The organism is Clostridium sp., assembly GCF_018372875.1.
GTDB lineage: Bacteria > Bacillota > Clostridia > Clostridiales > Clostridiaceae > Clostridium.
On sequence record NZ_JAHAIF010000018.1, the window covers coordinates 1 to 52,944 of the forward strand.

At 31.4% G+C, this 52,944-nt stretch carries 84 protein-coding genes and 2 pseudogenes; 81 read left to right on the forward strand and 5 right to left on the reverse strand.

Features of this window, described 5'->3' with window-relative positions; all coding sequences use genetic code 11:
• From tuf to rpsI, 39 genes and pseudogenes are all read left to right on the forward strand, one after another.
• Nucleotides 1-181, forward strand: a pseudogene (gene tuf, locus KIB46_RS07760) (elongation factor Tu); the annotation flags it as partial.
• Between the two features lie 600 nt (nt 182-781).
• Complete coding sequence (gene rpsJ / locus KIB46_RS07765; RefSeq protein ID WP_021876938.1) at nt 782-1,090, forward strand: 30S ribosomal protein S10; 309 nt, start codon at nt 782-784, stop codon at nt 1,088-1,090.
• A 78-nt stretch (nt 1,091-1,168) separates the two neighbouring features.
• Nucleotides 1,169-1,798 carry a 50S ribosomal protein L3 gene (gene rplC, locus KIB46_RS07770; RefSeq protein WP_027098786.1) on the forward strand — a complete coding sequence of 210 codons (630 nt, stop codon included), beginning with the start codon at nt 1,169-1,171 and terminating at the stop codon, nt 1,796-1,798.
• A 27-nt stretch (nt 1,799-1,825) separates the two neighbouring features.
• Nucleotides 1,826-2,446 carry a 50S ribosomal protein L4 gene (gene rplD / locus KIB46_RS07775; protein WP_027098787.1) on the forward strand — a complete coding sequence of 207 codons (621 nt, stop codon included), beginning with the start codon at nt 1,826-1,828 and terminating at the stop codon, nt 2,444-2,446.
• Nucleotides 2,446-2,742 carry a 50S ribosomal protein L23 gene (rplW, locus tag KIB46_RS07780; RefSeq protein ID WP_291671352.1) on the forward strand — a complete coding sequence of 99 codons (297 nt, stop codon included), beginning with the start codon at nt 2,446-2,448 and terminating at the stop codon, nt 2,740-2,742. Before rplD ends, rplW begins: the two co-directional genes overlap by 1 nt.
• 61 nt (nt 2,743-2,803) lie before the next feature.
• Nucleotides 2,804-3,637: a 50S ribosomal protein L2 gene (gene rplB, locus KIB46_RS07785; RefSeq protein WP_156561983.1), complete on the forward strand. Its 834-nt coding sequence runs from the start codon at nt 2,804-2,806 to the stop codon at nt 3,635-3,637.
• A 64-nt stretch (nt 3,638-3,701) separates the two neighbouring features.
• On the forward strand, nt 3,702-3,980 hold the full coding sequence (gene rpsS / locus KIB46_RS07790; protein ID WP_027098790.1) for a 30S ribosomal protein S19: 279 nt from the start codon (nt 3,702-3,704) through the stop codon (nt 3,978-3,980).
• 29 nt (nt 3,981-4,009) lie between these two features.
• Nucleotides 4,010-4,345, forward strand: coding sequence for a 50S ribosomal protein L22 (rplV, locus tag KIB46_RS07795; RefSeq protein WP_049179288.1), 336 nt, complete (start codon nt 4,010-4,012; stop codon nt 4,343-4,345).
• 19 nt (nt 4,346-4,364) lie between these two features.
• Nucleotides 4,365-5,030 carry a 30S ribosomal protein S3 gene (gene rpsC, locus KIB46_RS07800; protein ID WP_156561985.1) on the forward strand — a complete coding sequence of 222 codons (666 nt, stop codon included), beginning with the start codon at nt 4,365-4,367 and terminating at the stop codon, nt 5,028-5,030.
• 17 nt (nt 5,031-5,047) lie between these two features.
• Nucleotides 5,048-5,482, forward strand: a complete 435-nt coding sequence (rplP, locus tag KIB46_RS07805) for a 50S ribosomal protein L16 (protein WP_027098793.1) — start codon at nt 5,048-5,050, stop codon at nt 5,480-5,482.
• On the forward strand, nt 5,482-5,691 hold the full coding sequence (gene rpmC / locus KIB46_RS07810) for a 50S ribosomal protein L29 (RefSeq protein ID WP_027098794.1): 210 nt from the start codon (nt 5,482-5,484) through the stop codon (nt 5,689-5,691). Before rplP ends, rpmC begins: the two co-directional genes overlap by 1 nt.
• Before the next feature lie 21 nt (nt 5,692-5,712).
• Complete coding sequence (rpsQ, locus tag KIB46_RS07815) at nt 5,713-5,970, forward strand: 30S ribosomal protein S17 (RefSeq protein WP_027098795.1); 258 nt, start codon at nt 5,713-5,715, stop codon at nt 5,968-5,970.
• 29 nt (nt 5,971-5,999) lie between these two features.
• Nucleotides 6,000-6,368, forward strand: coding sequence for a 50S ribosomal protein L14 (gene rplN / locus KIB46_RS07820; RefSeq protein WP_027098796.1), 369 nt, complete (start codon nt 6,000-6,002; stop codon nt 6,366-6,368).
• A gap of 17 nt (nt 6,369-6,385) precedes the next feature.
• Nucleotides 6,386-6,700, forward strand: coding sequence for a 50S ribosomal protein L24 (gene rplX, locus KIB46_RS07825; RefSeq protein ID WP_027098797.1), 315 nt, complete (start codon nt 6,386-6,388; stop codon nt 6,698-6,700).
• A 23-nt stretch (nt 6,701-6,723) separates the two neighbouring features.
• Entirely contained in the window at nt 6,724-7,263 is a 540-nt protein-coding gene (gene rplE / locus KIB46_RS07830; protein WP_027098798.1) for a 50S ribosomal protein L5, read from the forward strand.
• 15 nt (nt 7,264-7,278) lie between these two features.
• Nucleotides 7,279-7,464 carry a type Z 30S ribosomal protein S14 gene (locus KIB46_RS07835; protein WP_027098799.1) on the forward strand — a complete coding sequence of 62 codons (186 nt, stop codon included), beginning with the start codon at nt 7,279-7,281 and terminating at the stop codon, nt 7,462-7,464.
• A 33-nt stretch (nt 7,465-7,497) separates the two neighbouring features.
• Nucleotides 7,498-7,896, forward strand: coding sequence for a 30S ribosomal protein S8 (gene rpsH / locus KIB46_RS07840; protein ID WP_027098800.1), 399 nt, complete (start codon nt 7,498-7,500; stop codon nt 7,894-7,896).
• Between the two features lie 70 nt (nt 7,897-7,966).
• The gene (gene rplF, locus KIB46_RS07845) at nt 7,967-8,509 is read left to right on the forward strand and encodes a 50S ribosomal protein L6 (RefSeq protein WP_027098801.1); all 543 of its coding nucleotides are present in this window, start codon (nt 7,967-7,969) and stop codon (nt 8,507-8,509) included.
• 18 nt (nt 8,510-8,527) lie between these two features.
• The gene (gene rplR, locus KIB46_RS07850; RefSeq protein ID WP_027098802.1) at nt 8,528-8,887 is read left to right on the forward strand and encodes a 50S ribosomal protein L18; all 360 of its coding nucleotides are present in this window, start codon (nt 8,528-8,530) and stop codon (nt 8,885-8,887) included.
• 19 nt (nt 8,888-8,906) lie between these two features.
• Complete coding sequence (gene rpsE / locus KIB46_RS07855) at nt 8,907-9,404, forward strand: 30S ribosomal protein S5 (RefSeq protein WP_027098803.1); 498 nt, start codon at nt 8,907-8,909, stop codon at nt 9,402-9,404.
• A gap of 13 nt (nt 9,405-9,417) precedes the next feature.
• A complete protein-coding gene (rpmD, locus tag KIB46_RS07860) occupies nt 9,418-9,597 on the forward strand; it encodes a 50S ribosomal protein L30 (RefSeq protein WP_027098804.1) in 180 nt (59 codons plus the stop codon).
• Nucleotides 9,598-9,618: 21 nt separating this feature from the next.
• Entirely contained in the window at nt 9,619-10,059 is a 441-nt protein-coding gene (rplO, locus tag KIB46_RS07865; protein ID WP_027098805.1) for a 50S ribosomal protein L15, read from the forward strand.
• A 1-nt stretch (nt 10,060) separates the two neighbouring features.
• Nucleotides 10,061-11,332 carry a preprotein translocase subunit SecY gene (gene secY / locus KIB46_RS07870; protein ID WP_027098806.1) on the forward strand — a complete coding sequence of 424 codons (1,272 nt, stop codon included), beginning with the start codon at nt 10,061-10,063 and terminating at the stop codon, nt 11,330-11,332.
• Between the two features lie 23 nt (nt 11,333-11,355).
• The gene (locus KIB46_RS07875) at nt 11,356-12,003 is read left to right on the forward strand and encodes an adenylate kinase (RefSeq protein ID WP_027098807.1); all 648 of its coding nucleotides are present in this window, start codon (nt 11,356-11,358) and stop codon (nt 12,001-12,003) included.
• Entirely contained in the window at nt 12,003-12,752 is a 750-nt protein-coding gene (map, locus tag KIB46_RS07880) for a type I methionyl aminopeptidase (protein ID WP_291671353.1), read from the forward strand. The genes KIB46_RS07875 and map overlap by 1 nt, the downstream gene beginning before the upstream one ends.
• Nucleotides 12,753-12,819: 67 nt before the next feature.
• The gene (locus KIB46_RS07885) at nt 12,820-13,101 is read left to right on the forward strand and encodes a KOW domain-containing RNA-binding protein (RefSeq protein ID WP_291671354.1); all 282 of its coding nucleotides are present in this window, start codon (nt 12,820-12,822) and stop codon (nt 13,099-13,101) included.
• Nucleotides 13,102-13,108: 7 nt separating this feature from the next.
• Nucleotides 13,109-13,327, forward strand: coding sequence for a translation initiation factor IF-1 (gene infA, locus KIB46_RS07890; RefSeq protein WP_027098810.1), 219 nt, complete (start codon nt 13,109-13,111; stop codon nt 13,325-13,327).
• Nucleotides 13,328-13,370: 43 nt separating this feature from the next.
• Nucleotides 13,371-13,484: a 50S ribosomal protein L36 gene (gene rpmJ / locus KIB46_RS07895; RefSeq protein WP_003448032.1), complete on the forward strand. Its 114-nt coding sequence runs from the start codon at nt 13,371-13,373 to the stop codon at nt 13,482-13,484.
• 223 nt (nt 13,485-13,707) lie between these two features.
• Complete coding sequence (gene rpsM, locus KIB46_RS07900; protein WP_027098811.1) at nt 13,708-14,073, forward strand: 30S ribosomal protein S13; 366 nt, start codon at nt 13,708-13,710, stop codon at nt 14,071-14,073.
• Between the two features lie 15 nt (nt 14,074-14,088).
• Nucleotides 14,089-14,484, forward strand: a complete 396-nt coding sequence (gene rpsK / locus KIB46_RS07905; RefSeq protein ID WP_021876963.1) for a 30S ribosomal protein S11 — start codon at nt 14,089-14,091, stop codon at nt 14,482-14,484.
• A gap of 27 nt (nt 14,485-14,511) precedes the next feature.
• Complete coding sequence (rpsD, locus tag KIB46_RS07910; protein ID WP_027098812.1) at nt 14,512-15,132, forward strand: 30S ribosomal protein S4; 621 nt, start codon at nt 14,512-14,514, stop codon at nt 15,130-15,132.
• Nucleotides 15,133-15,234: 102 nt separating this feature from the next.
• The gene (locus KIB46_RS07915; RefSeq protein WP_027098813.1) at nt 15,235-16,182 is read left to right on the forward strand and encodes a DNA-directed RNA polymerase subunit alpha; all 948 of its coding nucleotides are present in this window, start codon (nt 15,235-15,237) and stop codon (nt 16,180-16,182) included.
• Nucleotides 16,183-16,194: 12 nt separating this feature from the next.
• Nucleotides 16,195-16,536 (forward strand): 50S ribosomal protein L17, encoded by a 342-nt coding sequence (rplQ, locus tag KIB46_RS07920; protein ID WP_027098814.1) that lies wholly within the window; start codon nt 16,195-16,197, stop codon nt 16,534-16,536.
• A gap of 115 nt (nt 16,537-16,651) precedes the next feature.
• A complete protein-coding gene (locus KIB46_RS07925) occupies nt 16,652-17,497 on the forward strand; it encodes an energy-coupling factor transporter ATPase (RefSeq protein ID WP_055254553.1) in 846 nt (281 codons plus the stop codon).
• Complete coding sequence (locus KIB46_RS07930) at nt 17,482-18,339, forward strand: energy-coupling factor transporter ATPase (protein ID WP_291671355.1); 858 nt, start codon at nt 17,482-17,484, stop codon at nt 18,337-18,339. Before KIB46_RS07925 ends, KIB46_RS07930 begins: the two co-directional genes overlap by 16 nt.
• Nucleotides 18,340-18,351: 12 nt before the next feature.
• On the forward strand, nt 18,352-19,155 hold the full coding sequence (locus KIB46_RS07935; RefSeq protein ID WP_156561995.1) for an energy-coupling factor transporter transmembrane protein EcfT: 804 nt from the start codon (nt 18,352-18,354) through the stop codon (nt 19,153-19,155).
• Between the two features lie 13 nt (nt 19,156-19,168).
• On the forward strand, nt 19,169-19,903 hold the full coding sequence (gene truA / locus KIB46_RS07940; protein WP_291671356.1) for a tRNA pseudouridine(38-40) synthase TruA: 735 nt from the start codon (nt 19,169-19,171) through the stop codon (nt 19,901-19,903).
• A 163-nt stretch (nt 19,904-20,066) separates the two neighbouring features.
• Nucleotides 20,067-20,501, forward strand: coding sequence for a 50S ribosomal protein L13 (rplM, locus tag KIB46_RS07945; protein WP_027098819.1), 435 nt, complete (start codon nt 20,067-20,069; stop codon nt 20,499-20,501).
• Between the two features lie 25 nt (nt 20,502-20,526).
• The gene (gene rpsI, locus KIB46_RS07950; RefSeq protein ID WP_049179275.1) at nt 20,527-20,919 is read left to right on the forward strand and encodes a 30S ribosomal protein S9; all 393 of its coding nucleotides are present in this window, start codon (nt 20,527-20,529) and stop codon (nt 20,917-20,919) included.
• A 124-nt stretch (nt 20,920-21,043) separates the two neighbouring features.
• Here the strand turns inward: rpsI and KIB46_RS07955 are convergent, their stop codons facing one another.
• Both KIB46_RS07955 and KIB46_RS07960 read right to left on the reverse strand, forming a co-directional pair.
• On the reverse strand, nt 21,044-22,066 hold the full coding sequence (locus KIB46_RS07955) for a tyrosine-type recombinase/integrase (RefSeq protein WP_291671357.1): 1,023 nt from the start codon (nt 22,064-22,066) through the stop codon (nt 21,044-21,046).
• A gap of 104 nt (nt 22,067-22,170) precedes the next feature.
• Entirely contained in the window at nt 22,171-22,662 is a 492-nt protein-coding gene (locus KIB46_RS07960; RefSeq protein ID WP_291671358.1) for an ImmA/IrrE family metallo-endopeptidase, read from the reverse strand.
• Nucleotides 22,663-22,834: 172 nt separating this feature from the next.
• Here KIB46_RS07960 and KIB46_RS07965 point away from each other — a divergent pair, with 172 nt between their 5' ends.
• Nucleotides 22,835-23,596, forward strand: a complete 762-nt coding sequence (locus KIB46_RS07965) for a hypothetical protein (protein WP_291671359.1) — start codon at nt 22,835-22,837, stop codon at nt 23,594-23,596.
• Here KIB46_RS07965 and KIB46_RS07970 read toward each other — a convergent pair.
• From KIB46_RS07970 to KIB46_RS07980, 3 genes are all read right to left on the reverse strand, one after another.
• Nucleotides 23,568-24,254, reverse strand: a complete 687-nt coding sequence (locus tag KIB46_RS07970; RefSeq protein ID WP_291671360.1) for a hypothetical protein — start codon at nt 24,252-24,254, stop codon at nt 23,568-23,570. The genes KIB46_RS07965 and KIB46_RS07970 overlap by 29 nt on opposite strands.
• Nucleotides 24,255-24,344: 90 nt before the next feature.
• Complete coding sequence (locus KIB46_RS07975; RefSeq protein WP_291671361.1) at nt 24,345-25,253, reverse strand: BRCT domain-containing protein; 909 nt, start codon at nt 25,251-25,253, stop codon at nt 24,345-24,347.
• Nucleotides 25,254-25,382: 129 nt separating this feature from the next.
• Nucleotides 25,383-25,703: a helix-turn-helix transcriptional regulator gene (locus KIB46_RS07980; RefSeq protein WP_278678371.1), complete on the reverse strand. Its 321-nt coding sequence runs from the start codon at nt 25,701-25,703 to the stop codon at nt 25,383-25,385.
• A gap of 140 nt (nt 25,704-25,843) precedes the next feature.
• Between KIB46_RS07980 and KIB46_RS07985 the strand changes: the two genes are divergently transcribed.
• From KIB46_RS07985 to KIB46_RS08185, 41 genes and pseudogenes are all read left to right on the forward strand, one after another.
• Entirely contained in the window at nt 25,844-26,038 is a 195-nt protein-coding gene (locus KIB46_RS07985; protein WP_278678372.1) for a helix-turn-helix transcriptional regulator, read from the forward strand.
• Nucleotides 26,039-26,090: 52 nt separating this feature from the next.
• On the forward strand, nt 26,091-26,525 hold the full coding sequence (locus KIB46_RS07990; RefSeq protein WP_291671362.1) for a helix-turn-helix transcriptional regulator: 435 nt from the start codon (nt 26,091-26,093) through the stop codon (nt 26,523-26,525).
• Nucleotides 26,526-26,536: 11 nt separating this feature from the next.
• Nucleotides 26,537-26,761 (forward strand): hypothetical protein, encoded by a 225-nt coding sequence (locus tag KIB46_RS07995; RefSeq protein WP_034866624.1) that lies wholly within the window; start codon nt 26,537-26,539, stop codon nt 26,759-26,761.
• Nucleotides 26,742-27,044 (forward strand): hypothetical protein, encoded by a 303-nt coding sequence (locus KIB46_RS08000; protein WP_291671363.1) that lies wholly within the window; start codon nt 26,742-26,744, stop codon nt 27,042-27,044. Before KIB46_RS07995 ends, KIB46_RS08000 begins: the two co-directional genes overlap by 20 nt.
• A gap of 52 nt (nt 27,045-27,096) precedes the next feature.
• Nucleotides 27,097-27,972, forward strand: coding sequence for a ParM/StbA family protein (locus tag KIB46_RS08005; protein ID WP_291671364.1), 876 nt, complete (start codon nt 27,097-27,099; stop codon nt 27,970-27,972).
• A gap of 9 nt (nt 27,973-27,981) precedes the next feature.
• Nucleotides 27,982-28,401 (forward strand): hypothetical protein, encoded by a 420-nt coding sequence (locus KIB46_RS08010; RefSeq protein WP_291671365.1) that lies wholly within the window; start codon nt 27,982-27,984, stop codon nt 28,399-28,401.
• A gap of 15 nt (nt 28,402-28,416) precedes the next feature.
• On the forward strand, nt 28,417-29,187 hold the full coding sequence (locus tag KIB46_RS08015; protein WP_291671366.1) for a hypothetical protein: 771 nt from the start codon (nt 28,417-28,419) through the stop codon (nt 29,185-29,187).
• Nucleotide 29,188: 1 nt separating this feature from the next.
• Nucleotides 29,189-30,505, forward strand: coding sequence for a replicative DNA helicase (gene dnaB, locus KIB46_RS08020; protein WP_291671367.1), 1,317 nt, complete (start codon nt 29,189-29,191; stop codon nt 30,503-30,505).
• Between the two features lie 123 nt (nt 30,506-30,628).
• Complete coding sequence (locus tag KIB46_RS08025; RefSeq protein WP_291671368.1) at nt 30,629-30,874, forward strand: hypothetical protein; 246 nt, start codon at nt 30,629-30,631, stop codon at nt 30,872-30,874.
• A gap of 40 nt (nt 30,875-30,914) precedes the next feature.
• Entirely contained in the window at nt 30,915-31,052 is a 138-nt protein-coding gene (locus KIB46_RS08030) for a hypothetical protein (protein ID WP_291671369.1), read from the forward strand.
• A 34-nt stretch (nt 31,053-31,086) separates the two neighbouring features.
• Nucleotides 31,087-32,541: a DNA cytosine methyltransferase gene (locus KIB46_RS08035; RefSeq protein WP_291671370.1), complete on the forward strand. Its 1,455-nt coding sequence runs from the start codon at nt 31,087-31,089 to the stop codon at nt 32,539-32,541.
• 24 nt (nt 32,542-32,565) lie between these two features.
• Nucleotides 32,566-32,739, forward strand: coding sequence for a hypothetical protein (locus KIB46_RS08040; protein ID WP_291671371.1), 174 nt, complete (start codon nt 32,566-32,568; stop codon nt 32,737-32,739).
• A gap of 32 nt (nt 32,740-32,771) precedes the next feature.
• Nucleotides 32,772-33,104: a hypothetical protein gene (locus KIB46_RS08045; protein WP_291671372.1), complete on the forward strand. Its 333-nt coding sequence runs from the start codon at nt 32,772-32,774 to the stop codon at nt 33,102-33,104.
• A gap of 39 nt (nt 33,105-33,143) precedes the next feature.
• On the forward strand, nt 33,144-33,314 hold the full coding sequence (locus tag KIB46_RS08050; RefSeq protein WP_291671373.1) for a hypothetical protein: 171 nt from the start codon (nt 33,144-33,146) through the stop codon (nt 33,312-33,314).
• 191 nt (nt 33,315-33,505) lie between these two features.
• The gene (locus KIB46_RS08055; protein ID WP_099328300.1) at nt 33,506-33,691 is read left to right on the forward strand and encodes a hypothetical protein; all 186 of its coding nucleotides are present in this window, start codon (nt 33,506-33,508) and stop codon (nt 33,689-33,691) included.
• A gap of 141 nt (nt 33,692-33,832) precedes the next feature.
• The gene (locus tag KIB46_RS08060; protein WP_291671374.1) at nt 33,833-34,222 is read left to right on the forward strand and encodes a nitroreductase; all 390 of its coding nucleotides are present in this window, start codon (nt 33,833-33,835) and stop codon (nt 34,220-34,222) included.
• Between the two features lie 174 nt (nt 34,223-34,396).
• A complete protein-coding gene (locus KIB46_RS08065; RefSeq protein WP_099328301.1) occupies nt 34,397-34,600 on the forward strand; it encodes a hypothetical protein in 204 nt (67 codons plus the stop codon).
• 4 nt (nt 34,601-34,604) lie between these two features.
• Nucleotides 34,605-35,252, forward strand: coding sequence for a tyrosine-type recombinase/integrase (locus KIB46_RS08070; RefSeq protein WP_099328302.1), 648 nt, complete (start codon nt 34,605-34,607; stop codon nt 35,250-35,252).
• A gap of 292 nt (nt 35,253-35,544) precedes the next feature.
• On the forward strand, nt 35,545-36,024 hold the full coding sequence (locus tag KIB46_RS08075) for a Xaa-His dipeptidase (protein ID WP_291671375.1): 480 nt from the start codon (nt 35,545-35,547) through the stop codon (nt 36,022-36,024).
• Between the two features lie 12 nt (nt 36,025-36,036).
• On the forward strand, nt 36,037-36,231 hold the full coding sequence (locus tag KIB46_RS08080) for a hypothetical protein (RefSeq protein ID WP_291671376.1): 195 nt from the start codon (nt 36,037-36,039) through the stop codon (nt 36,229-36,231).
• Entirely contained in the window at nt 36,212-36,634 is a 423-nt protein-coding gene (locus KIB46_RS08085) for an HNH endonuclease (RefSeq protein ID WP_291671377.1), read from the forward strand. The genes KIB46_RS08080 and KIB46_RS08085 overlap by 20 nt, the downstream gene beginning before the upstream one ends.
• Before the next feature lie 103 nt (nt 36,635-36,737).
• Nucleotides 36,738-37,196: a P27 family phage terminase small subunit gene (locus KIB46_RS08090; RefSeq protein ID WP_099328306.1), complete on the forward strand. Its 459-nt coding sequence runs from the start codon at nt 36,738-36,740 to the stop codon at nt 37,194-37,196.
• Nucleotides 37,196-38,875 (forward strand): terminase TerL endonuclease subunit, encoded by a 1,680-nt coding sequence (locus KIB46_RS08095; protein ID WP_099328307.1) that lies wholly within the window; start codon nt 37,196-37,198, stop codon nt 38,873-38,875. Before KIB46_RS08090 ends, KIB46_RS08095 begins: the two co-directional genes overlap by 1 nt.
• 14 nt (nt 38,876-38,889) lie before the next feature.
• Nucleotides 38,890-40,152 (forward strand): phage portal protein, encoded by a 1,263-nt coding sequence (locus KIB46_RS08100; protein WP_291671378.1) that lies wholly within the window; start codon nt 38,890-38,892, stop codon nt 40,150-40,152.
• Nucleotides 40,142-40,729, forward strand: a complete 588-nt coding sequence (locus tag KIB46_RS08105) for an HK97 family phage prohead protease (RefSeq protein WP_099328308.1) — start codon at nt 40,142-40,144, stop codon at nt 40,727-40,729. Before KIB46_RS08100 ends, KIB46_RS08105 begins: the two co-directional genes overlap by 11 nt.
• Nucleotides 40,723-42,000 (forward strand): phage major capsid protein, encoded by a 1,278-nt coding sequence (locus KIB46_RS08110; RefSeq protein WP_291671379.1) that lies wholly within the window; start codon nt 40,723-40,725, stop codon nt 41,998-42,000. Before KIB46_RS08105 ends, KIB46_RS08110 begins: the two co-directional genes overlap by 7 nt.
• A 63-nt stretch (nt 42,001-42,063) precedes the next feature.
• Nucleotides 42,064-42,345, forward strand: coding sequence for a head-tail connector protein (locus KIB46_RS08115; RefSeq protein WP_291671380.1), 282 nt, complete (start codon nt 42,064-42,066; stop codon nt 42,343-42,345).
• Nucleotides 42,346-42,356: 11 nt separating this feature from the next.
• Entirely contained in the window at nt 42,357-42,692 is a 336-nt protein-coding gene (locus tag KIB46_RS08120; protein WP_291671381.1) for a phage head closure protein, read from the forward strand.
• Nucleotides 42,692-43,099 carry a hypothetical protein gene (locus KIB46_RS08125; RefSeq protein ID WP_278678572.1) on the forward strand — a complete coding sequence of 136 codons (408 nt, stop codon included), beginning with the start codon at nt 42,692-42,694 and terminating at the stop codon, nt 43,097-43,099. The genes KIB46_RS08120 and KIB46_RS08125 overlap by 1 nt, the downstream gene beginning before the upstream one ends.
• Before the next feature lie 7 nt (nt 43,100-43,106).
• Nucleotides 43,107-43,424 (forward strand): hypothetical protein, encoded by a 318-nt coding sequence (locus KIB46_RS08130; protein WP_291671382.1) that lies wholly within the window; start codon nt 43,107-43,109, stop codon nt 43,422-43,424.
• A gap of 13 nt (nt 43,425-43,437) precedes the next feature.
• On the forward strand, nt 43,438-44,067 hold the full coding sequence (locus tag KIB46_RS08135) for a major tail protein (RefSeq protein WP_291671383.1): 630 nt from the start codon (nt 43,438-43,440) through the stop codon (nt 44,065-44,067).
• Between the two features lie 46 nt (nt 44,068-44,113).
• Nucleotides 44,114-44,449 carry a hypothetical protein gene (locus KIB46_RS08140; RefSeq protein ID WP_195617326.1) on the forward strand — a complete coding sequence of 112 codons (336 nt, stop codon included), beginning with the start codon at nt 44,114-44,116 and terminating at the stop codon, nt 44,447-44,449.
• 247 nt (nt 44,450-44,696) lie between these two features.
• A complete protein-coding gene (locus KIB46_RS08145; RefSeq protein WP_291671384.1) occupies nt 44,697-47,474 on the forward strand; it encodes a phage tail tape measure protein in 2,778 nt (925 codons plus the stop codon).
• Between the two features lie 2 nt (nt 47,475-47,476).
• Nucleotides 47,477-48,184, forward strand: a complete 708-nt coding sequence (locus KIB46_RS08150) for a hypothetical protein (RefSeq protein WP_291671385.1) — start codon at nt 47,477-47,479, stop codon at nt 48,182-48,184.
• A gap of 16 nt (nt 48,185-48,200) precedes the next feature.
• Nucleotides 48,201-49,454, forward strand: coding sequence for a phage tail protein (locus KIB46_RS08155; protein ID WP_291671386.1), 1,254 nt, complete (start codon nt 48,201-48,203; stop codon nt 49,452-49,454).
• 2 nt (nt 49,455-49,456) lie between these two features.
• Nucleotides 49,457-49,735 (forward strand): hypothetical protein, encoded by a 279-nt coding sequence (locus KIB46_RS08160; RefSeq protein WP_291671387.1) that lies wholly within the window; start codon nt 49,457-49,459, stop codon nt 49,733-49,735.
• A 1-nt stretch (nt 49,736) separates the two neighbouring features.
• Nucleotides 49,737-50,183: a hypothetical protein gene (locus KIB46_RS08165; RefSeq protein ID WP_291671388.1), complete on the forward strand. Its 447-nt coding sequence runs from the start codon at nt 49,737-49,739 to the stop codon at nt 50,181-50,183.
• Between the two features lie 17 nt (nt 50,184-50,200).
• Nucleotides 50,201-50,824: a hypothetical protein gene (locus tag KIB46_RS08170; RefSeq protein ID WP_291671389.1), complete on the forward strand. Its 624-nt coding sequence runs from the start codon at nt 50,201-50,203 to the stop codon at nt 50,822-50,824.
• 14 nt (nt 50,825-50,838) lie between these two features.
• Nucleotides 50,839-52,155 (forward strand): hypothetical protein, encoded by a 1,317-nt coding sequence (locus KIB46_RS08175; protein WP_291671390.1) that lies wholly within the window; start codon nt 50,839-50,841, stop codon nt 52,153-52,155.
• 113 nt (nt 52,156-52,268) lie between these two features.
• On the forward strand, nt 52,269-52,688 hold the full coding sequence (locus KIB46_RS08180; protein ID WP_291671391.1) for a phage holin family protein: 420 nt from the start codon (nt 52,269-52,271) through the stop codon (nt 52,686-52,688).
• 46 nt (nt 52,689-52,734) lie between these two features.
• Nucleotides 52,735-52,944 (forward strand): annotated as a pseudogene (locus KIB46_RS08185) (hypothetical protein); the annotation flags it as partial.

Genomic DNA, 52,944 nt, shown 5'->3' on the forward strand with positions numbered 1-52,944 from the left:
AACAGACGTTACAGGATCAATCAAATTACCAGAAGGTATGGAAATGGTTATGCCTGGAGACCACATCGATATGAATGTTGAATTAATAACTCAAGTAGCAATGGACGAAGGTTTAAGATTCGCTATCAGAGAAGGTGGAAGAACTGTAGGTTCAGGTGTTGTTACTAGCATCATAGAATAATTTTAGAATTATATAATGTTTAAATTTAAACTTGGTTATAAAGAGTAGAGGAGACGTCTTCTACTCTTTTTTGTATAAAAAAATATAACTTATATTAAGGCGTTAAAGTTATATAAAGTGTAGTGAAAATTTATGTGATAACAAGGCTTAAGAATAATAGTTTAAATTTAGTAGGTGTTAAAAATTTAGTTAAATAGGTGTTGTTATTTATAAAATTACTAAACTTTGGATAATATATAAGTATTAAGCATTAAATACATAATAAAGTTCTTGAAAATCAATAAAAAAGAATATAAAATAAAGTACAGTTGAGATGAAAAACAGCTAAGATTACCAAAATAAAAATTAAAAATAATGTAATTAAAAAACTTGAAAACATTAATGAAAAATAGTATAATAAAGAAGTTGCAGAGCAAACAGCGATGAATCAAGAGGTTGCCGGACTTCCGGGTAATTCTTGATGAGTATGTCTGGATCTAGAATCCGACGACAGGGAATTTGTTAGACTGTGTTTAAAAGTGCGAAACACCAGGAACAGTTTACAGATAACCGCTGTTGTGCGTTAGAAGTAAAGCGTACATGAAAAGGAGGGAAACCAAGATGTCAAAACAAAAAATAAGAATAAGATTAAAGGCTTTTGATCACACAATATTAGATCAATCAGCTGAAAAAATCGTTGAAACTGCTAAATCAACAGGAGCTAAGGTTGCTGGTCCAGTACCATTACCAACAGAAAAAGATGTTGTTACAATATTAAGAGCAGTTCACAAATACAAGGACTCTAGAGAACAGTTCGAAATAAGAACTCACAAGAGACTTATAGATATCGTTAATCCATCACCAAAAACTGTTGATGCATTAATGAGATTAAATCTACCAGCAGGTGTAGATATCGAAATAAAGCTTTAATAGCAAAACTTTTAAATAGAGATTGAACTATTATGATTGTGTTACAATCCGCTAATTAGTTTGGGAGGTGTAAGTAAAATGAAAAAAGCTATTATAGGTAAGAAAATAGGAATGACTCAAATTTTCAATGAAAATGGAAAGATGATTCCTGTAACAGTAGTGGAAGCAGGTCCATGTGTTGTTGTTCAAAAGAAGACAACAGAGAAAGATGGATATGAAGCTATCCAAGTTGGTTTTGGAGAAATAAGAGAAAAATTAGTTAACAAGCCAGCTAAAGGACATTTTGCTAAAGCAGGAGTTTCATTAAGAAGAACACTTAAAGAATTCAAGCTTGAAAATGCTAGCGAATATGAAGTTGGTCAAGAAATAAAGGCTGACGTTTTTGCAGTAGGAGATAAGGTTGATGTGTCAGGAATTTCTAAAGGTAAGGGATTCCAAGGTGTAATTAAGAGATGGAATGCTCAAAGAGGACCAATGTCACACGGTTCTAAGTTCCATAGAGCAGTAGGTTCAATGGGAGCATCATCAGATCCATCAAGAACATTTAAGAATAAACATATGCCAGGTCACATGGGCGCTGTTAATACAACAGTATTAAACTTAGAAGTAGTTAAAGTTATAGCTGAAAAGAATTTAATACTAATAAAGGGTGGAATCCCAGGACCTAATAAAGGTACAGTAGTTATTAGAAATACAGTTAAGGCTTAATTTCTGTAAGAAAGGAGGACGCACAGGATGCCTACAGTAGGATTATTTAATAAAGAAGCAAAACAAGTTGGAGAAATCCAATTAAACGATAATGTTTTCGCAGTTGAAGTTAATAAGGATGCAATGCACCAAGTAGTTGTTGCATTACTTGCAAACAAGAGACAAGGAACTCAATCAGCTAAGACAAGAGCTGAAGTAAGAGGAGGCGGAATCAAGCCTTGGAGACAAAAGGGAACAGGTAGAGCAAGACAAGGTTCTATAAGAGCTCCACAATGGATTAAGGGTGGTGTTGTTTTTGCACCAAAGCCAAGAGATTACAGAATGTCAGTACCAAAGAGCATGAGAAGAGTAGCTATGAAGTCTGCATTAACTTGTAAGGTTCAAAATGAAGAAATGATCGTTTTAGAAAATCTTGAATTTGAAGCAATCAAGACTAAGTCTATGGCAGAAATGCTAAAAGCTTTCAATGCTAATAAGACATTAATAGTAACAGCTGAATCAAACGAAGTAGTTTATAAGTCAGCTAGAAATATTGAAGGAGTTTCAGTAATTCCTGTAAACAACATCAATGTTTATGATTTACTAAAGTTTGAAAAAGTGATCATGACTAAAGATGCTGTATCAAAGATTGAGGAGGTGTACGCATAATGAAGTTAACAAGCCATGATATAATAAGAAAGCCTGTTATAACTGAAAAGACTATGACAGCTATGGCAGAAAATAAGTACACTTTCATAGTTCACATTAATTCAAACAAGTCTCAAATAAAGAGAGCTGTTGAAGAAGTGTTTGGAGTTAAAGTTGCTAACGTTCAAACTATAAGAACTATGGGAAAAACTAAGAGAATGGGCGTACATGTAGGAAAGAGATCTGACTACAAGAAAGCTATTGTAACACTTGCAGCAGATAGCAAGGGAATAGAATTCTTTGAAGGATTACAATAGTTGAATAAAGGTGATTTATTGGTGTAAAACACCAGATAAGCTGTAAGAAGGAGGTAACAAAATGGCAGTTAAAAAGTTTAAACCAACTACCCCTTCAAGAAGAGAAATGACAATGGCAACATTTGAAGAAATAACAACAAATGTACCAGAAAAATCACTTCTTGTTTCTTTAAAGAAAAACGGTGGTAGAAATGCTCAAGGTAAAATAACTGTTAGACATCGTGGTGGCGGTGCTAAGAGAAAGTATAGAATAATAGATTTCAAGAGAAATAAGGATGGTGTTCCAGCAAAGGTTGCTACAATAGAATACGATCCAAATAGATCAGCATACATTGCTTTAGTAGTATATGCAGATGGGGAAAAGAGATACATAATAGCTCCAGCTGGTTTAGTTGTAGGAGATGTAGTTGTATCAGGACCAGAAGCAGATATCAAAGCAGGTAATGCTCTTCCATTAAAGAATATACCAGTTGGTACAGTTGTTCACAACATAGAGTTACAAGCTGGAAAAGGAGCTCAATTAGTTAGATCTGCAGGAGCTTCAGCTCAATTAATGGCTAAAGAAGGAGACTACGCTACATTAAGATTACCTTCAGGCGAAATGAGATATGTAAGAATCGAATGTAGAGCTACTGTAGGAACTGTATCTAACTCAACTAATGATATAGTTAATATAGGTAAAGCAGGTAGAAAGAGACACATGGGTTGGAGACCTACTGTTAGAGGTTCTGTAATGAACCCTTGCGATCACCCTCATGGTGGTGGTGAAGGTAGATCACCAATCGGTAGACCAAGTCCAGTTACTCCATGGGGTAAACCAGCACTTGGATACAAGACTAGAAAGAATAAGAAGTATTCTGATAGATTTATCATTAAGAGAAGAAACGATAAGTAATATGAAGAGAACCTATTCTCTTCATGGCTTATCAGCCTAAGGTTAGTGAAGGGAGGCAATATAAGTGAGTAGATCAACAAAAAAAGGACCTTTTGTCCATGAAGGATTAATTAAAAAGATTGAAGAAATGAATGCAAATGGTGAGAAAAAGGTTATAAAGACTTGGTCAAGAAGTTCAACAATTTTCCCACAAATGATAGGTCATACAATAGCTGTTCACGATGGAAGAAAGCATGTTCCTGTATATGTATCAGAAGATATGGTTGGACATAAGCTTGGAGAGTTCGCTTTAACTAGAACTTTCAAAGGGCACGTGGACACAGATAAGAAGTCTAAAAGATAGTATAGGCGCCAGGAAAGGAGGAACAAGATATGGAAGCTAAGGCTATAGCTAAGTATGTAAGAATGTCTCCAATTAAGGTAGGAGCAGTTACAGATTTAATAAGAGGAAAAGATGTTAAAGAAGCTTTTGCTATTTTACAATATACTCCAAGAGAAGCAGCAGTAGTTATTAACAAAGTTTTAAAATCAGCTGTTGCAAATGCAGAAAACAATTTTGCATTAGATACTGATAAATTATATGTTTCAGAAATACACGTTGGTCAAGGTCCAACATTAAAGAGATTTAGACCAATGGACCATGGTAAAGCGTTTAAGATTCTTAAGAAAACAAGCCACATAACTGTAGTTGTTAAAGAAAGAGCTTAGAAGAAGGAGGGAAAGATAAGTGGGTCAAAAAGTACATCCTCACGGACTTAGAGTAGGTGTTATCAAAGAGTGGGATGCAAAGTGGTATGCTAATAAAAAAGACTTTGCTGATAACTTAGTTGAAGATAACAAGATCAGAGAATATGTAAAAAAAGAATTATTCTCAGCAGGTATTTCAAAGATCGAAATAGAAAGAGCTGCTAAGAGAATCAAGTTAAACATACACACTGCAAAGCCAGGTGTTGTTATAGGAAAAGGTGGAGCTGGAATCGAAGCCTTAAAGCAAAAGATAAATAAGTTAATTGGCGGAAAGAATGTTTTAATAAACATTGTTGAAGTTAAGAATGCTGAAGCAGATGCTCAATTAATGGCAGAAAATATTGCTGCTCAATTAGAAAAGAGAGTCTCATTCAGAAGAGCTATGAAGCAAACAATTCAAAGAGCTATGAAACACGGAGTAAAAGGTGTTAAAACTGCTTGTTCAGGAAGATTAGGAGGAGCAGAAATAGCTAGAACAGAACAATATCATGAAGGAACAATTCCACTACAAACTTTAAGAGCAGACATTGATTATGGATTTGCTGAAGCAGATACAACATACGGTAAGATCGGAGTTAAGGTTTGGGTTTATAATGGAGAAGTTCTTCCAACTAAAAAAGTTGAAAAGGAAGAAGTTGACGCGTAAGAAAGGAGGAATAGATCATGTTAATGCCTAAAAGAGTAAAGCATCGTAAGGTACAACGTGGTAGAATGAAAGGTAAAGCTACAAGAGGAAATTTCCTTGCTTATGGAGATTTCGGTATTCAAGCTACTAGTTGTGGTTGGATTACAAGTAATCAAATCGAGGCAGCCAGAATTGCTATAAATAGATACATCAGAAGAGGAGGAAAACTTTGGATAAAGATTTTCCCAGATAAGCCAGTAACTGAAAAACCAGCTGAAACAAGAATGGGTTCAGGTAAAGGTTCGCCAGAATATTGGGTAGCAGTAGTTAAGCCTGGTAGAGTTTTATTTGAGTTATCAGGAGTTAATGAAGAAGTTGCAAGAGAAGCTATGAGACTTGCATCACACAAACTTCCTGTAAAAACAAAGTTTGTTACAAGAAGAGATTTTGAGGAAATGGGTGGTGAAGAATAATGAAGGCTAGAGAATTAAAAGAATTAAGAGCAAATAATCCTCAAGATTTACAAGCTAAATTAGGAGATTTAAAAGCTGAATTATTCAACTTAAGATTCCAATTAGCTACAGGACAATTAGAAAATCCTATGAGAATAAGAGAAGTTAAGAAATCTATAGCCCAAATAAAAACCATCTTAAGAGAAGAAGAGCTAAAGGTTCAACAGTAATCGGAAGGAGGTATTCTTTAAATGGAACAAAGAGCACTAAGAAAGAAAAGAATTGGTAGAGTTGTTTCTGACAAAATGGATAAAACTATCGTAGTTGCTGTTGAAACTAAGGTAAGACATCCGTTATATGGTAAGACTGTTAACAGAACTACTAAGTTTAAAGCTCATGATGAAAATAATGAAGCTAGAATAAATGATAGAGTATTAATAATGGAGACTAGACCATTATCTAAAGATAAGAGATGGAGACTTGTTGAGATAGTTGAAAAAGCAAAATAAGCTTTAAAGACTGAAAGGAGGGTAATTCAATGATACAACAACAAACCTTACTAAAGGTAGCAGATAACTCAGGTGCAAAAGAAATCATGTGTATCAGAGTTTTAGGCGGATCTAAGAGAAAGTTCGGTAACATTGGAGATGTAATAGTTGCTAGCGTTAAAAGTGCAACACCAGGCGGAGTTGTTAAAAAAGGTGACGTAGTAAAGGCTGTTATAGTTAGATCTGTAAGAGGATTAAGAAGAGCAGATGGTTCATACATTAAGTTTGATGAAAATGCTGCAGTTATAATAAAAGATGATAAGCAACCAAGAGGAACTCGTATCTTCGGACCAGTTGCTAGGGAGCTAAGAGATAAAGAATTTAATAAAATCTTATCATTAGCACCTGAAGTTCTATAATAGAGGAGGTGGCTAACTTGAAGGTACATGTAAGAAAGAACGACACAGTTGTAGTTATTTCAGGAAAAGATAAAGGAAAAACTGGAGAAGTTTTAAAAGTATATCCTAAGACAGGAAAGGTTCTTGTAAAAGGAGTTAACATAGTTAAGAAGCACCAAAAGGCTACTAGAAATCAAGCCGAAAGTGCTATTATAGAAAAGGAAGCTGCTATATACAGCTCAAAGGTTATGTTATATTGTACAAAGTGCAAGAGTGCAACTAGAATTAGCAATAAGTTATTAGAAGACGGAGCTAAGGTAAGAGTTTGCAAGAAGTGCGGAGAAACATTCTAGAATCTGAAAGGAGGTAAATCAATATGACAAGACTTCAAGAAAAGTACGAAAAAGAAATTATACCAGCTATGATTGAAAAGTTTGGTTATAAAAATATAATGGAAGTTCCAAGACTTGAAAAGATAGTAATCAATATGGGTGTTGGAGAAGCTAAAGAAAATCAAAAGGTTTTAGAAGCAGCAGTTAACGATTTAACATTAATAGCTGGTCAAAAGCCAATATTAACTAGAGCAAAGAAATCTGTTGCTAACTTTAAGATAAGAGAAAATATGCCATTAGGATGTAAAGTTACATTAAGAAAAGCAAAGATGTATGAATTTGCTGATAAGCTAATGGCAATCGCTCTACCAAGAGTTAGAGACTTCAGAGGTGTTTCAAGCAAGTCATTTGATGGAAGAGGAAACTATTCACTAGGAATTAAAGAGCAATTAATATTCCCAGAAATAGAGTACGATAAAATCGATAAAGTGAGAGGAATGGATATAATCTTCGTAACTACAGCTAACACTGACGAAGAAGCAAGAGAATTATTAAGATTCCTTGGAATGCCATTCGCTCAATAATAAGGAGGGAAAGTCGTGGCACGTAAAGCTATTATTGAAAAGTGGAATAAGACACCTAAATATAAAACAAGAGCTTATACAAGATGTAGAATATGTGGTAGACCACATGCAGTACTTAAAAAGTTCGGTATATGCCGTATTTGTTTCAGAGAACTTGCTTATAAGGGACAAATCCCTGGATGCAAGAAAGCAAGCTGGTAATATCGATTCATAGAGCGAAAGGAGGCACATTAAATGGTTATGACAGATCCTATAGCAGATTTGCTAACTCGTATTAGAAACGCAAATGCTGTAAGACATGAGGTAGTAGAAGTACCTTCTTCAAATGTAAAGAAGGCAATAGCAAATATATTATTACAAGAAGGATATATTAAAGAAATAGATGAGTACAATGATGGTGTTGTACCAATGTTAAGAATATCTCTTAAATACGGTTCTAACAAAGAAAGAGTTATTACTGGAATAAAGAGAATATCTAAGCCAGGATTAAGAGTTTACTGTAAAAAAGATGAAACTCCAAAGGTGTTAAACGGATTAGGAATAGCTGTTATATCAACTTCTAAGGGAATAATGGTTGATAGAGAAGCTAGAAAGATGGGACTAGGCGGAGAAGTAGTTTGCTACGTTTGGTAGTATCTTATATAGGAAGTAACTAGATAGATTAAATATATGTTTGTACGAGAAGAATACAGGAGGTGCAATTATGTCAAGAGTAGGTAGATTACCAATAGCTATTCCTGCTGGCGTAACTGTAACTGTATCAGCAGATAATGTTGTTACAGCTAAGGGACCAAAAGGTGAGCTAGTAAATGCTATGCACAAAGACATTAAGATAGTGGTTGAAAACAACGAAGTTGTTGTTACTAGACCTAGTGATGTAAAAGAGCACAGAGCTCTTCACGGATTAACAAGAGCACTTATTAATAACATGGTAATTGGAGTTAACGAAGGTTACCAAAAGACTTTAGAATTAGTAGGTGTTGGTTATAGAGCTCAACTACAAGGAAAGAAACTTGTAATGAACCTTGGATACTCACATCCAGTTGAAATAGAACCAATGAATGGAATTACTTTCGAAACTCCTGCTGCAACAAAAGTTGTTATCAAAGGTATAGATAAGCAAGTTGTTGGAGCACAAGCGGCTGATATCAGACGTTGGAGAAAGCCAGAACCATATAAGGGTAAAGGAATTAAATTCGAAGGCGAAGTAATCAGACGTAAAGAAGGTAAAACTGGTAAGAAATAATAGAAAGGAGTGAGCTTTATGTTCAAGAAGGTAGACAAAAAAGCAAGTAGAGTAAAACGTCACCTTAGAGTTCGTAAGAAAGTTTTCGGTACTCCTGAAAGACCAAGACTTTCAGTATACAGAAGTGAAAAAAATATTTATGCACAAATAATTGATGATATAAATGCTGTAACTATAGTTTCTGCTTCAAGCTTAGAAAAAGACTTCTCTGCAAAGGGCGGTAACAAAGAAGGTGCTAAACTTGTAGGAGAACTAGTAGCTAAGAAGGCATTAGAAAAAGGAATTAAAGATGTTGTGTTCGACAGAGGTGGATATGTATATCACGGAAGAGTACAACAATTAGCAGAAGCTGCTAGAGAAGCAGGATTAAATTTCTAAAAAATAAGGAGGGAAATACATGAGAATCGATCCTAGTCAACTAGACCTTAAAGAAAAGGTTGTTTATATAAACAGAGTTACTAAGGTTGTTAAGGGTGGTAGAAACTTCAGATTCAGCGCTCTAGTTGTTGTTGGTGACGAAAACGGACACGTTGGAGTTGGAATGGGAAAATCTATCGAAATTCCAGTAGCAATCAAAAAGGGAATAGAAGATGCTAAGAAAAACTTAGTAAAAGTTTCTATGGTTGGAACAACTGTTCCTCATGAAATATATGGAACTTTCGGAACAGGAAAAGTTCTTATAATGCCAGCTAAAGAAGGTACAGGAGTTATTGCTGGGGGTCCTGCAAGAGCTGTACTTGAATTAGCAGGATTAAAGGATGTTAGAGCTAAGTCATTAGGTTCAAACAATCCAAGAAACATGGTAAATGCAACTATCAACGGATTAGCAAACTTAAGAACAGCTGAAGATATAGCTAAATTAAGAGGAAAATCTGTTGAAGAGATTCTAGGTTAGGAGGGAATTGGCGATGGCTAAGTTAAGAGTTACTCTAGTTAAGAGCTTAATAGGTAGAAAGAAAGACCATATCGCTACTGCAAATGCCCTAGGACTAAAGAAAATTGGTAAAACAGTAGAAAAAGAGGAAACTCCTCAAATAAAAGGTATGATTAAGAAGATTGACTATTTACTAAAGGTAGAAGAAGTATAATTTAGAGGAGGTGTACTGATAATGAAACTTCATGAATTAAAGCCAGCAGCAGGTAGCAAAAAGGCTCCTAAGAGAGTTGGTAGAGGTACTGGTTCTGGTTTAGGTAGAAATGCCGGAAAAGGTGAAAAAGGACAAAACGCTAGATCAGGCGGTGGAGTAAGACCAGGTTTTGAAGGAGGTCAAATGCCTCTTTACAGAAGACTTCCAAAGAGAGGTTTTACAAATATATTTGCTAAGAAGATCGTTAGTATTAATGTGGATAGATTAAATATATTTGAAAACGGAACTGAAGTTACTCCTGAAGTATTACTTGAGAAGAGAGTAATAAGTAAAGTTATGGATGGAGTTAAGATTCTTGGAAACGGAAACTTAGAAAAGAGCTTAACTATAAAAGGATGTAAACTTTCAAAATCTGCAGTAGAGAAGATCGAAGCAGCTGGAGGAAAAGTTGAGGTGATTTAATATGCTATCAACCCTACGTAATGCCTGGAAGGTTCCAGAATTGAGAAAAAAATTCTGTTGGACAATATTTTTAGTAGCGATTTTCAGGATGGGAACTCATATTCCTGTTCCTGGAATCAATGCTGAATTTATATCAAGAATACAAGAGATGACTCAATCTGGGTTACTTGGTTTCTATGATTTAATATCTGGTGGAGCATTTAGTAACTTTAGTATATTAGCATTAGGTGTAACACCATATATTAATGCATCAATTATAATGCAATTATTAACAATAGCTATTCCATCTTTAGAGCAACTATCTAAAGAGGGGCAAGAGGGTAGAAAAAAAATACAAAATGCTACTCGTTATGTGGCTATTGTAATTGCTATAATATTAGCTATTGGTTCAGTAGCTTCATTTGGTTCACAAGGTGCAATGATATCTAGTTCAAGCTTAGAATTAGTTATAGTAATAATGTCCCTTGTTGTTGGATCAACATTCTGTATTTGGTTAGGAGATCAAATTACAGTTAAGGGATTTGGTAATGGAACATCAATATTAATTTTTGTTAATATTATTTCTAGATTACCACTTACAGTTAGTAAAGTTTTAAGTTTAGAAGTAGATAAAGTAGCATTAGCTTTATTTATAGTAGCTGTTATTGCTCTATTAGCAATATCTATTTTCTTTAGTCTTGCTGAAAGAAAGATTCCAGTACAATATGCAGGTAAAGCTGTTGGTAATAAAGTTATGAAAGGACAATCTACACATATTCCATTAAGTATAATAAGTGCAGCTGTAATTGCAATTATATTTGCAATGTCAGTAATGGGATTTCCAAAGGCTATAGCTCAGTTTTTCCCTAATAGCAGTGTTTCACAATGGATTATAGGTAGTAGTTACAGCATCTTTAATGAAAAGACATGGATGTATCCTGTAATATTTGCTTTATTAACAGTATTCTTTACTTGGTTCTATAATGAAGTTACTTTAAAACCAGATGAGATGGCTGAAAATCTAAATAAGTCAGCAGGTTTTGTTCCTGGAATAAGACCAGGTGAGCAAACAACTGAGTATTTTGAAAAAATATTAGCTAGAGTATCAATTATAGGTGGTGTATTTGCTGCATTTTTAGCAGTAACTCCTATTTTAGTGGAACAATACACACCATTTAAAGGAATTCAATTTGGTGCAACAGCAGTGTTAATTGTAATAGGAGTAGCAATGGACTTCTCAAGACAATTACAATCTCAAATGGTGATGCGTCATTATGAAGGATTTCTTAAATAGAAAATAAAATGGAGATGATGCCCGTGAAGATTATATTACTAGGTCCTCCTGGTGCAGGAAAAGGAACACAGGCAAAATCAATTAGTAATAGATATTCAATTCCTCATATTTCAACAGGAGATATTTTTAGAAAGAATATTTCAGAAAATACTCCACTTGGAATAGAAGCTAAAAAGTATATTGATAATGGTCAGTTAGTTCCTGATCAAGTTACAATAGATATGGTAAAAGATAGACTTCAACATGATGATTGTGAGAATGGATATTTATTAGATGGCTTTCCAAGAACGGTAAGCCAAGCAGAAGCTCTTCAAGAGTTCTTACAAAAGAGAAAAGAGTCTTTAGATACTGCTTTATGTATAGAGGTACCTAGAGATTTTATACTTGAAAGAATGACAGGAAGAAGAGTATGTCCATCATGTGGGGCAAGTTATCACATAAAATTTAATCCACCGATTGAAGGTAAGTGTGAGCTTTGTGGTTCGGATGTAGTTCAAAGAAAAGATGATACAGAAGAAACAGTAAAAGAAAGACTTGATGTATATGAGAGACAAACACAACCACTAATTGATTTCTATAAGGAGAGAGAGTTACTTTCTACAGTAGATGGTACAAAAGCTATTAATGAAGTGTTTGAAAGTATTTGTACTATATTAGGAGAGCCAGTTTAGTGATTATTATAAAGAATAATAATGAACTTAACTATATGAGGAAATCAGGCCGAATAGTAGCAGAAACATTATTATTAATAGAAGAAAAAATAAAACCTGGTATAACTACAGCAGAGTTAGATAAGATAGCAGAGGAGTTTATTATTGAACAAGGAGCCAAACCTTCTTTTAAGGGATTGTATGGATTTCCTTCATCACTTTGTATATCAATCAATGAGCAAGTAGTTCATGGAATACCAGGAGCCTATAAGTTAACTGAGGGCGATATTGTAAGTGTAGACTGTGGTGCTGCTTTTGAAGGTTTTCATGGAGATGCAGCAAGAACTTTTTCAGTAGGAAATGTTTCACAAGAAGCACAAAAGTTAATTGAAGTTACGAAAGATTGTTTTTTTGAGGGAATTAAATTTGCTCATATAGGAAACAGACTAACGGATATTTCACATGCAATTCAAACGTATGTTGAACATTCAGGTTTCTCAGTTGTAAGAGATTTCGTAGGTCATGGAATCGGAAGAAATCTACACGAAGATCCTGAAGTACCCAATTTCGGTATGCCGGGTAGAGGTCCAAAGTTAAGAGAAGGAATGGTATTAGCAATTGAACCTATGGTTAATGTGGGTGATTGCAAAGTACTAACTCTATCTGATGGGTGGACTGTTGTTACAAAAGATAGGAAACTATCAGCACATTATGAAAATACTGTTGCGATTTTACCAGATGGGCCCGAAATATTAACACTAATAAAATAATAGTGTTGCTTAGTTATAAATTCGTAATGTTACGATTTATACTAAGGTAATCATCGAGGTGAATAATTTGCAAAACAATGACTTGATTGGAAAAGTAGTACTATCAAAAGCTGGAAGAGATAAGAATCATTTATATATAATAACTAATCAGATTAATAGTGAATATGTACTAGTAGCCGATGGTAATATTAAAACTATAAATAATCCTAAGAAAAAGAATCTTAAGCATTTAAGTATTCTATGTGATATAGATGAAGAGATAAAATTGTCGATTTTAAGAAATGAGAAAAGTACTGATTTAAAGATTAAGAGACTTCTAAAATTAAAGGGCATTGTTAAGGAGGGTTGATTACCTTATGTCAAAAGACGATGTTATAGAAATGCAAGGTACTGTTCTAGAATCATTACCCAATGCTATGTTCCAAGTTGAACTTGAAAGTGGGCACACAATTCTAGCACATATATCAGGCAAATTAAGAATGAACTTCATAAGAATTCTGCCTGGAGATAAGGTTACAGTAGAATTATCTCCATATGATTTAAGTAGAGGTAGAATTACATGGAGAGCAAAATAAAGTAGTATAAAATCTACTGTTACTAATACAAGGAGGGTTAGCTATGAAAGTAAGACCATCAGTTAAGCCTATTTGCGAAAAGTGCAAGATCATAAGAAGAAAAGGAAGAGTAATGGTAATCTGTGAAAATCCAAAGCACAAGCAAAAACAAGGCTAATATAAAATAATATTAGACAAAAAATACAAATTAGGCATTTAAAATTTATTGACTTTTTTAGTAAAGTCAAATATGATTATATAGTCAATAATCTAATAATTAGGTTTTAGGAGCGGCTGCATTGGTGAAAATACCACTAATGACCTAAACTTTATTATATATATTAAATTACTATAAAATCTATTTTTTAAGGCATTTTAATTACCAGGAGGTGTAAATTTTAATGGCAAGAATAGCAGGTATTGACCTACCAAGAGAAAAAAGAGTTGAAATAGGTCTAACATATATATTCGGAATTGGTTTAGCAACATCTCAAAAGATTTTAGCTGAAACTGGAATAAATCCGGATACAAGAGTTAAAGATTTAACTGAAGATGAAGTTAATGCAATTAGAACATTTATAAAAGAAATGAATGTTGAAGGTGATTTAAGAAGAGAAGTTGCTTTAAACATTAAGAGATTACAAGAAATCGGATGCTACAGAGGAATTAGACATAGAAAAGGTCTTCCAGTTAGAGGACAAAAAACTAAGACTAATGCGAGAACAAGAAAAGGTCCTAAAAAGACTATCGCTAATAAGAAGAAGTAATAAGGAGGGAAGATAATGGCAGCTCAAAAAGTTAAAAAGACTAGAAGAAGAAAAGAAAGAAAAAACGTTGAGCATGGTGCTGCACACATCAAGTCAACTTTCAATAACTCAATAGTTACTTTAACGGATGCAGCAGGAAATGCTTTATCATGGTCAAGTGCTGGAGCTCTAGGATTTAGAGGTTCAAGAAAGAGTACTCCTTTCGCAGCGCAAATGGCAGCTGAAACAGCAGCTAAGGCAGCAATGGAGCATGGATTAAAGAGCATCGAAGTATATGTAAAGGGACCAGGTGCAGGTAGAGAAGCAGCTATAAGATCCCTACAAGCAGCAGGATTAGAAGTAACTTTAATTAAAGACGTTACTCCTATCCCTCATAATGGATGTAGACCACCAAAAAGAAGAAGAGTCTAGTATTAACCATCATAGGAGGTGTAATTAATGGCAAGATATACTGGAGCTACATGTAGATTATGTAGAAGAGAAGGTATGAAACTGTTCCTTAAAGGGGATAGATGTTATACAGATAAATGCGCTTTTGCAAGAAGAAGCTATGCGCCAGGACAACATGGAGCTAGCAAGAAGAAGTTATCAAACTACGGAATTCAATTAAGAGAAAAGCAAAAAGCTAAGAGAATATACGGAGTTTTAGAAAGCCAATTCAGAAATTACTATGAAAAGGCTGAACACATAAAAGGAATTACTGGTGAAAACTTATTAAAGTTATTAGAATTAAGACTTGATAACGTAGCATATAGATTAGGATATGGTGCATCAAGAAATGAAGCTAGACAACTAGTAACTCATGGACATTTCTTAGTAAATGGAAAGAAAGTAGATATTCCATCATACAAAGTTTGTGTAAATGATGTAATAACTGTTTGTGAAAAAAGTAGAGGAAGCGAAAAGTTCAAGACTTTCGTTGAAAATCCAAAGACTTTACCAAAATGGTTAGAAGCAAATATCGAAAACTACGAAGGCAAAGTAGTTGCTGAACCAACAAGAGAAGATATTGACGTTCCTGTTAATGAAACGCTTATCGTCGAGTTATACAGCAAGTAGTATATTAATATTTGTTAATCATACATTTCGTATGATTACAAATATGAGAATCAGTTGCCCTCAAAATAAGGTTGCCATTTTAAATATAAGGAGGGTTTGTGTATGTTAGAGATTGAAAAGCCAATAATTGAGTGTGTAGAATCAAACGAAGATGGTACTTACGGTAAATACGTAGTAGAACCACTTGAAAGAGGATACGGAATTACTTTAGGTAATGCTCTTAGAAGAATTTTATTATCATCTTTACCAGGTGCTGCAACAACATCAGTTAAAATTGATGGAGTTCTTCATGAGTTCTCAACAGTTACTGGAGTTAAAGAGGATGTTACAGAATTAATTCTTAACATTAAAGCTTTAGCTTTGAGAATGAATGGTGAAGGTCAAAAGACAATTTATATAGATGCAAAAGGTCCTGGAGTTGTAACAGGAGCAGATATAAAGACTGACGGTGACGTAGAGGTTGTTAATAAGGATTTACATATTGCAACGCTTGATGAAAACGGAAGACTTTATATGGAACTAACAGTAAACAAAGGTAGAGGATATGTTACTCAAAATAAAAATAAGAGTGAAGATTTACCAATATCCGCTATTGCTGTAGACTCAATATACACACCAGTTAAGAGAGTTAACTTTACAGTTGAAAATACTAGAGTTGGTCAAATTACTGACTATGATAAGTTAACTTTAGAAATCTGGACTAATGGTACAATTAAGATTGATGAGGCTATAAGCTTATCAGCTAAAATTCTTATAGAACATTTCAAGTTATTCATGTCATTAACTGACAATACGAATGATGTTGAAATTATGATAGAAAAAGAAGAAGATAAAAAAGAGAAAGTACTAGAGATGACTGTAGAAGAGCTAGATTTATCAGTTAGATCTTATAACTGTTTAAAGAGAGCTGGAATTAATACAGTTCAAGAACTTGCATCAAAGTCAATGGATGATATGATGAAAGTAAGAAATTTAGGAAAGAAATCTCTTGAAGAAGTTGAAAGAAAATTAAAAGAACTAGGCTTAGGTTTAAGACTAAACGATGAGTAAGGAGGTAAATCCATGGCAGGTTATCGTAAGTTAGGTCGTCCTACTGACCAAAGAAGAGCTATGCTAAGAAGTCTTGTAACAAGTTTCTTAAAATACGGTAAGATTGAAACAACTGAAACTAGAGCTAAAGAAGCAAGAAGCCTTGCTGAAAAAATGATTACTCTTGCGAAGAAGGGTGATTTACATTCAAGAAGACAAGTTCTAGCTTTTGTACAAGAAGAAGCTGTTGTAAAGAATCTTTTTGATAATATAGCTCCACAATACGCTGAAAGAAACGGTGGATATACAAGAATGTATAAGAAAGGTCCTAGAAGAGGGGACGGAGCTGAAATAGTTATACTTGAATTAGTATAATAATAAGGGGATTAAGTTGATACTTAGTCCCCATTTTGTAATATAAAAATATATTTTTAGAGTATAAAGAGTGTTCTATATAGTCTAAAGATATATGTCAAATAGGAGGTAGTATATGGATAACTTTATGATAGACATAGATAATGTAACCTTTAAATATGCATCAACTGAAGAACAAGAGGGTAAGGTGGTAATTAAAGGGGTTAATTTAAAAGTATCTAAAGGTGAATTTGTAGTAGTGCTAGGACATAATGGGTCTGGAAAATCAACTATTGCAAAACATATTAATGCATTGTTAACACCTTCATCGGGTACTGTATTAGTGGATGGGATGGATACAAAAGATCAGCAAAACTTATGGGATATTAGAAGCAAAGCAGGAATGGTTTTTCAAAACCCAGACAATCAACTTGTAGCAACAATAGTTGAAGAAGATGTAGCTTTTGGTCCTGAAAATTTAGGGGTAGATCCTAAGGAGATAAGAAAGCGCGTTGATGATAGTCTTGCTAAGGTTGGGATGAGTGAGTATAAGAGACATGCTCCACATTTATTATCTGGTGGGCAAAAGCAAAGAGTTGCAATAGCAGGAGTTTTAGCTATGCAACCTGATTGTATTGTATTTGATGAGCCTACTGCAATGTTAGACCCTAGTGGTAGAAAAGAAGTTATAAACAACATTAAAGAGTTAAATAAACAGCACAATATTACTATAGTCTTAATAACTCATTATATGGATGAAGCAGCACAAGCTGATAGAATTATAGTTGTTGATGATGGCCAAATTAGGATGGAAGGAACACCTAGAGAAGTATTTTCTAAAGTTGATGTTATGAAAAAAATAGGATTAGATGTTCCGCAAGTTACTGAGTTAGCTTATGAATTGAGAAAAGAAGGTATAGATATAAGTACTGAAATTTTAAATATAGATGAGATGGTGGATGCAATATGTCAATTAAAATAGAAAGTTTAACACACATTTATATGCCTGGAAGTCCATTTGAGAAAGTTGCTTTAAAGGATATTAATTTAACAATAAATGATAATGATTTTGTAGCTTTGATTGGGCATACAGGTTCAGGAAAATCAACTTTAATACAACATCTAAATGGATTATTATCTCCTACAAAAGGGAAAATATATATTGATGATATAGATATAACGGAGAAAAATGTAAAGTTAGTAGATATCAGAAAAAAGGTTGGTTTAGTATTTCAATATTCAGAATATCAGTTATTTGAAGAAACAATAGAAAAAGATATTGAATTTGGACCAAAAAATCTTGGGTTATCTGATGAAGAAATACATCAAAGAGTAGTTAAAGCTATGGAAATGGTAGGATTGGATTATAATGAGTATAAAGATAAATCACCATTTGATTTAAGTGGTGGACAAAAAAGAAGGGTAGCAATAGCTGGAGTAATTGCAATGAATCCTAAAACATTAATTCTTGATGAACCTACAGCTGGTTTGGATCCAAAGGGAAGAGATGATATATTAACTCAGATTAAAAAGTTACATGATGACTATGGAATGACTATAATACTTGTTAGTCATAGCATGGAGGATGTAGCCAATATTGCTGATAAAGTTATAGTGATGAATAATGGAAGTGTAGAGTTACAAGGTCCTATTGATACTGTATTTAAAGAAGTAGAGAAATTAGAGAGTATTGGATTAGCAGTGCCACAGGTAACATATTTAATGTTGAAGCTAAAATCATTGGGATTTGATGTATCAGATGGTATTTATACAATAAAACAAGCCAAAGAAGAAATAATTAAGCTTCTTAACAAGAATAACTAAGGAGGTGGAATTATGTTAAAGGATATAACTATTGGACAGTATATACCTGGTGAATCATTTACACACAAATTAGATCCGAGAACAAAAATAATAATAGCTATATTATTCATTGCTTCTTTATTTATAATAAATAAGTTTGTTGGATATATTTTAGTAATTGCCTTCTTAGGAGCTATAATATCAAATGCTAAAATTCCAGTTAAATTTATTTTTAAAGGATTAAAGCCGATTTTATTTTTAATAATATTAACTGCTGCATTAAATATATTTATGATAAAAGGTACTGCTGATACATTAGTATTTGAGTTGGGGTTTATTAAGATATATTTAGAAGGATTGAGAACAGCTGCATTTATGGCCTTGAGGTTGGTATTTTTAATTACAGGAACTTCATTGCTAACTCTTACAACATCTCCTATAGAATTAACAGATGGAATAGAAAGGTTATTAAGACCTATTGGAAAAGAAATAGCACATGAACTAGCAATGATGATGACTATTGCTTTGAGATTTATTCCTACATTAACAGAAGAGACAGATAAAATAATGAAGGCTCAAAAAGCAAGAGGAGCAGATTTTGAGACAGGAAATATTATTCAAAAAGCTAAGAGTTTAATACCTTTATTAGTTCCTTTATTTATAAGTTCTTTTAGAAGGGCTGATGAATTGGCAATGGCAATGGAAGCTAGATGCTATAGAGGTGGTGCTGGGAGAACTAGAATGAAAGAATTGCAGTTTGAGTCTATAGATATTATAGCTTTTGGCATTTTTTCTGTTCTATTTATTGGAAGCTTTATAATAAGATTTGTTTTGTAAGGTGTAGAAATCTATGAGAAATATAAAGTTAACTATAGAATATGATGGAACAAGCTATGGGGGATGGCAGAAGCAAAAGAATAATAGAACCATTCAACAGTGCATTGAAGAAGCAATTAAGTTACTTACAGGTGAAGAGGTTGAATTAATAGGAAGCTCTAGAACTGATGCTGGAGTTCATGCTAAAGGTATGGTTGCAAACTTCATTACTAATAGCCAAATTCCAGCTGATAAATTTAGAGAAGCTATTAATACTAAATTACCGGATGATATAGGAATAATTAAATCTGAAGAAGTTGATAAAAACTTTCACTCAAGATATGATAGCAAAGGTAAAACTTACTGCTATACATTAGTAAATAGATATGAAAAAGTATGCATAGGAAGAAATTATGTATATCAAGTTAGAGAAGAATTAAATTATGATCTAATGAAAGAGGCAGCAAAATATTTTTTAGGTAAGCATGACTTTAAGGCGTTTAAAACTAATGGAAGTTCTGTGAAGACTTCAGTAAGAACAATAAGTGGATTGGAATTAGAATTAAAGGATGATGTTATAAAGATATTTGTTAGTGCAGATGGATTCCTTTATAATATGGTAAGAATTATAGTAGGTACCTTAATTGAAGTTGGAAAAGGAAAAATAAAACCAGAAGATATAGAAAGTATAATAAGAAACGGAGATAGAAGTAACGCAGGACCTTGCGTACCACCTAATGGATTAGTATTAGAAAAAGTTTTTTATTAATAAAAAAAGATATAAATAATGTTGACACGCCCGTAAGCGTGTATTATAATAATATTGTTTGTTAGAATATTTATGTATATAAGATCCACTAGCCCCGGGTCTTGACATAAATGCGGTAACTTTAAAGAGTGAAGCTAAAATGTAAGTTCAGGGAGGGAAAGAGATGAAATCATACATTGCGAAAGCACAAGAAGTTGAAAGAAAATGGTATGTTGTAGATGCAGCTGGAAAGCCACTAGGAAGAGTTGCAAGCCAAGTTGCTTCAATATTAAGAGGAAAGAATAAGCCAACATTTACTCCAAATGTTGACTGCGGAGATTTCGTTATCGTTATTAATGCAGAAAAGGTTGTTTTAACTGGTAAGAAGTTAGATCAAAAATTAATGAGAAAGCACAGCTTATATCCAGGTGGATTAAAGGAAACTCCATATAGAGAAGTACTAGATAAGAAACCTGAATTCGCTTTCGAAGAAGCAGTTAGAAGAATGCTTCCAAGTGGTGTTTTAGGAAGAAAGATGCTAACTAAGTTAAAAGTATATAGAGGTGCTGAACACAATCATTCAGCTCAAAAACCAGAAGTGCTTGAATTAAAGTACTAATACAAGCTCGGGAGGAGGAATAGAAATGGCAAAAGTTCAATACATGGGTACTGGAAGAAGAAAGAAATCAGTTGCAAGAGTAAGACTTGTACCAGGAAGTGGTAAGGTTGTTGTTAATAAAAGAGATATCGAAAATTACTTTGGTTTAGAAACTTTAAGAGTAATAGTTAACCAACCATTAGTTTTAACAGGAACTAAGGATAAGTTTGATGTTTTAGTAAATGTTCATGGTGGAGGATTTACAGGTCAAGCTGGAGCTATCAGACACGGAATTACAAGAGCTTTAGTTAAAGCTGATGAAGCTTTAAAGCCAGAATTAAAGAAGGCTGGATTCTTAACAAGAGATCCAAGAATGAAGGAAAGAAAGAAATACGGTCTTAAGAAAGCAAGAAGAGCTCCACAATTCTCAAAGAGATAATATTGCGAGTTTTTCAAATCCCACAAACCAAGTGTTTGTGGGATTTTTCTTTATATAAAAATAAATAAAAACTTCTGTTTTTAAGTCTATAACTAACATATAACTAACGTATCTCTAACAAATACTATATTAAATTAATGGCTTTTCTTAGTTCTTCAATGTCCTTATGGGTATAAATTTTCTCAGTAGTTTCATAGCTACTGTGACCTATTATTTTCTTTATAGATGTTCTATTTGCATCAGCATTATTCATTAAGGTTGCAAAGGTATGACGTGCATCATGAGGTCTATGATCCATATTAAGTTGTTCCATTATAGGTATAAATCTTTCTCTATAATAATTATCATATTTCATTGGTTTGTTTCTAGAGTTAACTATTAAATACTCATGTCCTTCTTCCAATCGATTTTTTATAAAAGGAAGAATCTTTTTATTTATAGGTATTATTCTATTTTTACCTGCATCAGTTTTAATTCCACCTGTAATAATTTCATTTTCTAAGTCAATATCTGTGGATTTTATTAATAGTAACTCTCCAATTCTAAGGCCAGAATAAATCATAATTAAGATTGTATCAACAAAAGGTATTTCATCTACTACTTTAAATAACCTTTTTATTTCTTTTTCAGAGAAAGGAACTCTCTTAATAGAATCAATTTTCTTACCAAGTTCAACGTAGTTAGAGTAATCTTTTTGTACAATATCATTCTTCATAGCATATTTATATAACTGATTATATAGGCTTTTAATCTTTCGTTGAGTACCATACCCTTTACCACAAGTATTTATTACATTTTGTAGGTGATTTGCTTTAATATCAACAAATCGTAATTCGTGCAGATCTTTAGAAGTATCATAAGCAGCATTATACCCATTTATAGCTGATTTGGATATATCTATATACTTTTCTTCGCTCCACTTAGTAAAAAGCTCAGAGAAGGTTATAGATGATGCATCAATGTCATAAGGATTTGCATTATAATCAGCTAATGCTGTAAGTGCTAACTTTCTAGTTTCATAATATCCAATTGTTTTATATAGCTGCTTTCCTTCATCTGACCAGCCAATAGTTTTTCTGACCATAAATGGCTTTCTTCTATTTCCTGATAATTTATAAACAGTTCCATAACCATTAGGTAATCTCATATATATAACATCCTTTCAACTAATTTATTTTAACTATACATAAAGTATTTATCTTAATTAAAGTGATTCAGAGTAAATATTACTCATTAAAATATGTATTATTGCTAAATATTACATTCTAAATACTGAACTTCATGTCTACTAATAAGTTCTTTAACTTTATTAAGTCTAATTTCATCTATGCATATAGATAAAATCTTGTAATTTATGATTTCTTCAGTAACATTAAATTTTTCTGCAAGAGTATATGTGTTGTTTGCACAATCTAAAATAGCTTGTATAAATTCTTCATCACTAATAAAAAAGTTAGAAGCCCATAATCTTGCTTTAAGTTCTTCTTTTTGTTTCAATATATCTCCCAAATAAGAAGTTTCCTGTTTTATTAAGTTGCCTATAGTTTTAAAGTGATGACCAAGTTCTTCAGCAAGTATAGAGTAATACTCTTTTTCGGTACCAATATTTTTATTTATTCCTATAGTTGGATTTATTCCAGGAATATTAATATAAATTCCTGATGCTTCTGGAATTTTTAACTCCTCATCTAAATTTATATTTTCTTTTTCAATTAGATCTAATAATTCTAGTCTTTTTCTCATATGTCTTTTCATCCCCTTGAATAATATGGTATATTTATATATATACCATGCAAACAAATGTTCGTCAAATTGGCATAACAACCTATTAATTTTTGTAAAAATAAGAAAAAAGTAAAAAAAACATTACTGATATAGTATAATATATTAAAAAAGGTTAAATAGGAGGAAGCTTATGATTAAAGTTTTATTGGATGTTATTTTTAATATAATACTGCCTTTTGGAATAATACTAGTATCATATGCTTTGAATATAGAAGAGAGTTTAGCATCACTATTTATAACGTTAATTCCTATAGTAATCTTGTCATTTTCATACTACTCTAATAAACCAAGCATTTATATAAAAATATTAACTATAATAAAGTGCAGAAGTAATGTTAAATTAAATTTCAAGTATTATTCTGAACTTGGATTTACCAATGGATATAATTTTAAAAAATTAGTGGATGACTATTGTTGTGCAATGAAAAAATATTCACCAGCAAGAATTACAAAGTATCAAGAAGGAGAGTATTGTTACCAGGCCAGTATTAATGTAGACTCAGTAATTTATGAATTTAATTATAATCCAGAGTATGAAGAATTCAATTTTTATATAGATACAAAAATTAGTTTGGGATTATTTATTAAGGAAATAAAGAAGATTGCAAAAGTATTTGATGAAGTTTCTAGGATAAACAATGGAGTGTCTTTTTGTAACAATATCAGCGATATTAAGATTTCATTTATTAATACTTATGATAATAGTGATATAAGAAATCCTTTTATGTATAGGATGTATAATGATTTTTCAGTTATTAGAACAATTTTAGAATATAAAACAAAAAGAAATACTATTGTTATACTTGATAATAATAATATTTCTTATAAAAGTAAAAATAACATATTAGATTTTATAGAAGATGTTAAGAAACAGATGTCATTGCTGGGGTAATTAGATTCATATATATATAATCTAGTGCTGTTAGGGCATCTGTTTCATTAATTTTATCATAGAATATAATTCCGCCATCTTTTGTAATCATAATTTTTAAATTTTTTCCATTATAATTATATATAAGAGTTATATTAGTAACAGTTCCTTCGGTAAGCAAGTCTTGATATTTTGAAGACTCTTCAACTTTATTTCCCATTAGTAGCAGAGATTTTACATTAGTATCTAATAAGTTACCAAACCATATTCCTTTTATGTCTAAAGCATTTTGATTGTCTATTATATTTTTAAAATCAATATTAACTTTGTTATAAGTTAGTTCTACAGATTTATTAAACGTTTTTTCAAATTGATTAAACAATGACTTTTTTGAATGAAAGTATAGGCAAGAAGTATTAGTTGAATAATATACATCGCTATATCGTATGGAGATAAACTGTTCAAATTCATCATTTCGTCCATAAGCTCTACCGGTTATTTTTTCTATATTTTCACTTGTCATTTTATATTTATCGTATCCTTCAATTAATGGCTCTGTAATAAGTTTTAGTTCTACTATTGGTTGATCATCACGTTCTCCTAAAGCTAATTGTTGAGCAGATGACAGTCTAGGTACAGTAGTATATGTTTTTGTTTTTAATATGTAATAAGGCTCCATAAAATCCTCCATTAATAATAATAAATAAAAATGTTATTTAGCTTTCTTGTGATAATCAATTTTATAAATATTTTAATTAAAGAGATTGAACTAAGCAAGATCTTCAATTGCATCCCAGAAATCATTTTCGTGAATAATTATTACTTTAGCACCTGATTTTCTAAGGTTTAAAGCTTGTTCAACTTTTCTTCCATAACAAGAATAAGCCCAGCATGGGTTACCACCATTGCCTATAATTAAGTAATCTGTTTTAGAGCTTATATTATTTCTAAATGTTCCATGTAGAGAAGTTATTATATTTTTAAATCCATCTCTTGTGGTTTTAGTTGAAGCACCTGTGAAGCAAAATGTTTTATTTTCAAATGTAATATCTGGACAAATAGAACATACTCCACTAATTGTATAATCTTCTTTTAATTTCTCTATATCTTTAAAATTTATATTTGTTTCAATAGAATTATCTACAAATTCAGAAAAGAATACTTTTAAAACATTTATTTCATCTTCAGTTATTATTCCATCACTTAAAATTGAAGTTAATAAAGTGTTGATTTCATCATATGGATAATAGCCTTCAAGATAATCGTTGGTAGAAATCCACTCTTTTAATTTTACTATTTCACTTTCAGATATGATGTTGTCTGCTAAAATTCCATGAAAAATTCCATGGAGTTTTTGTAGTGTCATAGTGATATGATCATAATAAGTATTGTCTTTTAAGAATTTATTACATACCCATAAAATATCAGTAATTTCATCTTTGGTAAGAATATTGTCAGAGATGGATTCATTTATTAAAGGAATCAACTCATTAAATGGCTTTCTATTAGAAAATAAATTATTAGTATCACTCCAAGCAGCTAATTCATCCAATTCAATATAATTAGTTTCATCATCAATAACAATACCTTCTAGAATGCCTTTTAAAGTATTTAATGCTTTTTCAATTTCACTTCTGGAAGTATATTGCCTATACTCCATATCTTCGTATTTACCCATAATAACCTCCTATAATAAAAAATATATATTATGTAAAATATTACATCAAAGCTTAAAAATATAGGTGCTCGCTATGAACACCTTAAAATTTGTACCTTATTGTCAATAAGAAGTGAAAAAATAAAAAGATTACTTCTTATATTTTTGTTTTATATATTCTATATAATTCTCAATTTCTTTCCTAGCTTCATCAGGAAGATCCTTATAATCATAATCACTATGAAGAGCAATTGTTTCTTCGCTAGAATTATAATTTCTATTATTAGAAATGCCTAAAAGATAGTCAGCAGAAACATTGAAAAACGATGACATTGATTTAATTAAATCATTATCCATATCTCTAATTCCTTTTTCATAATGACTAATTGATTGCTGAGAGATATTAAAAGTTTCAGCTAATTTTGATTGGCTCATTTTCTTTTCAAGCCTTAATTCCTTTAATCTATTCATTTTAAACACCTCATTAATATTTTACTACTTATTGGAGTGAAAGTTTACAATTATTTGTTGTTAAAAGTATTGACATACTACAAAATGGAGTATATTATATAAATATAATCACTACAAAACGTAGTAAAAGGAGGCTAGAGATGAGAGAAAAATTGATTGAAGTACGAGGAGATAAAAGTCAAAGTGATGTGGCAGAAGTTCTTGGCATATCACAGAAAACACTAAGTGCTATTGAACGTGGATATAGGAATCCTAGTGTTGAGTTGATGAAGAAACTTCAAGATTACTACAAAGTTAGTATGATTGACTTGTTTAATGATATTTTTAAGTTTTAATACTACATTTTGTTGTTGTTACATATTTTAATATATTTAAGGAGGAAAGAGAATGGTGAGTGAATACAGAAATATTTACCAAATTGCTAGAGAAAGTACAGGATTAACACAAGAAAAAGCATCTGAATACATGGATATATCAGTTGATAGTTTAAGAGCATATGAAGGAGGTAAAAGAATACCACCAGATAGGGTAGTTATTAAGATGATTGAAATATATGATACTCAATATTTGGCTTATCAGCATCTTAAGACTAGTGATGAAGTAGGAAGAGAATATTTGCCTAGTATAGAGATTAAAGACTTGCCAGTAGCTATATTAAGGTTGCAAAAGGAAGTCAGTGATTTCATTAAATTAAAGGATGAAATGATTGATATAACCTGTGATGGAATTATAGATGATGAAGAAAGACCAAGATGGATGTTAATAACTAAGGAGCTTGATGATGTTGTTGAAGCAATTATGGCTTTAAAATTTGCAAGATAGGAGTGATATATATGGTTGGAAATATAAAAGTAGTAGATGCAGCAAGAATAATGGGGAAATCTCAACAATTTGTAAGGATTGGATTACAAAGAGGCTTATTGCCTTTTGGAACAGCTATACAAATGACTTCTATGTGGACATATCATATATCGCCTAAACTATTTTATGAATATATGGGTCCAGAATTTAAGGAAATTATAGAAAAGGAGTGTAGTGATGGAAGAAAAGATAATTGATTTAATTGGAGAAATAACAAAATTAGCTATGAAGTTAAATAGTAAATATGAAGATGATTTTTTTGTTAGATATTTAGGGCATACAAATGGGTTTGAGATATTTTATATTGATGGTGGATATAGAGAAAATGAGAGTTTTAAGCAAAAGCATTTAATCCTTTCATTTATTAAGAATACAGAAGAATATGTAGGGAAATTAGAAGGTGTAAAAGAATTGCTTTTAAAAAAGCTAGAAAATAAAAATGAACCTTTAGAAAAGGTTCAAAATCAAATAACAAAATAGATACGGACGGCAATCCGTATCTCCATTATAACATAAAAGGAGAGAAAAGAAAATGAATAATATTACAGTTATTGACTTAGGAAATTACAATGTTAAAGGAATTGATACAAAAGGTAAGCAAGTTACTTTTAAAAGTAACATAAGTAGGGATTATGAAGCTTATCCAGATGGATTTAGTTACGTTAATTTAGGTGGTGAGTTTACTTTTTTTGAGAAAGGTAACTTTAGTAAGGAATATATAAAAACTAAGAAGGATTATATAGCACAGTTACTATATGCCATAGCTAAGTTAAATGAGGAAAGTGAGAGTATTGAAACTAATTTAACCTTACTTTTACCAATAAGCGAAATGGATCATAAGCAAAAGTATATTGAAGATCTAAAAGGAAAAGAGTTTAAGTTTGCAGCAAAGACTACTAAGAAGAGCAATAAGGTCGTTAAGATTTTAGATGTTTTTGTAGTACCAGAAGGATATGCAAGTTATTTCACTTTAGATGATAAAACTAAATCAAGCAACGTATTAATACTTGATATTGGAGGACGTACAACCAATGTAGTGGCTATGGATAATGGAAAGCCACAAGTATTAAATACTTATAAAATTGGTATTTTAGACTTTTATTTAAAGCTTAAGAATTTAAATTCTGATAAGGAATATAAGATTGAAGACATTGAGAAAGCAATAACTAAAGGTGATATAAAAGTATCTAAAAAGCAGTTAGCAGCTTTTACTAATGATGTAATTAATGAAGTTAGTATAAATATAAATTTAAACCATTATAACTATGTTATTTTTACAGGTGGTGGCTCTATAGTCATCCAGGACATTATAAAAGAGAGTTTATCTTCACAATGTTTAGTCGCTACTAATGCTTTAAATACTAACATACAAGGAGCATTAGAAGCTAGTAAAGAGATATGGAAGTAGGTATTTTATATGGCAAAATCAGAGAGAATAACATTTCTATTAAATAAAGAAAATCCTAAAGATAAATTAATATTAGATTTATTAAGCAGACAGTATAACAAATCAGATTTTATTAGAGATATTTTATATAAAGTTGCTATTTTTAATGATGATAATACAATGATAACACCATTATCACACCATGATAATACCATTACAACACCGTTATCACATGATGATAATAGTATGATAATGCCATTACAATATGATGATAATACCATGGTAACACCATTATCACATCATGAAAATAGCATTACAACATCATTATCACATGATGATAATGCATTTAAAGTTGATATAAGTACGCTAGAAGATGATGAAGTTGATTTATCAATATCATCTTCAAGTGATCCAAGTAAAAATGCACTAGATTTTTTAAAGGATATGTAGAAGGGGGGGATAAACTTGAAGCATACAATAAGTGGTTTCAATCAAAGTAAATTAATTGAGTATGGATTAGATTTAAAAGATGCTCTTTTGTTAAGATACTTTGTAGATTTTAGAGATGCTGACAGTATGAGTATGATTATTGTTGAAGGAAAGCCATATTATTGGCTTAACTATAAGCATTTAAAAGAAGATATACCTATTATAGGAATTAATAATAATGATTCGTTGAGAAAAAGGCTTAAGAAACTAGAAAACTGTAAGGTTTTAGGTCATTATCATAAATTAGAAGGCGGAAGTTACTCATACTACTGTTTAGGTGAGAATTATAAATATTTAATAAAAAAAGTGGAAGATGGTAGTAATTTTAATAATTATAACCCTCCGGTTAAAAAGTCGTACCCTGTCCAACCAAAAAGTCGTACTCTTCCGATTGAAAAGTCGGAACAAAATAATCTTTCTACTAAAGATAATAATTATATATATAGTTCAGATGATATAGAACTTATTTGGGGGATGTACCCAAATAAAAAAGGAAGAGCACAGGCTATTAAAAAAATACCAAAGATAATATCGAGCATAGGTATAAATCAACTTATTAGATGCATAGAGAGATATTCTTTGGAGTGTAAGGGCAAGGATAAACAGTTTATCCTTAATGGATCTACTTTTTTTAATGGCAGATATGAAGATTATTTAGACTATAATTTTACAGATGAGAAGACTGAGAATAAAGAAGAGATTAAGCCTAAGGAAAATAAATATAAATTCATACTGGAGGATATGTAGAATGAATGATACAAGACAATTACCACATAGCATTGAAGCAGAGCAGGCAGCTCTTGGATGCATTATTAATTATAAAAGCCAACTAGCTTTAGCTGAGGATGTACTTAAAGATGATGATTTTTATTGGGACAAGCATAAGAGAATCTTTAGTACAATAAAGGCTCTAAGCAGAAAAGATATGAATATAGACTTGATTACTTTACTTAATGAGTTAAAAGTATCAGATAGCATAGATAAATGTGGAGGGGTAAGTTATATAACAGAGATAGCAACTAATACAGTATTTAGCAGCAATGTTGAATCGTATGTGAAAATCATAAAAGATAAATCTGATAGAAGAAATCTTATAAGAGCAGGACGAGAGTTAATATCAAAAAGTTATGAAGAAAGTGAAGTCGAATCAATAATTTCCACAGTAGAAGATAAAATCTACAAAGTTATCAACAGTAAGGAGTCAGAAGATATCCTCGATATGGGACAATCTGTGGAAAAAGTGTTGACTAGAATAGAAAATAATTATTGCAATGGTGGTAAGATACTTGGCAATACTACAGGATTTAAAGAAATAGATAATACTATTTCAGGACTTCAAAAAGGTGATTTTATTATTGTTGCAGCAAGACCTAGTATGGGAAAGACGGCCTTTGCTCTTAATATTGGTCAACATGCATCAAAGGGGGCAAGTGTTGGGATATTTTCTTTAGAAATGACTACAGAGCAACTTATGGAAAGATTGATTTCATCAAGAAGTTTAGTGGAGTTTGGGAAGATAAAAACAGGAAAATTAGACGAAGCTGAATTTAGAAAAATAACGGATGCTGCCAATGTATTAGCTAAAAGAAAAATATTTATTGATGATAAGTCAACTAATCTTTCGGACATTAAAGCTAAGTGCAGAAATTTAAAGGTTAAAGAAGGCTTAGACGTAGTTATTATAGATTACTTACAGTTAATTGAAATTTCGGATAAGACCAATTCGAGAGAGCAAGAGATTGCTAAGATTTCAAGAGAACTTAAGAAATTAGCTAAGAAGTTAGAAATAACAATAGTTGCTTTATCTCAATTATCAAGAGCTCCAGAGCAAAGAACAGATCATAGACCTGTACTTTCAGACTTAAGGGAATCAGGTTCAATTGAACAAGATGCAGATGTGATTTTTATGCTTTATAGAGATGAGTATTACAATAAAGAATCAGAAGAAAAAAATATAGCTGAATTAATAATAAATAAAAATAGAAATGGTGAAACCAAGACAATTAAATTAGGATGGATTGGTCAATATCAAAGGTTTGCAACATTAGACAGGGAAAATTGTTAATAAGTTAAAATCTCATGGACTTTGATAAGGGGTTACAATAAGCTGCAAAGCTTACTTCAAGGTCATGTGAGTCTTCCAGGGGGGAGAAATCCTCCCAATAAATTGGTTAGGGAAGTGATTTTATTGCAAGATCTAATAATTAATAAAGTTGATAAAACAAAAGAGTATGATTTTTCTACCGCTTATGATAGGTTGCTTGAGGAAAATATTATAACAAGTATAGATACTAAAAATAGTTATAGATTAGATAGATTTGTAGGAGGAAAAGTTAAGTTAAAATTTTATAATCCTACAATATTGAGATGGCAAAATACAGATTACATGTTGAGCAAAGAAATTTTAGGAAAATGGTATGTAACTAAGAACTAATAAAGCTATTATAGGAGGATTAATTGGAGTGGAAATAATATTGAGGTACAGAAATAAGGGAGAATCAAACATTAATGAGATTAGATTTTCCGATTATTGTCCATTTGGATTTTGGATGGCTCAAAACTGTGAAGAAATTGAAGTTGTTGAGTGTATTCAAGAGGAAGATTTTGAGTAATTGGTAAGTCGTAATTGCAAGAAAGGGTGATTTTATGAAAGAGTTAATTATAGATAACTTTGCTGGTGGAGGTGGAGCAAGTACAGGTATTGAGTTAGCTACTGGAAGAAGTGTAGATATAGCAATTAATCATGATCCAGCAGCAATAGCAATGCATAAAGCAAACCACCCTACAAGTAAGCATTATTGTGAAAGTGTTTGGGAAGTAGATCCAATCGAAGCTACTAAAGGACAACCAGTAGGGTTAGCATGGTTTAGTCCAGATTGTAAACACTTTTCAAAAGCAAAAGGTGGTAAACCAGTAGATAAGAAAATAAGAGGACTTGCATGGATTGTTCTCAAATGGGCTGGTAAGGTAAAGCCTAGAGTAATAATTTTAGAAAATGTAGAAGAGTTCCAAACCTGGGGACCAATTAAAAAAGGTAGACCGATAAAGAGTAAAAAGGGAGAAACATTTAGGAAGTGGAAAGAGCAATTAGAATCATTAGGATATACAGTAGAGCATAGAGAGTTAAAAGCTTGTGATTATGGAGCTCCTACTAGCAGAAAGAGATTTTTCTTGATTGCTAGATGTGATGGAAAACCTATAGTATGGCCAGAACCTACACATGGACCTAAAGATACATTGGAGGTTCAAGCAGGATTATTAAAACCTTATAAGACAGCAGCTGAAATAATAGATTGGTCAATACCATGTCCAAGCATATTTGAAAGAAGTAAACTATTAGCTGAAAATACGCTTAAGAGAATAGCAAAAGGATTAGAGAAATTTGTATTTAATAATTCAGAGCCTTTTCTAATCAATTTAGATAACAATACAAAGGTAGCATCAAATTTAATTCAATATCACACCGAAACTAGTAAAAGTAGTGTAAGAGGACAAAAAGTTGATGAGCCTATAATGACATTAGATAGCTCTCCAAGATATGGATTAGTAAGTGCTTTTATAAGTAAATCTTACGCTGGAGAAAGTAGAAGTGTAGCAAGTAGTCTAGATGATTGTGTTCATACTATTACTGCAAGACCATGCTTTAGTTTGGTTGAGGTGGCAATAGGTAAAGGCGTAGATCATTCAAAGGAAGTTCAGGAGTTCTTAGCTAAATATTATGGAAAAGCAGTATTTGGAGATAGAAAGGCTAAAGATGATTCATTCCTTATCAAGTATTATGGACAAGGAGTAGGGCAAGATGTTGAAACTCCGTTAGATACTGTAGTAAGTAAAGATAGGTTTGGATTAGTAACTATTAAGGGAGAAGATTATAAGATACTAGACATAGGTTTAAGAATGTTAACACCTAGGGAACTATTTAATGCACAAGGATTTCCGGAAGATTACATTATAGACCATGATTACACAGGAAAGGTTTATGCAAAAACTAAGCAAGTTGCCAGGTGTGGAAATGCAGTTCCTCCACCATTTGCAAAAGCATTAGTTGAAGCTAATCTACCAGAGATGTGTAATAGCAATGATATATCAGAAGTTAGTTAATATGTAGAAAGGATGAGATAAATTATGAGGGTTAAAACAAGTTGTTATGATTGTATGTGGCATACAGATAAATGTAAAAATATAAAAAGTAATCAATACAATAAATTTCTAAATGATATTAAAGAATGTAATAGAATTGGGAAAGTTGATAATTCTTTAGGTTGTTCTTGGAATGAACTAAAAGAAGAAGATCTGTAGAAATTGTGAATTGATTTTAAGGAGGAACTAGTATGAGTATAACAATAAAAGAGGTTCAAGAAGAGTTTAAAAAGTTAGTAATTGGAAATCCAACATTACCAATAAAATTTTTTGTTGGTGAAGATGCTTGGTGTGGTGAGTGGGCGTATAATGAAGCACATATACAAAATGTAGAAATAAAAGAAATAGTCCAGTACAAAAATGAATATGTAGATTATGAAGATTTTGAAGATAAGCTATATAGCATTTTTGATTATGATTTAAATACTGGACTTAGAAGAAGCGAAGAAGAAATAAACAAAATAATAAATGAACTTTTTGAAAAGGAAAAACCAACAAAAACAATTTGTGTATATATTAATTAGTTCACAATACTAAGATGATGTGTAGAAAAGGTGATTTATATGGAGATTAAAATAGATATGAATACAAAAGTTCAACCATGTCCTTACTGTTTGGGAAGTGGTAGTTTAAAGGCTATGCAAAGTGTAGTGATTTGTCAAGGTTGGTCAGTTAGAGGAAAAGACACGCAAGTAAAGTGTATACACTGCAAAGGAACTGGATTAATAAGATAATTCACGACACTAAGAAAGGGAGAGGTATTGCTGGATAAACAGATGTATACAATTCATCTGAAACAGTTGGTACAACTGAACTTAAAATGTATAATTATTTTCAATTTATAAGATGCATTTGTATACAATACTTAAAAAATGGCTTATTTACAAGCTTATTAAAGCATTATATCTAAGAAGGGAATGTGCAAATGGAATTTAGGTTAATAGATAAAAATAAAACACGAGTGAAGTTTAGTAATAAGAGGGAAAAGATTGTTATAGAGCAATTAAAATATTTAGGACTAGCACCAAGTAAAGAGAGTAGTAAGTATACGTATTTTATATTCGCAGGAGATATAGCAACAACAGTTAAATGTTTAGGATTAGAGTATTAGTAAGTTAGGGAGTATATAAAGAAAAAGGTGTTCATAACGAACACCTTAGGGTTAGAGAAAATTATAGTTAGCGAATCGTTTCTCTAACCGAACATCTATTCTTATTATAACATATAGATTGAAAAAGGGATAGGTGATTTTATGGAAATAACTAAAGAGCAATATAAAAAGATAAAAAAAGAAGTTGAGAATGATTTAAGAAATTACCCTTACTATTTAATTTCAATAGAGATGCCTGGACTTGGTTCAGCATGTAGACCAGATTTAATTTTCGATAAAAATATTAGTCCATCAGATCCAGTTGGCAAAGCAATAGTGGACCAAGAGTATAAGAGAATAATAGTTAATGCTATAGATTATGTATATGATAAATTAGATAATGATAGTAAGAAAGTCGTTGATTATAGTTACTTTAGAGATGATAAAACTAATCAAGAAGTAATTGAAGAACTAAAAATAAGTAAAAATAGGTTTTATGAAATAAAGAAAAAAGCTATTAATAAATTTATGATAGGACTTGGATATTGCTAAAGGGACAAAATAGGGATAAAAAAAGGACTATTTAGGGAGTAAATTAAAACTTTTTAATGGATAAATTAGAGAATACTGATTACTATATTAGTATAGTGAAAAATTATATAGAGATTTAATACATAAGCACAAGCGAGTAAGCCTGTGCTTTTATTTTTAGAAAGAGGTGATAAGGTGGCATTAAAAAAACTTAATATGTTTACAAGATGGAAAGAGTCAAAATTATTATGTGCTTGTTCACCTGGTTCACCATGTCCTAAATATAAAAGGTATCAATGTCAAATAGAAGAACTTCTTTATGATCCTATGCAAGACTTTAGAAGCTGTATTAAACATAGTAGTTATAAAAGAGTTAATGGAGCTATAAAACAAAGGTGATGTTATGAGTGTAGAGATAATTAGAGGTGAAAAGGTGCCAGCTAATCCTATTCCAGAAAGGCAGTACGAAAGGTTTAAATATAAGCTTGAAGAAGTTAGTGGAAAAAATGCTGAGAGGAATATGATGATATTTTATCTTGATGTTGCAACTGGTTATAGATTACAGGATATTGTATGTTTAACTATTGGTGAGATTAAAGAGGCGTTAGATAATGAAGAGTTCTGTATTCAAGAACAAAAACAATATAAATCATGGCTTGAGCATATAAAGAAAAATCCTAATTCTAGAAGAAAGCCTCCAAAGAAAAGAAAAGCTTTAATAAAGCCTATGTTAAAAAAGTTATTGAAGGCTTATGTTAAAGGAAAATCAAAATCTGAATATGCTTTTAAATCTACAACAGGTAATGATTATATAACAGCTAAATCTTATAGCAATATTCTTTCGAGAGTAGGAAAAGAGCTAGGAATAGAAAATATATCTGGCCATAGTCTAAGAAAGACATATGCAACAAGAATTTATGAAATTACTAGAGATCTGGAGAAGGTAAGAAAAGCATTGGGACATAAAAGTATAGAGACTACTAAACAATATTTAGGTATAGAAGCAGAAGTTAGAGAAGAAGCAGCAAGTATAGCTGATGAAAAACTCTAATTTTTTTTGAGTTATAAATAGTCCAAAAAAGAATGGAGGTCTATTTAAAGAGTTTAAGAAAAATATCTACTAATATATGCATAGGAAAAATGGAATGGGTAATCTATACAGTTATGGCGTATTTATTGGATAAAACAAAATAGTACTCTAGGTAAGTAATATCAATGGTTAGAGTAGGATTTATAGTAATTAATAAAATTGCTATTTTTTTTATGATTTAAAAAAGGTGGGAAATACACTAAAAAGTGAGCACCTTGTAGTAACCTAAGTGCTCAATAAAGGAGGCGTAAAAATGAAGAGTAATGAGGAGTTAATAAACAGTAGCTTAAGCAAGATAGAATCATGGGTTGAGCAAGGTTGCACTGATAAGGAAATCGCTGAAAAAATAGGGGTGAGTTACTCAAGTTTTAGGCGATATAAGTCACAAAATAGTGCTTTAAAAGAGGCAATTGCTCAAGGGAAAAATAAAAAGAATGAATTAGTAGAGCAAGCATTATTTAAATGTTGTACAGGATACACATATTATGAAGAAGTTGTGACAAAAGTTAAGGAAGAAGTTATGGCTGAAGATGGTCAAACTGTTCTTGTAAAAGAAGATGTTAAGATTAGTAAAGTTAAGAAGTATAAAGGACCTGACTTAGCTGCTCAAAAGTTTTATCTAGTTAATAGGAAAAAGGCTCATTGGATGGAAGATCCTAATAAAGTATCTATTGATAAGAAGAACTTAAAGCTTAAAGAGAAAGTAATAAACAATTCAGTGATAGAGATATAGAGGTGAATAGCAATGAAAATATTTAAGAGAAATAAGAAAAGGCAAAGGCTTATATTAAAAGCTAATATAAACGTTACAAAGGATGCAGTAGACAGAGTAAAAAAGGAGTTATCTTGCAAGGACATTGAGACTATTGTAATACCTAAAGGCTTTGATGTAGTTGCATTTGATGGAGGAATAGTTATCAATGAGGTTAAAAAGTTGTAGGTATTGTGGGAAGATACATCCATCTAATTATCAATGCAAGTTAAAGCCTAAGCCTATAAGATACAACAAAGAAAGAAGTCATGCTGACAATTTAAGAGGAAGAGCAGTGTGGAAGAGAAAGAGAGCTGAGATAAAGAAACGAGATAATTTCTTATGTCAAATTTGTTTAAGAAAACTATATAGAACAGTTACCATATTAAATTATAAAGAAGCATTACAAGTTCATCATATAGTTCCAATAGAGGAAGATGAAAGCTTATGGCTTGAAGATGATAACTTAATAACTTTATGTGGTTATCATCATAGATTAGCAGAACAAGGCTCAATACCTAAGGAGGAATTAATTGAAATAGTTATTGAACAAATAAATAAAAGGAAAAAATACTCCCCCCCTATACATTAAATTTTGGTGAGCCTTTGCCCTCCAGTTAACTGTCCTTATATAGAGTAAAAAAATCTGTAAAATGAAAATTTTTAAGAATTAAAATAGTAGAAAGGAGAATTTTATGGCAAGACCTTGTAAGGCTGCAAGTCTTTTAACTGAATGCAGTCAAACTAAAGAGGAAATTGATTCAAGGATTGAAAATGAAAATATCTTAAGAGGTAAGTCTGATAAGATATTACCACCAGATGAATTAACAGAAAATCAGAAAAAGATATTTGAATTTATAGTACATGAATTAGAAGAATCAAAATTACTTGGGAATTTAGATCTATTTATTTTAATCAATACTTGCATTGCTATTGATAGGCTTATTGGCATTGAATATAAAATAAATAAAAATCCAGCATTACAATTTAGAAAAGAAATAATATCAAGTAGAAAAAATTATTCAGCTGATTTTTATAGAGGGTGTAGTGAGTTATCATTAAGTCCACAATCTAGAGCAAAGTTATCAAATATTAATTTAGCGACTAAAGAATTGAAAGATGATGATGTAGTAAGGATACTACAAGGTGAGTAATGATTTTATTTGATAAGGCTTTAGAATATGCTCAAGATGTAGTTGGTGGAAAAGAAATAACTACTGAAGAAGTAAAAATTCAATGTAAAACATTTTTAGATGATTTGGAAAATCAAAACAATGAGGAATTTGATTTTTACTTTGATATGTCAAAGCTTAAAATAATAAATAATTTATTAATGCTATTAAACTTTGCAACAGGATTTGTTGCTGGTAAACCTATTTTAGAAAATCTTGTTGGGTTTCAATGTTTTCTAATTGCTAATGTATTTGGGTGGAGATATAAAAATAATAATAAAAAGTTTAGATATAATGATATAACTCTTTTTATAGCTAGAAAGAATGCAAAAACAGCTATAGTAGGGGTTATTTTTATTTTGTTAATGCTAACAGAACAAAATTATAGTGAATTTTATTCTATTTGCTTAACAAGAGAACTTGCAGCAGAAATTAGAAAAGCTATGGTGCAGATCCTAGAGGCTAGTCCTAAAGTTGCTAAATATTTTAAGTGGTCAAAGAGAGAAGTTGGAAAAATAGAATGCAAATTAACTAAAAGCTTTTTCCAACCAAGAACTGCAGAATCAGGGAAAAACAACTCAATAAGACCATCAGCCTTTGTTTCAGATGAACATGCTAACTTTAAAGATAATTCAAACTTTACTGCAATGAAATCGGGGCAAAGGAATGTTATAAACCCATTAGTATTTAGAACTACAACTGCCTATGCTATAGATGGCTCTATAATGAAATCAGATTTAGAATATATAAGAAAAATTTTAAAAGGTGATGGTGTAAATCAAAGAATGTTTGCACTTCTATATTATTCAGAGGAGGAGCATCTTTGGGATGATGTAGGAATGTATCAAGCTAATCCACTTAGAATTGAAGAAAACTATCAAATCATAAGAGAAGATAGGGATAAAGCATCAGTTAAAGAGGATGAAAAGACAGAATATCTAACCAAAAGTATGAATTACTTTTTACCAGAAAAGGCAGGAGAGGTATTCTTAGATATTGATACAGTAAAAAAATGTACTATTGAAGAATATGACTGGTCAGATAGGGAAGTTTACATTGGAGTTGACCTGGCTGAAACAGAAGATAATACAGCAGTTTCTATGGTTACATTTGATGAGGATTTAGGGAAAATTATTGCGAAAACATGGGCCTTCATTCCTGAATTAAGAGTTGAAAAGAAGAGTAAAAATGAAGATATAAATTATAGGGAAGAAATTGAAAAAGGTACATGCTATTCTTGTGGGGATGATGTAATTAGTTACTCTGTTGTAGAAGAGTTTGTAAGTGGTTTAGAAGAAAAATATGGTGTTGTAATAAACAAGATAGGCTATGACAGGAGAAACGCTTTATCTTCAGCACAAAAGTGGGAGGCACAAGGATATACCACTGTAGAAGTTGAACAACATAGTAGAACTCTACACGCTCCTATAAAACTCTTAAAAGAAAGTATTCTTTCTAAAAAGTTTGGATATGAAGAAAATAATTTATTAGAAAGAAATTTTGAAAATGCAAGACAAACAGAAGATACCAATAAAAACAAATATTTGAATAAGAAAAAGTCAAAGGGAAAAATAGATTTAGTAATGGCTTTGGTGGATGCAATATTCTTATTACAAGTAGATCAACTTGGAGAATATGATTTTACAATTCAAGTTATTTAGAGAGGAGGTATAAAGTGAAGCTATTTAAGAGAATTAGGAAAGAAAAAAGAAATGCAGAAGAAGTTTTGGATGAAGAAGCTATAAACAGCCTTGCTGACATTAATACGTTATTAAAGGCTTTAATAGAAACAGATAGTATCAATACAGAAAAGACTTTAAATATAGCAACAGTCCTTGGTTGTATAGAATTAATAGCTAATACAGTTGCTATGATTCCACTCAAATTATATAGAGAAGAGAATGGAAAAGTAGAAGAGGTAATTGACGATTATAGAATCAAACTCTTAAATGATGAAACAGGGGATACGTTAAACGCTTTTGAGTTTTGGAAAGCAACTATATACGATTATTTCCTTGAGGGGAATTCATATAGTTATATCAATAAGCAAAGAAATAAAATAGTAAGTATTCATCATGTAGAACCTAAAGAAGTTAATGTTCATAAAAATATTGACCCAATATTTAAGAGTTATGATATTTGGGTTAATGGAGAAAAGTATTATCCTCACAATTTCTTTAAATTATTAAGAAATTCAAGTGATGGATCTGAAGGCAAGGGGATAATTAAAACATCACCATTACTATTATCAGTAGTCTATAATTCATTAAATTATGAAAATATACTTTCTAAAACTGGTGGTAACAAGAAAGGTTTCATAGAAAGTGAAAATAAGTTGGTCAAAGATGCTATTGACAAGTTAAAAGAGCAATGGCGAAATATGTACTCAAACAACTCGGAGAATTGTGTTGTATTGAACAAAGGGCTTAAATTTAAAGAAAGTTCTGCAACTCCAACAGAAATGCAGATAAATGAAAATAAAACTTCAAATGCAGAGGAAATTTGCAAGATATTTAATGTACCACCTTCAATTATAGGGGGAGATGGTAAAGCAAATAAAGAAGACTATGAAAAGTTCATAAAGTTAGCTATATTGCCAATATTACATGCAATAGAATCAGCTTCAAATCGAGACTTACTTCTTGAAAAAGAAAAAGGGTCTTATTTTTTTGCCCATGATACTAAAGAAGTGTTAAAGGGAGATATAGAAAAGAGGTATAAAGCTTATGAAATAGGTATTAAGAATAAAATATTAACCATTAATGAGGCTAGATATGAGGAAAACAAGCCTCCTATTGAGGCATTTAACAATAAGGTTGTATTAGGACTTAATGATGTTATTTATGATACAGAAACTGGAGAAATTTACACTCCAAATACAAATAAAACTACAAATATTAATTCTTTGAAGGGAGGTGAGGAGACAAATGAGGATTGAAGTAAGAAGTGATAGCGTTCTTCTAGATGGATATGTAAATGCAACTGGTAAGGATAGTAAGCCAATACCTTCTCCAAGAGGGAAATTTATTGAACAAATTAAGCCTGAAGCATTTCAAAAGTCATTAGAAAAGCGTAAAAATGTAGATTTGTTATTAAATCATGATAAAAAAAGAAAGCTTGGTTCAACATCTGAGGGAAATTTAGAGTTATTTGAGGATGGAATTGGATTAAGGGCAATTTGCACAGTCAAGGATCCTGAAACTGTTCAAAAAGCTAGAGAAGGAAAATTAAGAGGATGGTCTTTTGGGTTTTATCCTGAAAAAGATTCTTGGATAGACCAAGATGGAACTCAAAAAAGGTTTATTGAAGAATTAGACTTATTTGAAGTGTCAATTATTGATGATACTAGAATGCCTGCATATGTAGGAACATCAATAGAAATGAGAGACAATAAGGAAATTCTAGTAGAAGAAAGAACATTAGATGTAGAAGTTAGAGTTGTTACTGATAACAGCAATAATTATGAGAAGTATGAAAAAATGATAGAGAAATTTAAGGAGGCAAAGAAATGTTAGCAAAAAAGGTTAAGAGAATAGCAGAATTTAGAGCATTACCAGTAGAAGTAAAGGGTTTAGAAGAAAAGAGAAATGAATTAATTGAGGAAATGGAAGGAATAGTTTCAGCTGCTAAGGGAGAAGTAAGAACATTAACAGATGATGAAGAAACTAGATGTACTGAAATTGAAAATGAAATAAATAAGATAGATTCTTTAATAAAGAAAGATAAGACATTAAGATCCCTTAATAATGTTGATAAGAAAAAGGATGATGAGGAAGAAGAAAAAAGAACACAAGAAGAGATAAATAATGAGGAGCTTAGAGATATTTTCTTAGGAAAAGCAGCTGAATCAAGGGCATCAACAACTGCCATGAATACAGGAAATAATGAGCAAGGTGGTTATGTGATAAATTCAGAGCTTTCCAAGGAGATTATAAAGGAGATTAAGGATAGAAGTGATGTCTACAATTTCTTTAATTCAACTTCTATAAAAGGTAATGTAAAGATACCTAAGCAAAAGACTTCAGGTGCAGCGAAGTGGGAAGATGAAAATCCAGCAGATGATCCAACACCAACTATACCTACATTAGAAGTTGTTGAGCTAGGACAAAATAGATTATATAGAGAGTCTGCAATTACTCAACAAATGGTAAATGTAGCAGAGTTAGATCTTCAAAGATTTATAAAGGAAGATATAGCAGATTCAATGACAGATGCAATAGAAGATGCTATTTTTAATGGTTCAGGAACTAAGCAACCTAAAGGAATAGTTCAATCAATAAAAGAAGAAAAGAAGTTTACATTAGAAGAAAGAGGCGTTTTAAGTGTAGACACACTAAAGAAGTGTAAAGCAAGTATAAAGAAATCGGTACGTAATAGAGCAAAATGGTTTATGAATGATAATACATTCTTACAAATTGATTTATTAAAGGATTCTATAGGAAGACCATTATTACAACCTAATGTTGCAGAAGGTTCAGGTTATAAGTTATTAAATTTACCTGTTGAAGTAACTGATGCATTACCAACAATAGAGGATGAAGGTGAAAAGTGCTTAATAGTACTTGCTACTCCAGAAGCCTATCATACAAATACACAAAAATCAGTAGCTCTTTATATATATAATGATTCTATGTATACAAGAAAAGGACTAATTGGATATGGTTCAGATGTGTATATGGATGGTAAAGTAAAGGATGAAGAACAATTAGCAGGAGTATTTAATCCAGCATCAATGTTAAGCAGCGGAAGTAAGAGAACTAAAAGCGAAGGGCCAAGTGAAAATTAATAAATAAAATTCATACAATGCAAAGAGTATCGGTGATACTCTTTGTTTCTTTTAGGAGTAAATATGAAGTTTAGTGAAGTAGATGTAGAAATAGTTAAAGAATATGCAAATGCATATGATGAAGATAGTGGATTATTGAAGATAATTCTTGAAGGTGCCAAAAGTCGTGTTAAGTCTTATACAGGATTAAGTGATGATGAATTAGATATGCATGAAGATATTACTATAGCTTTATTGGTAATATGCAATGAAATGTTTGAAAACAGAGTATATTCTGCAGATAGTAGCAAAGCTAATATTCTTATATCTTCGATTTTAGATTCATATGCACAAAATCTTTTATAGGGGTGAGTATATTGAAGTTTAAAATATCACCAGGAGAATTGAAGCATCCTATAACAATTCAACATTGTGCATACAAAAAGAATGTAGATAAGATTAAAGTTCCTGTATGGGAAGATAAAATAAAAACAAGAGCAAAGGTTTTAAATGTAAGAGGAGATGAATTTATTCAAGCTCAAGGAACGGGTGTAAAAATAGAAAAAACTTTTTATATAAGAGCTAGTAAAACAATAAAAATACACGAAGAAGATAGGATTATCTTTAAAAATCAGGCCTATGAGATAGTTTATATAAATGATATTGAGGAAAGAGGAATTTATATAGAAATTAAGGCGAGAAGGTGTAAATAATGAGTTTAAGTGTAGAAGGCTTTGACGAATTATTTAATACATTAGATTCTTTAGGGAATGTGGGTAAAAAGGTTGGTGTAAAAGCTGTAAGAGGAGCTACAAAAACAGCATTAAAAAGCCTTAAGAGATATGCACCTAAAAAGAGTGGAAAAGGTGGAGAAGCCTTAAAAGTTATATCTGTTAAGTCATATAAAAGTGGAAGCGTTTGGGGAAAGGCTGGTATAGACAAAACAAACTGGGAAGAAACAAAGCATCTTTGGTTTCAAAATTACGGATATGATGTAGGAAAGACTCATGTAACTAAACATGTTGGATGGGTTGAAAGGGCTTTTCAAGAGTGTAAGAAAGATGCACAAAAAGAAATGATTGATATTATATCAACTGAAATTGATAATGCTTTGAGGTGATATAAGCATGAAAGAGTTAATAGAAAATACCCTTAAATCAGTAGGAATAGAGGTTAATTTTCTTGAAAGAGTAGGAAATGAATATCCTCAATTAGTTTATACCTTCAATGAATATCCAAATAGTTCTGGTGACAATAGAGAAGAAACTGCTCTATATGATATATATTTAAATTTATATATTGAGAGTGATATTGATAGCACTGTAAATAAAATTAAATCAGAATTAGAAAAAGCACATTTTAAGAAGGTAATAATTAATAGTCCTATAAAGTTTGAGGGAGTTAATTATTATCAAATAACTATGAATTACAAAAAGATAATGTAAGGAGGAATTATAAATGGCTAGAGAAGAAGGAATTAGCAGAATAACTATGTGGCCACTTGAAACGGATAAGGTTGGGTCTAAGCCGACTTACGGAGAGAAGTTTCTACTACCATGGGCGGTGAATTTTGAAACAGAGGATGAGTACAGAGAAGGTCAATATTATGGAGATAATATTGTAGAACAAAGTAAGAAATCTATATCAAAAGTAACTGTAGATATGGAAGTATCATCAGATACTCCACCATCATTAGATGCAAAAATCACAGGTAAAGGATATAAAGGTGGGATGGCCTATAAAAATATTGGAGATAAAACTCCAGCCTATGCAGTAGGATATGAAATCCTAATGAGTGATGGAAATATTAGAAGAAGAATTATTTACAATGTTGGCTTTACGAGAAATTCTCATACCAATAAGACTATTGAGGATGAAGCTGAAGGACAAACATATACTTATTCAGGAGTTGGGTTGCCACTTGCATCTACTGGAGATGTAGAAGCAATAATAGATTTGGCTGAAATAGAAGCAACATCATCTGAAGAAGAAAAAACATGGTTAAAAGAAAGATGGGATAAATTCTTTGAGTCCCCTGTATTGCCAGAAGAGTATACCCCTTCAGTTGTAGCTGCTAAAAATAAATAGATAATTTAAAAGGGAGTAATTCTCCCTTTTTTGATTAGGAGGAATTATGGAAGTAATTAATTTAAGTAAAAAAGTTGTAAAGCCAATACTTTTAAACGGATTAGAATGTATTTGTGTTCTAGATAACACTACAATAGATCATTACCAAAGAGTAAATAAAATTGGATTTTTAAAAGGCCTAGAGTTAATGGAGAAAAATGAAATTAAGGGTGTTAAAAAGCTTATAGGAAGTATTGTAAGAGAGAAAAAGACTGGTAGAATTCTTGGAGAAAAACACTTTAACCAGTTTAATGATTTAGAAATAGTTGCTGCTTTTACACCAGTGATAAAAGAGTTATTACCTAATTTACCAGAACCTAAAGAGGAAAGTGAAAAAAAGTAGATAAGGATAGTAATGGATATATAGATATAGACAATTTATATTATCTATCTAGAACTATCCTAAGTTGGGATGATGAAACTTTTTGGAAAAGCTCACCAAGATTTTTATTTAAGCAACTGGATCTATTTGCTCAATACAATAAACCTTCTAAAAAATCTAACGTGAAGAAAAGTGGAACATATGAAGAAAGGATTGTAAAAGAAAATAGACAAAAGCTCAAGGTTATGAGTTCAGAGGAGGTGAGAAAATGGCAGATGAAAAAGTATTAGCAGTCAAATTAGCTTTTAAAGCTGGTGGATACAAGCAAGAAATAAAGGCTATAAACCAGAACACGAAAGTTCTTAAATCTGAATTTGATAAAGCAAAAGCAGGGTCAGAGGATTTTGAAAATTCCCTTGAAGGGCAAAAAGCAAAGCTAAAGCTTGTAGCAGGAGAACTTCAAAATTCTAAAGAAAAGCTTAATATATACAATACTCAAATGAAGAAGTGTAAGGATACATTGGAGGTTGCAACAAAAGCCTTTGAAGAACAGCAAAAAGAAGTTGAGTCCCTTAAGAATCAGATAAAGGATTATTCTTCAGCATACGGAGCTACATCTCCAGTAGTGAAGAAACTTGAACAAAACTTAAAAGATGCAGAAAAAGCACTTGAGAGTAAAAGAAGAGCTGTAATAAATGCCGATAGCAGCTTAACAGGAATGAAAATTACTATAAATAAAACTGAAGCAGATATTTCAAAACTTTCTAGTGAAATTAGAAAAATTGAAGGGGAAATTAGTGAGTTTGGGAAGGAAGCAAGCTATAGCGAGAAAGTTTTAGATAGTTTTAAAGAAAATATTGAAGGTACAACAGATGAAGTAATACAATTTGGAGCTCATATGTCAGAACTTGGACAAGGCGTAATGGATGTGGGTGAAAAGGTTGGAGAAACCGGTAAAAAAATTCTAGATTCATTTGGTGGTGCAATTGAGAAAGCTGATTCTTTTAACTCAAGTATGAATGATTTAAGAGCTAAAACTGGTGCTGCTGCTGAAGATATGGAAGAACTCTCAAAGATAACTGAAAATGTTTATAACAATAATTTTGGTGAAAGCTTTGAAGATGCAGCTGAAGCAGTTGCAACAGTAAATAAATATCTTTGGCTTACAGGAGATGACCTTCAAAGAGCTACTGAAAAAGCATATGGATTAAAAGATACTTTTGGATATGATATAGCTGAAAGTATAAGAAGTGTAGATATGCTTATGGATACATTCGGTTTAACTTCTGATGAGGCATTTAATTTAATTGTCCAAGGAGCTCAAAATGGACTTGATTTTTCAGGAGAAATGCTAGATACAATTAATGAGTATTCAGTTCAATTTAAGAAAGCTGGACTTGATGCAGAAGATATGTTTAATATTCTTTATGATGGCTCACAACTAGGAGCATGGAACCTAGATAAGGTAGGAGATGCTGTAAAAGAATTTAATATAAGATTAACTGATGGATCTAATACTACCAAAGAAGCATTATCAAAATTAGGTATGAATGCTGATGATGTAGCAAATACAATGAGTCAAGGTGGAGATAAAGCAAAGGAAACTTATGATTCAATAATTAAAAAAATAGCTGAAATGGATGATGCTCAACAACAAAATTTAGTTGGAGTAGGACTATTCGGAACTATGTGGGAAGATTTAGGACCAGGAGTAATAACTGAATTAAATTTTGTAAGTGATGCATTTAATAGAACATATGAAAGTGCAGGAGAACTTAATGAAATTAAATATGATAATCTTAGTAGTGCAACAGGAAGTTTAAAAAGAACTATAGAAACAGGACTTTTAAAACCAATAGGAGAGAGTTTGTTACCACTTTTGAATAATTTAATACCTCAAATACAAGGAGTAGTTGATAAGTTAAAGTCATGGATACAAGAAAATCCTAAGATAGCATCTGCTATTACAATTATAATAGGTGTTATAGGAGGGTTACTTGCTATAATTGGCCCTATTATTACCACAATAGGAATGTTAGTAATATCACTTGGAGCAATGTCAACAGCATTTGCAGCAGCTGGAGGAGTAGCTGCTTTTTTTAGTGCTTCAATACTTCCTGTTATAACTGTAATTGGAGCAGTAATAGGTGTGGTTGCTACCCTTGCTATGGCAATTTACTCTAATTGGGAAGGTATTAAGCAAGCTACAATTCAATTAATAGAAACTTGCAGACCTCAATTTGAAGCTTTTAGGGATTCGTTTAATAATCTTTGGCAAGTAATAAAATCAATTTACGAAACAGTTATAAAACCTTTATTTAAAATGATAGGTCAAGTAATTCAATATTGTATAGAATTTGTTACACCAATTATTCAGAGATTGCTTCCTGTATTCACAAGCGTGTTTAATGCAATAAGTAGTTTCTGGAATAGCATAGGAAAGCCTGTCTTTAGTGCTATTATAAGTATCATACAAACTATAGGTAAGGTAGTTAAGCCAATATTTGATACTTTTAAGGATGTAATTTGTGGAGCTATGGATGCAGTATTGAAGCCTATTCAATGGGTAATAGATAAATTATCCGAATTATTTGGATGGATAGGTGATGTTGGAAGTAAAATAGGAGGATTTTTAGATAAGATAAATCCTTTTAAATCTATAGATATAAACACAAACATAAATCCTAATAGTGAGGAGTTAGCTGGAGTTGCAAGGAGTAAATCAATATTAACTAATACCGCTTTAAGTGGAGCTTACTACCAACCACAAACTAGATCAAGCAAAAATATAGGAACGATGATTCAGAGTTCTAATGCTTTTTCAAAGGCTATAGGAGGAAATGATAAATTTGATTCAAATAATATATCAAGCTTTAACATAAAGCCAATGGAAGATATGTTTAGAAAGATGATAGAGTTGCTTTCAGTTCAAAATAGTTTAATAGAAAAGAATAAGCCAGTATTCAATTTAGATGGTGAGGAATTATCAAATAAGCTAGACACGATAAATGGTACAAATATGATGTTATATGGGAGGTTTAACTAAGAATGATAGGACAATTTAAATTCGCAGACAAAAAAAGTTATGATGATTTTAAGTTACTATTGTACAAAGTTGAGGTTGAACAACCGACACCTAATATATTAAAAGTATCAGTACCATTTATGAACGGAAGTTATGATATGTCAGAGTTATATGGTGAAAGTTCATATCCTGATAGGGTAGTGTCAATAGGGGTAGAGTTTGAATATTTTAATGATCTAAGAAGAGAAAAGTTAAACTTATTATATGATGAAGTTATAATGTGGTTAAGGTCATCTATAAATGAAAAATTAGAAATTGATTTCCAATACGGATATTTTGTAGGAAGGGCTCAAGAAATAAGTTCCTTAGAAGTATTTGAGATGACTGGAAGAATTGAAATTAAATTTATATGTTATCCATTTAGATATGGAAAATATGAAGAAGGAAATGATATATGGGATACCTTTAATTTTATAAATGGAATTAGCCAAAATACAGATTTTAGTATCAATGGTATTAAGGAGATATTATTGATAAATCCTAGCATAGCATCAATAGTTCCAGAAGTTGAAACAACTAGTGATATTGAGGTGATTAAAGGAGAAAATATTTATTTATTCAAGCCTGGAGTGACTAAGGATTATAGATTTATGCTGAATAAAGGAGAAAATAGACTTACTTTAAAAGGTGATGGTGAAATAAGGTTTAAATTTAGAAGAGAGGTGCTTTAATTTGTATGAGGTAAATTTGATAAATGATGAAGATATAACATTAATTAATTCATCTACAATTACATATGGAGCACCTAGATTATTAGCTGGTAAAGTTAATTTAGGTATAAATACTATAGATAGTTTTTCATTTAATATAAGTCCGTATAATCCTGGATATAATAAGTTGTTTCCATACAAGAGCAAAATAGAGGTAATACAGAAGTTAAAAGGCGTTGAAAAGCTAATATTTAAAGGGAGAGTATTACTTCCCACTAACAATATGGATTCAAGTGGCAACTTTTCTAAAAAGGTAGTTTGTGAGAGTGAATTAGCTTATTTATTAGATAGCACACAAACTTATGGAGAATATCACAATATATCAGTAAAAGACTTTTTAAAGATCATAATTGATAATCACAATAAAAAGCAACCTGATAAAAAATTCGTTGTTGGTGAAGTAACTGTAAAAGATAATAATGATTCTTTATATAGGTATCTAGGATACGATAAAACACTTGATACAATTAAGGAAAAGCTTATAAATATTTTAGGTGGGGAGCTAAGAATAAGATATGAGGGTGATATAAGATATCTTGATTATTTAGAGATAATAGGGGAAAAGAAGCCAACAGAGATTAGGCTATCTAAAAATATGATTACAATAGAACAAGAGAAAGACCCAACAAGTATTAAGAATAGAATAACTCCTTTAGGAAGTAAAAAAGAGGATACTGAAGAGAGATTAACTATTGCAAGTGTTAATAATGGAGTTACTTGGGTTGATGATATTGAGAGTCAAAAAGAATTTGGAATTTTAGAAGATAGTATAATATTTGATGATGTTAATACTCCATCTGTTCTGAAAGATAGAGGACTAAAGAAGTTAGAGGAATTAAATAAAATAAAAAAGAAACATAAACTATCTATTGTAGATTTAGCTTTGATAGGAATAGATAAATATAATATTGATATTTACAACTATTATAGAGTTATTAATCAAGTTATGGGAATAGATGAATATTTAAGGGTTATAGAGCAGAGTATTGATATATTAGCTCCTCAATCATCTACTATAACTATAGGAGATAAGTTTGAAGATATAAAGAGATATCAGAACGATATTAGCCAGAGAGCAGTCAATAACGTTAAAAATTTATCTGAGAATATTTCTAGAACAAATAATAAGGTAAATTCATTAAAAAATGATGTTGTAGACGTTGATAATCATACAAAATTAAATGAAATTGATATAAAGAAACAGAAAAAATATATGATAATGGGGGTCTAAAAATGGATGAGATAGCTAGGTTATATACAGGAAACATAACTAGTGAAGAAAAATTAATAGATTCTACCAATGGAGTAGTATTAAAAACAATACTAATTGGAAATAGAAATGAGGAAAAAGCAACAGTGTCTATAAATATAGATGGTGCTGCTTTTTATTTTGACATTGATCCAAGCAAAACATTGATTATAGATAATCCAATAGTATGCAATATTTTAAAAGCAAGTTCAAATGTGAATATATATATCCACATAAGTGGCATTAGACTAGGGGAGGTGTAGTATGGCAAACATAAGTGGCATATTAGAAAAAATACGGGAAGCTATTTATGGAAAAGAAGTAAGAGGAAGCCTAGCAGATGGACTAGAGGCGATTAATAATGAAACCATTGCTGCAACTAATCTAAGTAACAGAACAAAAGAAAGACAAGACTTACTGGATAATAAGTTTGATGAACAAATAAAAAATATGACATTACAAGATCCTTCTAGTGCTGAAATAGTAGATGCGAGGACAAAAGAAGATGGAACTGCTTTTGAAACTTTAGGTAAAAGAATAAATAGTATTGATTTATCTTTAGGAGAAAAGTCAAACATAATTGTTTGTGAAGAAATTCCATCAGTAAAGAAGGAAAATACATTTTATTTTAAGGTTACTGAGAAGCAGAGTGTAAGTGGTGGAAATCAGAACATAAAAGTATCACCTAATATGGGGATAAAAATAGTTTAAGAAAGGAAGATGAAAAAATGGCTGAGTTAAGAAAAGTAAGAGTTCAACTATTAAATGAAAGTACAGGTGCGGTTGAAGAAGAAGTTAATGTTTTAACATCTGCAGAGTGCGTTATTTTTGCTGATGGAGAAACATTTGAACAAAAGTTAGCAGCAGGTAAATTAACAGGACCTAAAGGAGCAACTGGGGCTCAGGGACCACAAGGAATACAAGGCCCTAAAGGCGAAACAGGAGAGCGAGGTGCAACTGGAGCAGCTGGTGCAGCAGGAGCCAAAGGTGTTTCAATGAGATTATTAGGTGCATGGTCAAATTCTACTGCTTATGTAAATAATTCAGCGTATATAGATATTGTTACATATAGTGGTAATACTTATGCTTGTAAAACTTCTAACACCGGTCAAACTCCTACAAATACAACTTACTGGACTTTAATAGCACAAAAAGGAGCAACAGGGGCTCAAGGCGTTCAAGGACCAAAAGGTGATACTGGAGCAACTGGACCACAAGGCCCACAGGGAGCAGCAGGTGCAAAAGGTGCAACAGGAGCTCAAGGACCCAAAGGTGATCCAGGAGACACAGTAAAGGTTGGAACAAGTTTAAGTAATGCTACACAGAAGAAGCTTTTCTTTAAAATTGTTTAGGAGGAGTAGAGAATATGGCTGTAAACAAAATAGAAATACAAGATGAAAACGGAAATATATATCATCCTCATACTACTTCTGATGTGGTTTTTAGAAAAGATGGACTCAATGTAGATCAACTTATACAAAAAGTATCAACAAGGATAGGAACATTAGAAGATAGACCATTACCCGTACCTGTTACAGTTCCTAAATATAGATATATTAAGGTAGTATGTAAAAGCAACAATGAAACTTGGAATTTTGGAACAATATATGCCGTTCATGCTTATGATGGTGTTGCAAATATAGCTTTAAATGCAAAAGTTGAAGCTTATGGAACTGCTAGTGGAGGAAGTTTGACCAATGTTACTGATGGAAAATTGCAAAAAGATGATGAAAACTCTTACGTTGATATTGCAACTGATACAACTCCGGACAAATTAGGTGGTGTTATAGTTGATTTAGGAGTACCTAAAGCGTTTCAAAGTGTTTTGTATCAGTTTTATGTAAAATCAGGTAGAATATACTATGGTATACAAGTCTTAGTATCAAATGATAAAGCAAACTGGACTACATTATATAATGCCAATCTAACTGGTGATGAATCACAAACACAAACAGGAAAGATAGTTTTAGTCCCAGGGGTTTCTTCCTATTCTGCTAGATATAATAATTATATTGTAGAAAAAATAAATGAGGAAAAGGATAATACTTTACGAATTGCAACATTTAACACTCATGGTTTAAATATAAACTTTGATGAATACACTGATTATATTTCAGAGAATAAGATTGATTTTATAGGTATACAAGAGGGAAGAAAAAATTATAATACAGACAAATTAAAAATATTTGATATTACTGAATTAATAGTGGGAGAAATGCCCTCTGGACTTAGTAATATTATTCAAGGCAGAAAAACATTGACTGATTTTAGACTTATTCCCTTAAGAGGTGAGGCTGAAAAGAGATATCTTGTTAATTGTAAAACTATATATAGAGGTGAAGAAGTAAGCTTGTATACTACTCATTTATCATATTATGAACCGCAGAACAGACCTATTCAATATGAAGATATACAAAAAGTTTTAGACGAAGATAAATGCAAATATAAAATAATTACAGGCGATTTTAACCCTTTATCTTATGATGAATATAAGCAATTAAAAGGATATATTAGTTGCCAGGGTTATAATGATAAATATTTTAATACTTGTGACGATAATCCTGTATTGGGAATAGATAATATATTTGTAACACCTAATATTAAAATTAAAAGAGTTTTTGCATCACCAACTAGAATGGGAAGTGACCATAATATGTTAATTGCTGATTTGGAATTAACATAAAACGTATAATAGATCAAAAGCACGACATAACTTAATAAAAGATTTAAGAGAGATTTAGAGTAATTCTAAGTCTCTTTTTATACAAAAAATCAGAAAGGAAAGAGGTAAAAGAAATGGAGAAAATTTTTAACAGTATCAAAATGGGAATAGCAGCAGTGGGGACAGGCTTTACATGGTTATTTGGAACATGGGATACAGCTTTAATGGTTCTAGTATTTTTTATAATACTGGATTATGCAACAGGATTAATTAGAGCCTATATTAACAAAGAAGTATCTAGTAATGTAGGACTAAAAGGGATAGCTAGAAAGGCAGTTATCTTTGTAGTTCTTATTGTAGCAGTATTATTAGATAGACTATTAAACACTGGTAACTGGGTATTTAGAACATTAGTATGTTACTTTTATATTGCCAACGAAGGTATAAGCTTATTAGAAAATTGTGCTGGTTTAGGTTTACCAATACCAGAAAAATTAAAAGAGGCATTAGCACAACTTAAGGAAGGCGAAAAGAAGGAGTTAAAACAAGAGTAGTCAAATAGGCTACTCTTTTATTTTTAAATTTTAGGAGGAATGTAAAATGAATAGAATAGATTGTTACGTGGCGTATTTAAGTAGAAAGAATGTAGAATTACCAGCACCTTGTAGTTCTTTAGAAAAAGAATTATACGATTTATGCAGTAATAATAATATAGGAGTATCTTGGTATAATGGAACAGCAATTACAGGCAATAGCACAGAACCAACTACTTATGAAACAGGAATAGAATCAGCATTAATAAATGATAGA

Excerpts from the sequence above, each read along its gene's own strand:
- rpsJ (WP_021876938.1), top strand. The coding sequence starts at position 782 with ATGTCAAAACAAAAAATAAGAATAAGATTAAAGGCTTTTGATCACACA.
- rplC (WP_027098786.1), top strand. The coding sequence starts at position 1,169 with ATGAAAAAAGCTATTATAGGTAAGAAAATAGGAATGACTCAAATTTTC.
- rplD (WP_027098787.1), top strand. The coding sequence starts at position 1,826 with ATGCCTACAGTAGGATTATTTAATAAAGAAGCAAAACAAGTTGGAGAA.
- rplW (WP_291671352.1), top strand. The coding sequence starts at position 2,446 with ATGAAGTTAACAAGCCATGATATAATAAGAAAGCCTGTTATAACTGAA.
- rplB (WP_156561983.1), top strand. The coding sequence starts at position 2,804 with ATGGCAGTTAAAAAGTTTAAACCAACTACCCCTTCAAGAAGAGAAATG.
- rplV (WP_049179288.1), top strand. The coding sequence starts at position 4,010 with ATGGAAGCTAAGGCTATAGCTAAGTATGTAAGAATGTCTCCAATTAAG.
- rplP (WP_027098793.1), top strand. The coding sequence starts at position 5,048 with ATGTTAATGCCTAAAAGAGTAAAGCATCGTAAGGTACAACGTGGTAGA.
- rpmC (WP_027098794.1), top strand. The coding sequence starts at position 5,482 with ATGAAGGCTAGAGAATTAAAAGAATTAAGAGCAAATAATCCTCAAGAT.
- rpsQ (WP_027098795.1), top strand. The coding sequence starts at position 5,713 with ATGGAACAAAGAGCACTAAGAAAGAAAAGAATTGGTAGAGTTGTTTCT.
- rplN (WP_027098796.1), top strand. The coding sequence starts at position 6,000 with ATGATACAACAACAAACCTTACTAAAGGTAGCAGATAACTCAGGTGCA.
- rplE (WP_027098798.1), top strand. The coding sequence starts at position 6,724 with ATGACAAGACTTCAAGAAAAGTACGAAAAAGAAATTATACCAGCTATG.
- rpsH (WP_027098800.1), top strand. The coding sequence starts at position 7,498 with ATGGTTATGACAGATCCTATAGCAGATTTGCTAACTCGTATTAGAAAC.
- rplF (WP_027098801.1), top strand. The coding sequence starts at position 7,967 with ATGTCAAGAGTAGGTAGATTACCAATAGCTATTCCTGCTGGCGTAACT.
- rplR (WP_027098802.1), top strand. The coding sequence starts at position 8,528 with ATGTTCAAGAAGGTAGACAAAAAAGCAAGTAGAGTAAAACGTCACCTT.
- rpsE (WP_027098803.1), top strand. The coding sequence starts at position 8,907 with ATGAGAATCGATCCTAGTCAACTAGACCTTAAAGAAAAGGTTGTTTAT.
- rpmD (WP_027098804.1), top strand. The coding sequence starts at position 9,418 with ATGGCTAAGTTAAGAGTTACTCTAGTTAAGAGCTTAATAGGTAGAAAG.
- rplO (WP_027098805.1), top strand. The coding sequence starts at position 9,619 with ATGAAACTTCATGAATTAAAGCCAGCAGCAGGTAGCAAAAAGGCTCCT.
- secY (WP_027098806.1), top strand. The coding sequence starts at position 10,061 with ATGCTATCAACCCTACGTAATGCCTGGAAGGTTCCAGAATTGAGAAAA.
- infA (WP_027098810.1), top strand. The coding sequence starts at position 13,109 with ATGTCAAAAGACGATGTTATAGAAATGCAAGGTACTGTTCTAGAATCA.
- rpmJ (WP_003448032.1), top strand. The coding sequence starts at position 13,371 with ATGAAAGTAAGACCATCAGTTAAGCCTATTTGCGAAAAGTGCAAGATC.
- rpsM (WP_027098811.1), top strand. The coding sequence starts at position 13,708 with ATGGCAAGAATAGCAGGTATTGACCTACCAAGAGAAAAAAGAGTTGAA.
- rpsK (WP_021876963.1), top strand. The coding sequence starts at position 14,089 with ATGGCAGCTCAAAAAGTTAAAAAGACTAGAAGAAGAAAAGAAAGAAAA.
- rpsD (WP_027098812.1), top strand. The coding sequence starts at position 14,512 with ATGGCAAGATATACTGGAGCTACATGTAGATTATGTAGAAGAGAAGGT.
- KIB46_RS07915 (WP_027098813.1), top strand. The coding sequence starts at position 15,235 with ATGTTAGAGATTGAAAAGCCAATAATTGAGTGTGTAGAATCAAACGAA.
- rplQ (WP_027098814.1), top strand. The coding sequence starts at position 16,195 with ATGGCAGGTTATCGTAAGTTAGGTCGTCCTACTGACCAAAGAAGAGCT.
- KIB46_RS07925 (WP_055254553.1), top strand. The coding sequence starts at position 16,652 with ATGGATAACTTTATGATAGACATAGATAATGTAACCTTTAAATATGCA.
- KIB46_RS07930 (WP_291671355.1), top strand. The coding sequence starts at position 17,482 with ATGTCAATTAAAATAGAAAGTTTAACACACATTTATATGCCTGGAAGT.
- KIB46_RS07935 (WP_156561995.1), top strand. The coding sequence starts at position 18,352 with ATGTTAAAGGATATAACTATTGGACAGTATATACCTGGTGAATCATTT.
- truA (WP_291671356.1), top strand. The coding sequence starts at position 19,169 with ATGAGAAATATAAAGTTAACTATAGAATATGATGGAACAAGCTATGGG.
- rplM (WP_027098819.1), top strand. The coding sequence starts at position 20,067 with ATGAAATCATACATTGCGAAAGCACAAGAAGTTGAAAGAAAATGGTAT.
- rpsI (WP_049179275.1), top strand. The coding sequence starts at position 20,527 with ATGGCAAAAGTTCAATACATGGGTACTGGAAGAAGAAAGAAATCAGTT.
- KIB46_RS07955 (WP_291671357.1), bottom strand. The coding sequence starts at position 22,066 with ATGAGATTACCTAATGGTTATGGAACTGTTTATAAATTATCAGGAAAT.
- KIB46_RS07960 (WP_291671358.1), bottom strand. The coding sequence starts at position 22,662 with ATGAGAAAAAGACTAGAATTATTAGATCTAATTGAAAAAGAAAATATA.
- KIB46_RS07965 (WP_291671359.1), top strand. The coding sequence starts at position 22,835 with ATGATTAAAGTTTTATTGGATGTTATTTTTAATATAATACTGCCTTTT.
- KIB46_RS07970 (WP_291671360.1), bottom strand. The coding sequence starts at position 24,254 with ATGGAGCCTTATTACATATTAAAAACAAAAACATATACTACTGTACCT.
- KIB46_RS07975 (WP_291671361.1), bottom strand. The coding sequence starts at position 25,253 with ATGGGTAAATACGAAGATATGGAGTATAGGCAATATACTTCCAGAAGT.
- KIB46_RS07980 (WP_278678371.1), bottom strand. The coding sequence starts at position 25,703 with ATGAATAGATTAAAGGAATTAAGGCTTGAAAAGAAAATGAGCCAATCA.
- KIB46_RS07985 (WP_278678372.1), top strand. The coding sequence starts at position 25,844 with ATGAGAGAAAAATTGATTGAAGTACGAGGAGATAAAAGTCAAAGTGAT.
- KIB46_RS07990 (WP_291671362.1), top strand. The coding sequence starts at position 26,091 with ATGGTGAGTGAATACAGAAATATTTACCAAATTGCTAGAGAAAGTACA.
- KIB46_RS07995 (WP_034866624.1), top strand. The coding sequence starts at position 26,537 with ATGGTTGGAAATATAAAAGTAGTAGATGCAGCAAGAATAATGGGGAAA.
- KIB46_RS08000 (WP_291671363.1), top strand. The coding sequence starts at position 26,742 with ATGGAAGAAAAGATAATTGATTTAATTGGAGAAATAACAAAATTAGCT.
- KIB46_RS08005 (WP_291671364.1), top strand. The coding sequence starts at position 27,097 with ATGAATAATATTACAGTTATTGACTTAGGAAATTACAATGTTAAAGGA.
- KIB46_RS08010 (WP_291671365.1), top strand. The coding sequence starts at position 27,982 with ATGGCAAAATCAGAGAGAATAACATTTCTATTAAATAAAGAAAATCCT.
- dnaB (WP_291671367.1), top strand. The coding sequence starts at position 29,189 with ATGAATGATACAAGACAATTACCACATAGCATTGAAGCAGAGCAGGCA.
- KIB46_RS08035 (WP_291671370.1), top strand. The coding sequence starts at position 31,087 with ATGAAAGAGTTAATTATAGATAACTTTGCTGGTGGAGGTGGAGCAAGT.
- KIB46_RS08040 (WP_291671371.1), top strand. The coding sequence starts at position 32,566 with ATGAGGGTTAAAACAAGTTGTTATGATTGTATGTGGCATACAGATAAA.
- KIB46_RS08045 (WP_291671372.1), top strand. The coding sequence starts at position 32,772 with ATGAGTATAACAATAAAAGAGGTTCAAGAAGAGTTTAAAAAGTTAGTA.
- KIB46_RS08050 (WP_291671373.1), top strand. The coding sequence starts at position 33,144 with ATGGAGATTAAAATAGATATGAATACAAAAGTTCAACCATGTCCTTAC.
- KIB46_RS08055 (WP_099328300.1), top strand. The coding sequence starts at position 33,506 with ATGGAATTTAGGTTAATAGATAAAAATAAAACACGAGTGAAGTTTAGT.
- KIB46_RS08060 (WP_291671374.1), top strand. The coding sequence starts at position 33,833 with ATGGAAATAACTAAAGAGCAATATAAAAAGATAAAAAAAGAAGTTGAG.
- KIB46_RS08070 (WP_099328302.1), top strand. The coding sequence starts at position 34,605 with ATGAGTGTAGAGATAATTAGAGGTGAAAAGGTGCCAGCTAATCCTATT.
- KIB46_RS08075 (WP_291671375.1), top strand. The coding sequence starts at position 35,545 with ATGAAGAGTAATGAGGAGTTAATAAACAGTAGCTTAAGCAAGATAGAA.
- KIB46_RS08080 (WP_291671376.1), top strand. The coding sequence starts at position 36,037 with ATGAAAATATTTAAGAGAAATAAGAAAAGGCAAAGGCTTATATTAAAA.
- KIB46_RS08085 (WP_291671377.1), top strand. The coding sequence starts at position 36,212 with ATGAGGTTAAAAAGTTGTAGGTATTGTGGGAAGATACATCCATCTAAT.
- KIB46_RS08090 (WP_099328306.1), top strand. The coding sequence starts at position 36,738 with ATGGCAAGACCTTGTAAGGCTGCAAGTCTTTTAACTGAATGCAGTCAA.
- KIB46_RS08095 (WP_099328307.1), top strand. The coding sequence starts at position 37,196 with ATGATTTTATTTGATAAGGCTTTAGAATATGCTCAAGATGTAGTTGGT.
- KIB46_RS08105 (WP_099328308.1), top strand. The coding sequence starts at position 40,142 with ATGAGGATTGAAGTAAGAAGTGATAGCGTTCTTCTAGATGGATATGTA.
- KIB46_RS08110 (WP_291671379.1), top strand. The coding sequence starts at position 40,723 with ATGTTAGCAAAAAAGGTTAAGAGAATAGCAGAATTTAGAGCATTACCA.
- KIB46_RS08115 (WP_291671380.1), top strand. The coding sequence starts at position 42,064 with ATGAAGTTTAGTGAAGTAGATGTAGAAATAGTTAAAGAATATGCAAAT.
- KIB46_RS08125 (WP_278678572.1), top strand. The coding sequence starts at position 42,692 with ATGAGTTTAAGTGTAGAAGGCTTTGACGAATTATTTAATACATTAGAT.
- KIB46_RS08130 (WP_291671382.1), top strand. The coding sequence starts at position 43,107 with ATGAAAGAGTTAATAGAAAATACCCTTAAATCAGTAGGAATAGAGGTT.
- KIB46_RS08135 (WP_291671383.1), top strand. The coding sequence starts at position 43,438 with ATGGCTAGAGAAGAAGGAATTAGCAGAATAACTATGTGGCCACTTGAA.
- KIB46_RS08140 (WP_195617326.1), top strand. The coding sequence starts at position 44,114 with ATGGAAGTAATTAATTTAAGTAAAAAAGTTGTAAAGCCAATACTTTTA.
- KIB46_RS08145 (WP_291671384.1), top strand. The coding sequence starts at position 44,697 with ATGGCAGATGAAAAAGTATTAGCAGTCAAATTAGCTTTTAAAGCTGGT.
- KIB46_RS08150 (WP_291671385.1), top strand. The coding sequence starts at position 47,477 with ATGATAGGACAATTTAAATTCGCAGACAAAAAAAGTTATGATGATTTT.
- KIB46_RS08160 (WP_291671387.1), top strand. The coding sequence starts at position 49,457 with ATGGATGAGATAGCTAGGTTATATACAGGAAACATAACTAGTGAAGAA.
- KIB46_RS08165 (WP_291671388.1), top strand. The coding sequence starts at position 49,737 with ATGGCAAACATAAGTGGCATATTAGAAAAAATACGGGAAGCTATTTAT.
- KIB46_RS08170 (WP_291671389.1), top strand. The coding sequence starts at position 50,201 with ATGGCTGAGTTAAGAAAAGTAAGAGTTCAACTATTAAATGAAAGTACA.
- KIB46_RS08175 (WP_291671390.1), top strand. The coding sequence starts at position 50,839 with ATGGCTGTAAACAAAATAGAAATACAAGATGAAAACGGAAATATATAT.
- KIB46_RS08180 (WP_291671391.1), top strand. The coding sequence starts at position 52,269 with ATGGAGAAAATTTTTAACAGTATCAAAATGGGAATAGCAGCAGTGGGG.